The organism is Achromobacter sp. ESBL13 (assembly GCF_036668755.1).
Classification (GTDB): Bacteria; Pseudomonadota; Gammaproteobacteria; order Burkholderiales; family Burkholderiaceae_B; genus Achromobacter.
Genome location: NZ_JAZEVT010000004.1, coordinates 400,952 through 458,417, shown reverse-complemented (window position 1 = coordinate 458,417; position 57,466 = coordinate 400,952). Strand labels below are relative to the sequence as shown.

Here is a 57,466-nt window from a genome sequence, read left to right as displayed (position 1 = left end):
GGCCGCCTTCGCGCGCTTCATGCAGCATGTGCAGCGTGATCTTGCGCACTTCCGCCTTGCTCATTTCAATATGCGAACGCAGCATGCGCGCGGCCTCGTCGCCACGCCTTGCCAGCACCGCGCGCAGGATCGCCGCGTGTTCGTCGTAGGTGGCATCCACCCGAAAATCCTTGGTGAAATCCAGCCGCCTCACGATGCGGATTTTCTCGGTGACGTCGCGGTGTATCTGCGCCATCTCGGGGTTGCCGGCGGCGGCCACTAACGAGCAATGAAAGGCTTCATCCAGCTGCGCCACCAGCCAGCCGTCCAGGATGCGTTGCGGCGGCGGCACCAGCCACACGTCTTTCAACGCGCCCAGGATGCCGGAGTCGTCCATCGGCTCGCGCGCGCACAGCTTGTCCACCGCTGCCTGCTCCAGCACCACGCGCACGTCGTATAGCGCCTCGAAACGTTCGAAATCAAACGGCCGCACCTGCCAGCCGCTGCGCGGGCGCGCCAGCACAAAGCCTTCGCGTTCCAAGCGGGCAAGGCCCAGCCGCACCGGAGTACGGCTGACGCCCAGCCGCGCCACCAGGTCGGCCTCGGTAAAGCGTTCGCCCGGCAGCATGCGAAAGTCGAACAGGTCATCCTTGATGCGTTGGTACACCTGGTCGGCCAGCGATCCGGCCAGCGCGGGCGCGGGCCGGATCGCCGGGCTGACCTGAACGGATTCCAACCGCATCATCCGGCCACGGTGCAGGTGGCGTCTTCGGCCAGCACCACCAGCGGGTCGCCCGCGTTGACCGGCTTGCCCGGCACGCAGCGTATCGCCGTGACCGTGCCCGATGCGGGCGCTATGACCGACAGCTCCATCTTCATCGCTTCGACGACCACCAGCGTGTCGCCCGCCGATACGCTCTGCCCCACCTGGACCGGTATCTTCCAGATGTTGCCGCACATGTCGGCGCTGACCAGGCGTTCGCCCTCGCGCAGCGCGGTGTCGGCCTCGGGCTCCGGCGCCTCGGCGGCTTGCTCGGCCGCCACGTCTTCCGTCTTCCACAAGGCCACTTCGGCATCGAACGCGCTTTTCTGGCGCGTCTGGAACAGGGCGATGCTGTCGGCCTGATCGGCCAGGAAGCGCTGGTGGGCGGCGAAGTCAAAGACTTCTTCTTCGATGCGCACCGTGGCGCGCCCTTCGCGGAAGTCTTCGCGCAGCACGTCCAGTTCCGCCTCGGTCACGGGGTAGAAACGCACCTGGTCAAAGAAGCGCAGCAGCCACGGCTTGCCGTCCTGGAACACGGGGTTTTTCAGGAACTTGTTCCAGATCGGCAACGTGCGGCCCACCAGCTGATAGCCGCCCGGCGAATCCATGCCATAGATGCACATATAGACGCCGCCGATGCCCACCGTGCCTTCGGCGGTATGGGTGCGCGCCGGGTTGTACTTGGACGTCAGCAGGCGGTGGCGCGGGTCGATCGGCACCGCGCATGGCGCGCCCAGATACACGTCGCCCAGGCCCATGATGAGGTAGCTGGCGTCGAACACGATATCGCGCACATCGTTGCGGCTGGCCAGCCCGTTGATGCGCTGGATGAAGTCCACATTGTTCGGCAGCCACGGCGCGTTGGCGCGCACCGTTTCCTGATAGCGTTGCACGGCGCCCAACGTGGCCGTATCCTCGAACGCCATCGGCAGGTAAACCACGCGCGTGGGCACTTTCAGCGTAGCCACATCGGCCAGGCCCGCTTCGATTTCCAGCAGGCGTTCGATCAGCGCGCCTTGCAGGATCTGACGGCTGTCATAGCGGATCTGCAACGAACGCACGCCTGGCGACAGCTCTTTCACGCCGTGGATCGGATCGGCGTTCAGCGCCTCCATCAGCAGGTGGATACGCATGCGCAGCGCCAGGTCCAGCACGTTGTCGCCGTATTCCAGCAGCAGATAGCCGTCGCCCGCCTGGCGGTACGACACCGACGGGCGCGCGCCCTCGGCCGGCAGCGCGGCCACGATGGTCTCGGACACGGTGGCCGGCACCGGGGTGGGCTCGGTCGCGGCGGGCGCCACGCCCGACAGCGCGGCAACGCTTTGGTCCTGCGCCGCTTGCAGCGCCACCGCCCACGGATAGTCCATGCGCACGAAGCGGATGCGGTCGCCGGGCTTGACCTGCCCCACCTTCCAGAGTTCGGCGCTGGCGATGGTGACGGGGCATACAAAGCCGCCCAGGCTGGGGCCGTCACGCGTCAGGATGACGGGGCTGTCGCCCGTGAAGTTGATGCTGCCGATGGCGTATTCGCAATCGTGGATGTTGGACGGATGCAAGCCCGCCTCGCCGCCGTTCTCGCGCGCCCAGGTGGGCTTGGGTCCGATCAAACGCACGCCCAGGCGGTTCGAGTTGTAGTGCACTTCCCAATCCGCCGCGAAGAACGTGTCCATGGCCTCGGGCTGAAAGAAGTCCGGCGCGCCATGCGGGCCGTACAGCACGCCGATTTCCCAGGTGTTGCCATACACCGGGATCAGCTCCGCCGATGCCGCCATGGGCGGCGCCAACGGCGCGGCGGGCGACGCGTCCAGCTCGGGGCGCACGATGGCCAGCATGTCGCCCACGCGCAGCGTGCGGCCGGCGTGGCCGCCGAACTGGCCCAGCGCAAAGGTCGAGCGGCTACCCAGGTAGACGGGCACGTCCAGACCGTTGCGCACGGCCAGATAGCTACGGCAACCGGACAGCGCGCGGCCGGTGGCCAGCACCTGGCCCGAACGCACGGCAATGGGCTGCCACATCGGCACCGGTTCACCATCCAGCGTGGCCGCGCACTCGGCGCCCGTCAGCGCCACGATGGTGTCGCCATGAAAGCGCAGGGTCGGGCCGACCAGCGTGGCCTCGATGCCCGCTGCATCCGCTGCGTTGCCGACGATGCGGTTGGCCAGCCGGAACGCGTAGTCATCCATCGGGCCGGACGGCGGCACGCCGATGTCCCAGTAGCCCGTGCGGCCTGGATAATCCTGCACGCTGGTGTAGGTGCCCGCTTCCAGCACTTCGATGGCGGCGGGCCGATACGCAAAGCTCTCCAAAAAGCGCGTGGACAACTTGCCCGCGCGGAAACGTTCGTCGGCCACGATCTGGCGCAGGTAGTCCAGGTTGGTGGCGATGCCGTGCAGACGCGTGCGCGCCAGCGCATCGGCCAGCTTGTCCAAGGCCGCATCGCGCGTATCCGCGTGCACGATCAGCTTGGCCAGCATGGGGTCGTAAAACGCGGGCACCTCGGTGCCGGTCGCCACCCAGCCATCGACGCGCATGCCCTGGGGAAAGAACACTTCGGTCAACACGCCCGGCGACGGTTGGAATTGGCGCAACGGGTCTTCGGCATACAGGCGCACCTCGATGGACGCCCCTTGCGGCGCGCGCGACATCGCCGCGATGTCCAGCGCTTCGCCTGCCGCCACGCGCAACATGCATTCCACCAGGTCCAACCCCGTGACCGCTTCCGTGACGGGGTGCTCGACTTGCAGGCGGGTGTTGACCTCAAGAAAATAAAAGCTGTCGCGCGCCGGGTCGTAGATAAATTCAACGGTGCCCGCCGACCGGTAGTTCACCGACTCGCCCAGCTGCACGGCGGCGGCCAGCAGCGCCGCGCGCGTTGCGGCCGGCAGCAGCGGCGCGGGCGTTTCTTCGATCACTTTCTGATTGCGCCGCTGCACCGAGCAATCGCGTTCGCCCAGCGCCAACACGCGGCCCGCGCCGTCACCAAAGATCTGCACTTCCACGTGCCGCGCGTTATCCACATAGCGCTCGATGAACGCGCCGCCATCGCGGAAAAAGTGTTCGCCCATGCGCTGCACGCTGTCGAACGCCACGGTCAGTTCCGCTTCGTTCTCGCAGCGCGACAAGCCAATGCCGCCACCGCCCGCCGTGCTCTTGAGCATGACGGGGTAGCCGATGCGCTCGGCCTGCGACAAGGCTTCACCCAAGCTGGCCAGCAAGCCCGTGCCCGGCGTCATCGGCACGCCCGCTTCGGCGGCCAGTTCGCGCGAGCGGTGCTTCAAGCCGAACTCGCGAATCTGCAAGGGCGTGGGGCCCACGAATGCGATGCCGGCCGCCTCGCAAGCCTCGGCGAAGTCGGCGCTTTCGGACAGGAAGCCATAGCCCGGGTAGATGGCTTGCGCGCCGTGCTCGCGCGCGGCGGCCAGCAGCAGGTCCATGCGCAGATAGCTGTCGGCGGCCTTCTCGCCGCCCAAGGCCACGGCCACATCGGCCTCGCGCACGTGCGCGGCGTTGCGGTCGGGGTCGGAATACACGGCCACGCTGCGGATGCCCAGGCGCTTCAGGGTGCGGATGGCGCGGACGGCGATTTCGCCTCGGTTGGCAATCAGAACGGTATCGAACACGGTTCGGCTCCCAGTGGCTTGAAGGGGTTAGCGGGGGGTGGCGGCGTTGGCGGACAGGCTGGCCAGATACGCGCGCCATCCGCCAAACGCGGTGATGTCACGCGCGCCATCCAGGCCGCGCGGTTCGCAGATAAAGCCCTTGACCAGCCGGCCGTCTTCCAGCTCCAGCGTGCCGATGCCCAGGGGCGCGGGGATCTCGGCCACGAACGCGCCGAAAGCCGTCACCGGCACGTCCCACAGTTCCACCTCGATGGGTGCGCCGGATTCGGACTTCACCAGCCCCGGCTTGGGCGGCGTGGTGTTGGCCAGCGCATACAGGCGGTAGTCGTCCGCCGTGCGGGTCTTTTCCACCAGCACCGCGTGGCGCGAGGTCAGTTGATGGTTCAGCGGCATGCCGGTCAGGTGCGCGCCCACGACCGCCACGCGTACCGTGTCGGCAGGCGCGCGCGCGGCGTCGATGCCGGCGGGCAGCGGTGCGCCCGTCGCGCCCAGCGGCAACCCGCGTTGCGCTTGCCACAGGCGGCCAAACTGCGCCAGCGCGCGGTCCTGCCAGGCCAGGCCGATCACGGTGATGCCCGACGGCAAGCCGTCCGGGCGCATGCCGGCGGGCAAGGCCAGCGCCGACAGGTCGGCCAGGTTGGCAAAGTTGGTGTACACGCCCAGACGCGAATTCAACGCGACGGGGTCGGCCTGCAATTGGGCAATGGTGTAGATCGACGGCGACGTCGGCACAACCAGCGCGTCAAAGCCGGCCAGGGCCTGATGAATCTGCCGCGTCAATTCCGCGCGGCGGTATTCCGCCTTGAACGCATCCAGCGCGCTGTAGTTGGCGGCCTGCTCGACAATACCGCGCACGACGGGGTTGATCGCGTCGGGCTGGGTTTGCCACAACGCCTCCACGGCAGCGAAACGTTCCGCCACCCACGGCCCCTGATACAGCAGCGCCGCCAGTTCATTGAAAGGGGCAAAGTCAATGGCTTGCACTTGCGCGCCCGTGTCCTTCAACGCGCGCACTGCGTCCTCGAACACGGCGGCGGCCTGCGCATCGCCAAAAAATTCCAAGGTGGCGGGCACCGCCAGCTTGGGCGCGCGCGGCCACGGCAACGAGGCGCCGGCCGGCATCTGGCGCGAATACGGATCACGTTCGTCGTAGCCGCCCGCAACCTCGGCAACAAGCTCCGCGTCGGCCACCGTCAGCGCAAAGATCGACACGCAGTCCAGCGTGCGGCACGCCGGCACCACGCCCGCCGTGCTGAGCCAGCCCTTGGTGGGTTTGAGCCCCACGATGTTGTTGAACCCAGCCGGCACGCGGCCCGAACCGGCGGTGTCGGTGCCCAGCGAAAACGCGGCAATGCCGCGCGCCACCACCGATGCCGACCCCGAGCTGGACCCGCCGCTGACATAGTCGGGGTTGAACGTGTTGGCCACCGCGCCATGCGGCGAGCGCGTACCCACCAGGCCGGTGGCGAATTGATCCAGGTTGGTCTTGCCGATCAGGATGGCGCCCGCCGCGCGCAGGCGCTGCACCACGGTCGCGTCTTCCTGTGCGGTGTAGGCAAACTCCGGGCAAGCCGCCGTGGTGGGCCAGCCCGCCGCATCGATGTTGTCCTTGATGGCGAACGGCACACCGTACAGCGGCAGGCGCGTCATGTCGCCGCCCGCGGCGGCCAGCATCAAGCGCAGGCCGTCCAGCTGCTCATCCAGCGTGGCGCGGTCCACCCGGCATATCCAGGCATTGTCCACAGGCCCGTCTTGCGGCGCGGCGTAGTGGGCCAGAAGCACATCGGGTTGCGCGCCGGTGTCGCGGTAGGCGGCCTGCCATTGCGCGATGGTCCAACCAATGGGGCTCGTCTGGGTTGCTGCGGCATTCATGCTGGAATCCTTTCTTGTATACAAGTACGGATTCCCAAGCAATAGCCGTGCCATGTTGGCGGGCCGGCGGCGTTTCCCTCTGGCGCGCCGCGCGCGGCCCCACGCAATCGACGTCGCGCGCCCGCCGCGCGCGCATCGCCCGCACCGCAAGCGGGCAGGACACGCACCTGTTTTGTGCACGCGGCACTGTTTTGATCCGGCCATGACGCGCGCGCAACGCGCGCCGGCATTCGCGTAAACACCCCCTCTTCATACAGCGGCTCGACACGCGCCACGCACTTGGCATGCCTTTTGCTTTGAGGTCCTTGTTGTCAGGTGTTGTTAGAGATCGTTCCTGCCGGTGCGTCCGGCACATTCCATCCAGGAGTCACCATGAAACGCAGACTAGCCTTGAAGCAACTGACCGCCGTGAGCCTGTTGGCCATGTCCGGTTGGATGCCGCAGGTATTCGCCGCCGAAGACACCATCAAGGTCGGCATCTTGCATTCCCTGTCGGGCACCATGGCCATCTCGGAAACGTCGCTGAAAGACGTTGCGCTGATGACCATCGACGAAATCAACGCCAACGGCGGCGTGATGGGCAAGAAGCTGGAAGCCGTGGTGGTGGACCCTGCGTCGAACTGGCCCCTGTTCGCCGAGAAGTCGCGCCAGCTGCTGTCGCAGGACAAGGTGGCGGTGGTGTTTGGCTGCTGGACGTCGGTGTCGCGCAAGTCGGTGTTGCCGGTGTTCAAGGAACTGAACGGCCTGTTGTTCTACCCGGTGCAGTACGAAGGCGAAGAGCTTGAGAAGAACGTCTTCTACACCGGCGCCGCGCCCAACCAGCAAGCGATCCCGGCCGTGGAATACCTGATGAGCGAGGACGGCGGCGGCGCCAAGCGCTTCGTGCTGTTGGGCACCGACTACGTCTATCCGCGCACCACCAACAAAATCCTGCGCGCCTTCCTGCATTCCAAGGGCGTCAAGGACAGCGACATCGACGAGGTCTACACGCCGTTCGGCCATTCCGACTACCAAACCATCGTGGCCAACATCAAGAAGTTCGCCACCGGCGGCAAGACGGCCGTCATCTCAACCATCAACGGCGATTCGAACGTGCCCTTCTACAAGGAACTTGGCAACGCCGGCCTGAAGGCCACCGACGTGCCGGTCGTGGCGTTCTCGGTGGGTGAAGAAGAACTGCGCGGCGTGGACACCAAGCCGCTGGTCGGCCACCTGGCCGCGTGGAACTACTTCCAATCGGTGAAAAATCCGGTCAACGAGGAGTTCATCAAGAAGTGGAAGGCCTACGCCAAGGCCAAGAACCTGCCCAACGCCGGCACGGTCGTGACCAATGACCCGATGGAAGCCACCTACGTCGGCATCCACATGTGGAAGCAGGCCGTGGAACAGGCCAAGACCACCGATGTGGACAAGGTGATTGCGGCGATGGGCGGCCAGAAGTTCAACGCACCCGACGGCTACACCATCGAAATGGACAAGACCAACCACCACCTGCACAAGCCCGTCTACATCGGCGAGATCAAGGCAGACGGCCAGTTCAACGTGGTGTGGAAGAGCAAGGGCCCGATCCGCGCCCAACCCTGGAGCCCGTACATCCCGGGTAACGAAGGCAAGCAAGGCCTCTAAGGGAAACAGCAGCCATGCACATCGCGGCAATCGCACACGTTTTGCGTCGTCTTCTTATTGCATGGCTGCTTGCCATGCCGCTGCTGACCGCGCCCGCGGCGGCAGCGGGCGTGGACCCGGCCCTGCTTGCGCCACTGGCCGGCGACGACACGGACGCCAAGCTGCAAGCGATTGCCGCGCTGGGCCAGCTGCCCGAAGCCGGCGCGGCGGCCGTCTTGCAGGCGCTGGGCAATGACCAGCTTTATGCCACGCCGGATGGACGCGTGCTGATCGGCATCGACAGCGCGCGCGCCACCGATCCGACAACGGGCGCGGCCGTGGAACTGCCTTCGGGTTCCGGCACCGTCAGCATCAACAACCGCCTGCGCCGCGCCATCGAGGCCGCGCTGGCGGGTTCCCGCTTGTTCTCGGACAAGCCCAATGAACGGCTGGACGCGGCGCGCCGCTTGCAGCAGACGGGCGATCCTGCCCGCCTGCCCATGCTTGAAAAAGCGCTGGCAACCGAAAAGAACGATGCCGTGCGCGACGCGCTGTTGATCGCGCAGGCCAACCTGGAATTGAAGAGCGCCGACCCGGCCAAGCGCCGCCATGCCGTGGAACTGCTGGGCAACACGCGCAACGCCGCGTTCCGCCCGACGCTTGCCGCGCTGACGCAAGAGCGCGACGGCGCATACACCGAGCCTGACGCCGGCGTGCGCGAGGCCGCCGCCACCGCGCTCAAGCAGATCGACCGCCACCTGGCCACGATTGAATGGGCGGGCAACCTGTTCTACGGCATCAGCCTGGGCAGCGTATTGCTGCTGGCCGCGCTGGGGCTGGCCATCACCTTCGGCCTGATGGGCGTCATCAACATGGCGCACGGCGAACTGCTGATGATCGGCGCGTACGTGACCTATGTGGTGCAGTCCCTGTTTCGCGCGTGGCTGCCGGGCTGGCTGGACTGGTATGTGGTGGCGGCGCTGCCGCTGGCTTTCGTGGTGACGGCGCTGGTCGGCATGGCGCTGGAACGCACCGTCATTCGCTGGTTGTATGGCCGGCCGCTGGAAACGTTGCTGGCCACATGGGGCATCAGCCTGATGCTGATGCAAGGCGTGCGCACGCTGTTTGGCGCGCAGAACGTGGAAGTGGGCAACCCCAGCTGGATGTCCGGCGGCATCACGGTGCTGGGCGGGCTGGTGCTGACCTACAACCGCATCGTCATCATCGGTTTTGCCTTCTTTGTGGTGTTCCTGGTGTGGCTGCTGCTGAACCACACGCGCCTGGGGCTGTTCGTGCGCGCCATCACGCAGAACCGGCGCATGGCCGATTGCGTGGGTGTGCCGACCGGACGCGTGGACATGCTGGCCTTTGGCCTGGGCTCGGGCATTGCGGGCCTGGCCGGCGTGGCCTTGTCGCAGCTGGGCAATGTGGGGCCCGACCTGGGGCGCGGCTACATCGTCGACTCGTTCATGGTGGTGGTGCTGGGCGGCGTGGGCCAGTTGGCCGGCACCGTCATCGCGGCCATGGGGCTGGGCGGCGTCAACAAATTCCTGGAGCCCTATGCGGGCGCCGTCATGGCCAAGATCACCATCCTGGTGCTCATCGTGCTGTTTGTCCAAAAGCGGCCGCAAGGCCTGTTCGCCCCTCGCGGCCGGAGCGTTGAATGAAACAGACCGCGCTGACCGATCTGACCCTGCTGACCCGCCGCCCGCTATTTTCGGGCCGCGCGTGGACGGCCCTGGCCGTGGTGGCCGCGCTGCTGGCGCTGCTGCCGTTGCTGAACCTGGTGTTTCCGCCGGGCCATACGCTGCACGTGTCCGCGTATGCCGTGGCGCTGCTGGGCAAATTCATGTGCTACGCGATGGCGGCGCTGGCGCTGGACCTGGTGTGGGGCTACGCCGGCATCCTGTCGCTGGGGCATGGCCTGTTCTTTGCACTGGGTGGCTACGCGCACGGCATGTATCTGATGCGCGCCATCGGCCGCGACGGCGTCTATCAAAGCAACCTGCCCGATTTCATGGTGTTCCTGGACTGGAAGAGCTACCCCTGGTACTGGGCCTACACCGAACACTTCTGGTACGCGATGCTGCTGGTGGTGCTGGTGCCTGGCGTGCTGGCCTTTGTGTTCGGCTACTTTGCTTTCCGCTCACGCATCAAGGGAGTGTACTTTTCCATCATCACGCAGGCGCTGACGTTCGCCGCCATGCTGCTGTTCTTTCGCAACGACACGGGCTTTGGCGGCAATAACGGCTTTACTGATTTCAAGCGCATCCTGGGCTTTGACATCACCGCGCCGGGCACGCGCGCCGCGCTGTACTGGATCACGCTGGCCGCGCTGGCGGGCGCGCTGATCCTGGCGCGCGTGGTCACGCAGTCCAAGCTGGGCCGCGTGCTGACCGCCGTGCGCGACGCCGAAAGCCGGCTGCGCTTCATTGGCTACGACCCCTTGGGATTCAAGCTGTTCGTGTGGACCTTGTCGGCGGTGTTGTGCGGCATTGCGGGCGCGCTGTACGTGCCGCAGGTGGGCATCATCAACCCCAGCGAAATGTCGACCGAAACCTCGATTGAAATGGTGATCTGGGTAGCTACCGGCGGGCGCGGCACCTTGATCGGCCCCATCATCGGCGCGGGTGCCGTCAATGGCCTGAAGACGTGGTTCACCAGCGTGCTGCCGGAATTCTGGCTGTACGCGCTGGGCCTGATCTTCGTGCTGGTAACGCTGTTCCTGCCCACCGGCATCGTGGGCCTGGCCCGCCGCATCACGGCACGCTTGCAGGAGAAGAAGGCATGACCAGCACGCATACCGAACAAGCCATGCTGGACGGCGGCCCCAGCGGCGATGCCGGCTATGGCCGCGTCAGCCCCAAGGGCCTGGATACCAGCCACGGCGCCATCCTGTACCTGGAAGGCATCACCGTCAGCTTCGACGGCTTCAAGGCGCTGAACGACTTGACGCTGGACATCGGCGTGGGCGAACTGCGCTGCATCATCGGCCCCAACGGCGCGGGCAAGACCACGATGATGGACGTCATCACCGGCAAGACCCGGCCCACGGCAGGCACCGCGTTCTTTGGCCAGAGCATAGACCTGACAACCTTGAACGAAGCGCAGATCGCGCACGCGGGCATCGGCCGCAAGTTCCAGCGCCCCACGGTCTTCGAGCAGCACAGCGTGTTTGAAAACCTGGAACTGGCGATGAAGACGGACAAGCGCGTGCGGCCCACGCTGTTCTCGCGCCTGAGCAGCGAGCAGGCCGACAAGATTGGCGAAACGCTGGACCTGATCCGCCTGCGCGCGCAAGTGCGGCGCCCGGCCGGCTTGCTGTCGCACGGGCAGAAGCAGTGGCTGGAAATCGGCATGCTGTTGATGCAGGAGCCACAGCTGCTGTTGCTGGATGAACCCGTGGCCGGCATGACCGATGCCGAAACCGAACGCACCGGCGAACTGCTGAACGAGCTGCGGGGCCGCCATTCGCTGATGGTGGTGGAACACGACATGGACTTCGTCAACCAGATCGCGGGCACGGGCAAGGTAACGGTGCTGCACGAAGGCTCGGTGCTGGCCGAAGGGCCGATGAGCAAGGTGCAGGCCGACCCGCGCGTGATCGAAGTCTACCTGGGGCGCTAAAGATGCTGGACGTAAGCACGATCAACCAATACTACGGTGGCAGCCACACGCTGCGCGGCGTATCGATGTCGGTGCGCCAGGGCGAATGCCTGGCGCTGCTGGGCCGCAATGGCGTGGGCAAGACCACCTTGCTGAAATGCGTGATGGGCGTGCTGCCCGTGGCCAGCGGCAACATCACATTCGACGGCGCCGACATCACGCGGCTGGCGCCGCACCAGCGCGCCGCGCGTGGCATGGCCTATGTGCCGCAGGGCCGCGACATCTTCGCGCGGCTGACGGTGGAAGAGAACATCCTGATGGGCATGGCCACCAAGCCCGCGGCACGCGCGCGTCGCATCAAGGAAGAAGTCTTCGAGCTTTTCCCCGTATTGAAAAGCATGCTGTCACGGCGCGGCGGCGACCTGTCCGGCGGGCAGCAGCAGCAACTGGCGATTGCGCGGGCGCTGGTGGCCGAGCCCAAGCTCATCATCCTGGACGAGCCCACCGAAGGCATCCAGCCGTCCATCATCAAGGACATCGCGCGGGTGATCCACATGCTGCGCCAGCGCGGCGACATCGCCATCCTGCTATGCGAGCAGTACTTCGATTTCGCGCGCGAGCTGGCCGATCAGTTCGTGGTGTTGTCGCGCGGCGAGGTGGTGGCCAGCGGCGACCGTAGCGCCATCGACGGCGACGACGTGCGGCGGCATCTGTCGGTTTGAACACCGGCCCTGCGCCGGCGCAAGGCGGGTTGAGATTCTTTTGACTTTGCGCGCGCATCGGAAAACTGCTCCGATATAATCCGGCTCCATGTGCTTCGCTACTTTCCTGACCCGCCCCACCGTGTGGATCGCGCTTGCCGCGATCCTGTGGGCGTCGTTGGCGCCGTCGCTAGCCCATGCCCTGAGCCTGTCTCCCGACGGCCATCACATCCATCGCATCCAGGTCGATGTCTGCGCCGGTGGCGCGGACGACAGCGGCATGATGACGCTGGACGTCGTGCACGATGGCCCGCAGGACGCCTCGCAAGACGGTCATGCCGGCAACGGCCATGGCGGTAACCATCATTGCCCGCTGTGCCGCAATCCCCAGGCCGACGTCGGCATCCTGCCCACGCCCGTGCCGGTGCTGCCCCTTCCCGTGGGCCGCGCCACGACCTACCCGCCGCTGTTCTTCCTGGCGGCACCCCCCCTTCATGCCTGGAGCGCGGTTCAGCCGCGCGCACCGCCCGCCAACTAAGCTGGCGCTGAGTCAACCACTCACACGTTCGCGGCTCCCTTCGTGGCCCTTCGTGGCCCCTTCGTGGCCCCTTCGTGGCCCCTGGTGGCCCTGGTGGCCCCTGGTGGCCCGCTGTGTGCGCAGCACGACCCATCGCCCAGCTTGCCGTCTTTAGCCGACCCACCCTGTTCGCGCCGTGATGCGCGAGGCATGGCCCCGTCGTCATCCAGACCTTGAGCCTTTCCCGCGCACCGCCTGCATTCCGGCGGCGTGCCGGACGCGCTCGCCCGTTTGCAGGCATGCATCATGAAACACACGTCTCTGTACACCTTGCTGCTGGGCGTCATGGCCAGCGCACCCGCCCTGTCCCAGGCCGCCGAACCCGCTGTTACGACCCTGGCGCCCACCACCATTTACGGCGCGGGCCATGTTGAGCCCGCGCCCAACGGCCCCATCGACCTGGACATCAAGGACAGCACCGGCAGCCGCCTGGGGCTGACCCTGCGCGAAACGCCGGCCAGCGTCACCGTCATCACGCGCGAGCAGATCGAAGCGCGCGGCTCGCTCAACACGCAGGACATCGCGCGCGGCATTCCGGGCGTGGACAACGCCTCTCCCCCCGGCAACGCCGGTGCGGTCAGCTATCGCGGCTTTTCCGGTGGCCAGGTGTCGCAACTGTTCAACGGCATTTCGGTGCAGTACGACGCCATTGCCGGCCGCCCGGTGGACAGCTGGATCTACGATCGCGTCGAAGCCATCGGCGGCCCTTCCACGTTTCTGTTCGGCGCGGGCGCGGTGGGTGGCGCCATCAACGTCGTCACCAAGCTGCCCGAACGCGACACTTTCCACGACGGCCAATTCCGCCTGGGCTCGTACGACAGCCGCCAATATTCCATCGGCCTGAACCAGCAGCTGGCGGGTGACGCGGGCGGCCAGGGCCACTACCTGCGCATCGACGCCAACACCGGCTCGAGCCACGGTTGGGTAGACGGCAACCATAGCCGCGCCACGCAAGTGGCGGCATCGTTGCTATCTGACTTTGGCGCGGACGTGACCCAGACGTTTGCCTTTGAATACCAGCGCGAACAGGTCGACCGCCCCTACTGGGGCACGCCGCTCAAGACCAACGCCAACGGCGTCGTGCAGGGCGCGGGCCACATCATGGACGGCACGCGCTTCAAGAACTACAACGTCAACGACGGCCTGTACGAGCAGTCCATCCTGTGGGCGCGGTCCATCACCGAATGGCGCGCGGGCTCGAACCTGACGCTGAAGAACACGCTGTACCACTATCGTGCCGACCGCGATTTTCGCAACCTGGAAAGCTATCGCTTCAATGCCGGCAACAGCCTGGTGCTGCGTTCCGGCGCGTTGCTGCAACGGCACGAACAAACGCTGACCGGCAACCGCATCGAAGGGCTGTACCGCTCGACGCTTGCCGGGCTGCCCAGCGATTGGTCGTTTGGCGCCGACATCAGCCAGAACAAGGTCACGCGCTTTCCGACCAGCATCAACGGCCAGGTTGATGCCGTGGACCCGTACGACTTTTCGCCCGGCGACTTCTACGCTATTCCCGGCATGACGCGCGGCCACAAGCCCGACCGCGAGAACCGTATCCGCACCTTTGCGCTGTCGGTGGAAAACCGCACGCAGGTGCTGCCCGGCGTGGCCATCGTGTCGGCGCTGCGCAAGGACTTTATCGACCTGGACCTGACCAATCGCCGCGCGGTGACCGCCACGTCGCCCGCCAGCGCGCAGCGCGGCTATTCGCCATTGACCGGGCGCTTGGGCATTAACTGGGAAGTCAGCCCCGAAGCCGCGTTGTACGCGCAGTACGCCACGGCGGCTGACCCGCCTTCCGGCTTGCTGGCCACCGCTTCGTTCGCCGACGTGCTGAACAACGACAAGCTCACCACCGGCACGCAGGCCGAAGTAGGCGGCAAGTTCAACTTCTGGGATGGGCGCGGCGCGGCCACCGTGGCGGTCTACGAGATCAAGCGCAAGAACATGGCCACGTCCGACCCCGACAATCCCGGCGTCAGCGTGCCGGTGGGCGCGCAGTCGGCGCGCGGCGTGGAGTTGGCGGGCGGCCTGCAACTGACGCCCAAGCTGTCCGTGCAAGGCAACGTGGCCTTTGTTGACCCGCGCTACGACGACTTCTCGCAATCCGCGGGCGGCGTGCCCGTATCGCGCAATGGCAACGTGCCGACCAACACGCCCCGCCGGCTGGCCAACCTGTGGGTGGATTACGCCTTCGTGCCCGACTGGAATGCCAGCGTCGCCGCGCGCTATGTGGGCCGTTCCTACGCGGACGCGGCCAACACTGTGTGGGCGCCGTCCTACACGGTGTTCGATGCGGCCCTGTCGCACCGGATCAACCGCAACGTGAACGCCACCGTGCGCGTGCGCAATCTGACCGACAAGGTCTATGCCGCCAACTCCAGCCCGACCATGTTTTACCTGGGCGCGCCGCGTTCAGTGGAACTGACGCTGCAAATGCGGTTCTGACGAACGCGCGACCAAGGGGCATGCCATGAGCACCACATCCAGCCGCGCGCCCGCGCGCCACGCCGGGCCACCACTGTCCACGCGCGCCAAGCGTTGGCTGTACCTGATCCATCGCTGGGCCGGCATCGTGCTGTGCCTGTTCTTCGCCATGTGGTTTATTTCCGGTGTGGTGATGATGTACGTGGGCTACCCCAAGCTGACGCCGCACGAACGGCTGACGCATCTGGCGCCGCTGGACGCGGCCACGCTTGCCGTCACGCCCGCCCAGGCGCTGGCGGTGGCCGGGGCAAACGATTCCATCGGCCTGAGCCTGGCCGCCACGCGCGCCGGCGCCCCGGTCTATGTGGTGCCGGGCGCCGCCTCCACGGCGCCCAAGGTGGTGGACGCCGCCACTGGCGCACTGCTATCCCCCGCCGACGTTTCGGTAGCCAGGGCATCGGCGCTGGCGTGGTTCGGCGGCCGGTACGCCGCGCGCCATCAGGAAGCGGTGGACGAAGACGTCTACACGCATTCCGGCTCGCTGGACGTGCACCGCCCGCTGCATCGCGTCGACATGGACGACCCGGCGCGCACGCGCTTGTACGTGTCGTCGGCCACGGGCGCGGTGGTGCTGGACGCCACGCGCAACGAACGCGCCTGGAACTACGCGGGCGCGTGGATCCACTGGCTGTATCCGCTGCGCGGCAACGTACTGGACCGCTGGTGGCATGACGTGGTGGTGTGGCTGTCGGTGGCCGGTGTGCTGGTTGCACTGACGGGCACGGTGGTGGGCATCCTGCGCTGGCGCTTTTCGCGTCCGTATGCAACGGGCAGCCGTTCGCCCTACCGCGAACGCATGATGCGATGGCACCACATCAGCGGGCTGCTGTTCGCTGCCATCACCATCACCTGGATCTTCAGCGGCCTGATGTCGATGAACCCGTGGAAGTTGTTTACCAGCACGGCGGCGCCGCTGGCGCGCAGCGCCTATGCCGGCCCGGCCGCCGAGACGCCGCTGGCCTCACCGCGCGAGCTGATCGCGGCCTTGCCCACGGCCCCGCGCGAACTCGTCTGGACGCGCGCGGCCGGGCACGACGTCGCGTTGGCGCGCACCGCCGCGGGCACCCCGCGCGTGTTGTCGGCCACCGCCGCCACGCCCACGGCGTTTGCCGAAACCGACTTGCGCCAGGCCGCTGCGCGCCTCTTGCCCGGCGCGGCGATACGCGAGGTACAGGTCCTGCACGACTACGACTTCTACTACTACGGGCGAGACGCGCACGCGATGCTGGGCCACGTGGAAAAGCCGCTGCCGATGTGGCGCGTGGTGTATGACAACCCGCAGGCGACGTGGGTGTATCTGGACCCGGCCACTAGCCAGATCGCCGGCCGGCAAGACCGCAGCAATCGCGTCAGCCGCTGGCTGTTCGCCTTCTTGCACAGCTGGGACTGGACCGGCCTGTTGTCGCGCCGGCCGTTGTGGGACGTGCTGCTGATCGTGTTGAGCCTGGGTGGCGCGGCGTTGAGCCTGACCGGCGTGGTAATCGGTTGGCGGCGCTTGGGCAAGAAGCTGAAAGGATGAACTTCGGCTGAGCCGGGCCGTGAGTGGCGTCGCGTGTCCAGAAGTAAAACCCAGCACGGCGACGCACTTTGTAAGCGGACTGACGGGAAACCCCATTACCATCGCGGCTATTGTTTATTACGCCTTGATGACGTGTCATGGATTTCCTGGACAGCCTGAACCATTCCCTGTTTCTTTCGATCAACGCCGACCCTGCCACGCCGGCCTGGCGCGTTCACGCCGCCATGCTGATCGCCAACCGGTTGATCCTGCTGGTGCCCGGCGCGCTGGCCGCGCTGTGGTTGTGGGGCGGCCAGCCGCAACGCAGCCTGGCGCTGAAGGTGCTGGCCAGCATCGGCGCCGCGCTGTTCATCAGCTATCTGTGCGGGGCGCTGTGGCCGCAGCCGCGTCCGTTTGTGCTGGGGCTGGGGCACGCGTTCTTTGCGCACAAGGCGACCTCGTCCTTTCCCAGCAACCACACCATCATCATTGCCACCTTTGCGTTCGCGTTGATCCTGGACCGGCGTTGGGCGGTGTGGGGCTGGCTTACGCTGGCGGGCGCCGTCGTCGTGGGCACGGCACGCGTCTATCTGGGCGTGCATTTCCCCTTGGACATCGCGGGCGGCCTGGTGCTGGCGCCCATCGCCGCGGCGATTACCGCCGCGGTGTGGAACCGCGTCGGCGCACCGCTGACGTTGGCCGCCCAAGGTATTTACCGCAAGCTGCTGGCCTTGCCGATCGCGCGCGGCTGGATCCGGGCGTAGACGGTCCGCGGATCAATACTACGCGGCCCGCCGGCCAGCGGTACGCCTGCCCTGGGGCCCGCATGATGCCGACGCTTCAGTTGATCGCCACCTTCGCGTCCTTGACCAGCTTGGCGTAGTTGGCCGTGTCCGCGCCGATACGGGCGCGCATCTGCTCGGGCGTGTCGCCAATCGGCACCGCGCCGATCTCGGCCATGCGGCGCGAGAAGTCGGGCGAATGGATGATCTTTACCATCTCGGCGTTCAGCCGCGTCACCACGTCGGCGGGCGCGGCCGCCGGCGCCAGTACGCCAAACCACGTCCCCATGTTGAAGGGCTTGATGCCCGCCTCTTGCATCGTCGGCACATTGGGCAACGCGGCCGAACGCTGATCGGTGGTGACGGCCAGCGCGCGCAGCTTGCCGCTTTGGATGTGCGCCAGCACAGGCGTGATGGTGTCGAACGACATATCGATCTGGCCGCCCAGCAAATCGGTGGTCAACGGCCCGCTGCCCTTGTACGGCACATGCAGCAGCTTGACGTGGCCCTGCTGCTCGAACTGCGCGCCGATCAGGTGTTGCCCCGTGCCCATGCCGTTGGACCCATACGTCAGCTTTCCCGGCGTGGCCTGCGCCAGCTTGAGCAGGCCTTGCACGGTGGTGGCGTCCAGCTTGGGATTGACGACCAGCACGTTGGGCACCAGCGCCACCGTGGTCACGGGCGCGAAATCCTTCTGAAAGTCGTAGTGCAGGCTCTTGTAAACGCTGGTGGCGATGGTGTGATGCACCGCGCCCATCAGCAGCGTATAGCCGTCGGGCGCCGCCTTGGCCACGTAGTCGGCGCCCAGCGTCGAGCCCGCGCCCGGCTTGTTTTCCACGACCACGGGCTGGCCCAGGCTCTTGGACAGTTCCTGCCCCAGGGCGCGCGCCAATACATCGGTGGTGCCGCCCGCCGGAAACGGCACCACCAGGCTGATCGGCCGCGCCGGATACGCCTGCGCGCTGGCCGTGCCACCCAACAACGTGAAAGGCAGGCCCACCACGCAGGCGAGCGCCATCGCGCGCACGCGGAATTGTTGCTTGAACATGCTTGTCTCCTTGGATTACGAATGGACTTCGCTTCTTGTTGTATTGCCGGGTCACCGCGTGAAGCGTGCTGCCTCGGGGTCTTGCGCCCCTGTCGCGGTGTCCGGGTATCGATGCCGGCGCCCTGTACCGCTACGCCGCCTGCTCTTGCCTGCCCCGCGCCAGCTGCGCGCAGACGGCCTCGGTGACGTCATCGGTGCGTGCCTGCCCGCCCAGGTCGCGCGTATGCAACGCGGGGGTGGCCGTGACGCGTTCGATGGCTTGCATCAGGCGCGCCGCCGCCTCTGCTTCCCCCAGGTGTTCCAGCAGCATGACCACTGACCAGAACGTGCCCACCGGGTTGGCCAGGCCTTGCCCCATGATGTCGAAAGCCGAGCCGTGGATGGGCTCGAACATGGACGGGTAACGGCGTTCGGGGTCGATGTTGCCGGTGGGCGCGATGCCCAGGCTGCCGGCCAGCGCGGCGGCCAGGTCGCTGAGGATGTCGGCATGCAGGTTGGTGGCCACGATGGTGTCCAGCGACGCGGGCCGGTTGACCATGCGGGCGGTGGCGGCGTCGACCAGTTCCTTGTCCCACGTGACGTCGGGAAATTCGCGGCTGACTTGTAGCGCGATCTCGTCCCACATGACCATGGCGTGGCGCTGCGCGTTGGATTTGGTGATGACGGTCAGGAGCTTGCGCGGGCGCGATTGCGCCAGCTTGAAGGCAAAGCGCAGGATGCGTTCGACGCCGGCGCGCGTCATGATGGACACGTCGGTGGCGGCCTCGATGGGGTGGCCCTGGTGCACGCGTCCGCCCACGCCGGAATACTCGCCTTCGGAATTTTCGCGCACGGTGACCCAGTTCAGTTGATCGGGCGTGCAGCGCTTTAGCGGCGCGTCGATGCCGGGCAGGATGCGCGTGGGGCGCACGTTGGCGTACTGGTCAAAGCCCTGGCAGATCTTCAGGCGCAGGCCCCACAGGGTGATGTGGTCGGCAATGTCGGGGTCGCCGGCCGAGCCGAACAGGATGGCGTCCTTGTCGCGCAAGGCGTCCAGGCCGTCGGCGGGCATCATCACGCCGTGCTGGCGGTAGTAGTCGCCGCCCCAATCGAAGTTCTGGAATTCGAATTGCAGCCCGCCTTCGTCGGCAATGGCCTGCATGACGCGCTGGCCGGCCGGAATCACTTCCTTGCCGATGCCGTCGCCGGGGATGGTTGCGATGCGGTAGGTCTTCATAAGCCGACAGGCTCCTTGCGGGTAAGGGTCTGTCGGCAATGTACCGAGCGCTGCGCGCCGTGCGCGCAGCGCCGTTCACAACATCTTCAACCTGAAGTTGAAGATGGCGCGGTGACGATCAGCAGCGGTTGACGTTCAGGTTGTTGATCAGGTTGTTGAACGTCTGGCGCAGGCTGTAGGCGTCGTCCACGATGGTGGGGCGCATCATCTTGAAGGCGCCGGTGCGTTCCGCGTCTTGCTGGTAGCGGCCGCTGTCCGTGTTTTCCAGCACCTTGCGGCCGGCGGCCAGGAAGGCATTGGCTTGCATCATCGTGCTGGCGCAGCCCTTGGGGTCGGCCTCGCGGGTCTTCTTGTCAAAGCCCAGCGTCATCTCGTTCAGCTTGTCCAGCTGCTGCTTGAACGCGTCCTTCTTGTCGCCCAGGCCGGTGCCTTCGAATATGCCGGTGGCCTGGTCCAGCGTGGACTTGCCGTAATAGACCATGCCCGCGCGGTAGTAGGCCACGGTGTCCTTCTTGGCCTTCTCGAACGCTTCCTTGGTGTTGGCCATGTCCTTCACGGAAATGCCATGGTAGAAGGCGCTTTCGGCCTTGGCCACGTCGGTCAGCGCAGCCACGTAGGCGGGGCTTTTCTCGCGCGCCAGCGCGCCGTTGTCCGACAGGAAGGTCTTGGCGGCGGCGTAGTTTTGCAGTTCGGTGGACAGCGGCGCCAGCTTGCCCAGCGCGTCGGCAAAGTTCTTGGCGGGCGCGTCGATCTCGGGGATGGCCGGCTTCATGGCCAGGGCCTTTTCCAGCTTTTCCTTGGTGCGCAGCACCATGATGTCGTTGCCGATGACGTAGTCCTTCACGGGCTTCTTGTCGGCCATCTTGGGCACCATGTACTTGTTGTACTGGTCCAGCGTTTCATCAAACGACTGGCTGATGCTGTTGGCCGCGTCAACGTACTGGTTGTACTTGACGATCTCGGCCTGGGCGGTGCTGGCTTCGGCGGCTTTTGCTTGCGGCTTGGCGTTGTCGTCACCGCACGCGGCGAGCATCAACGTGGCGGCCAAAATAGCGGACATGCACAAGGGGCGCGACATAAAAATCTGTTCTCCGAAAAAGGGAACGCATCATATGCCGCCGTGTTGCTTAACACGCTACAAAGTCATTCAGACCTGTCACAAGGGTTTGCAAACCGCGACGACATCTTTACATGCCCGTCCATGCCCGCGCTTTTGGTCAGGCGCAGGCGTGCCGCGCGGTGGATGTGTCGGCGGTTTTCGGACAGCAATATCATCGGCACAACAGTGTCCGAAAACCGCTAGATGCCCGCCTGCCGGCGGCGCTAGCATGGCGGCATGAACCTGGACCACGACGCCTGCTACCGCGCCATCAGCGTGCGCGACGCCCGTTACGACGGGCGCTTCTTCACGGCGGTGAAGACCACGCGCATTTATTGCCGCCCGGTGTGCCCGGCGCGCACGCCGCTATCTCGCAACGTCACGTTTTTCGCCAGCGCCGCCGGCGCTCAAGAAGCGGGGTTTCACCCTTGCCTGCGCTGCCGCCCGGAAACCGCGCCCGACCTTGGCCCCCCGCGTGAACTACCGGACAGCGTGGCGCGCGCGCTGGCGCTGATCGAGGCGGGCGCCTTGGACGATGCCGGCGTGGATGCGCTGGCCGCCAGGCTGGGCGTGGGCGACCGGCAACTACGCCGGCTGTTTCGCCAGCATCTGGGCGCGTCGGCGGTGGCCGTGGCGCAAACCCGGCGTGTGCTGCTGGCCAAGCAACTGATCCACGAAACCCAGCTGCCCATGGCCGACATTGCCTTCGCTTCCGGCTTTGGCAGCATTCGCCGCTTCAATGAAACCTTCCTGGCGCTGTTCGGCCGCGCGCCCGGCGCGCTGCGGCGTTCGGCCCGGCCCGATGTGCCCTATGCCGCGCAAGGCGAAATCAAGCTGTTGCTGCGCTACCGGCCGCCTTACGACTGGGCGGCCATGCTGGATTTTCTACGTCTGCGGGCCATACCCGGCATGGAGCGCGTGGATGGCGATTGCTATGCGCGCACGGTCAGCGTGGATGGCATGCAGGGCACGATCAGCGTGCGGCCGGGCACCGGCAACGCGTTGCTGGCCACGGTGCGCGTGGCACGCGTGAATGCATTGCCGACGATCATTGCGCGGATCCGGCGGCTGTTCGACCTGGGCAGCGACCCCGTTGCGCTGGCGGCGCAGTTCGGGCATGACCCGGTGATGGCGGCGTTGATCGCCGCGCGCCCTGGCTTGCGCGTGCCGGGCGCCTGGGACGGATTTGAATTGGCGATGCGCGCGGTGCTGGGCCAGCAGATCACCGTGTCGGCGGCTATCCGGTTGGCGGGCAAGCTGGTTGCCGCGCATGGCGCATGGCTGACGCAGCCCGAGGACGGCCTGACCCACTGTTTTCCCGAGCCGCCGGCGCTGGCCCACACGGAGCTTGCCGGTCTGGGCATGCCGCGCAGCCGCGCGGCCACGCTGTCGGCGGTGGCGGCTGCGGCGGTGGCGGACCCACGTTTGTTCGATCCGGGCAGCAGTCTGGAAGACGCGGTCAAGCGGCTGCGCGCAATACGCGGCATCGGAGAGTGGACGGCGCAGTACATTGCGTTGCGCCAATTGCGTGAACCGGATGCGTTTCCCAGCGCGGACATCGGCTTGATCCGTGCGTTGGAGAAATTGGAAGCGCGGCCCTACACGCCCGCGCAGTTGCTGGCGCGGTCCGAGTCATGGCGGCCATGGCGTGCGTATGCCGCGCAGCATCTGTGGTCGGCGGGTTGAGCGCAACGGACTGAGGACCGGGCGGCCTGCTGTCTGCTGCGTGCTGTCTGCTGCGTGCTGTCTGCTGCGTGCTGTCTGCTGCGTGCTGTCTGCTGCGTGCTGTCTGCTGCGTGCTGTCGGTTCAGTCTGCCGCTTGCCACCCGCCTGGTTGCTTCCGCGCGGGAGCTGCGCATCCTTCCCTACCAGGCTGCCTGTTTATCGCGCTGAAAGTAGCCCACCAAAAAATCCACAAAGACGCGGACCTTGGCGGACAGGTGGTGGCGTTCCGGGAACACGGCGTAGATGTCGGCCTGCGGCAGCGCGTAGTCTTCCAGCACGTGCACCAGCCGGCCGCTGCGCAGGTAGCGCGCCAGGTCCCATTCGGCGCGCTGCAAGATGCCCAGGCCGGCAAGCCCCCAGGTCAGCGTCACTTCGCCATCGTTGCTGCTTAACGCACCGCGTACCTTCACGGTTTCGCTGCGGCGTCCCTTGGTGAAGCGCCACAGGCTGTAGGCGTCTTCGTTCTGGCGCAGCACTATGCACTGGTGCCGCGTCAGGTCGTGCGGGGTCAGCGGCACGCCATGCGCTTTCAGGTAAGCCGGCGATGCGCACACCAGCCGCCGGTTGGGCGCGATCTTGCGGGCAATCAGTCGGGTGTCGGGCAGGTCGCCAAAGCGCACCGCCACGTCGAACGCGTCCTGCACGAAGTCGGCGGGGCTGTCCGTCAGCTGCAATTGCAGCATCACGTCGGGATACTGCCGGGAAAATTCCGCAATGGCCGGCGCGATGTAGCTGCGGCCAAAACCCAGCGGCGCGTTGACCTTCAAGCGGCCGCGCGGGGTGTCCTGGCGGCTGGCGATCAGCGCGTCCAGGTCTTCGATTTCGCCCAGGATGCGGCGGGCGCTTTCCAGGTAGACCTCGCCTTCGGCCGTCAGGCTCAGGCGCCGCGTGCTGCGGTTGAACAGCCGCACGCCCAGCCGCGCTTCGATCTGCGCAAGCCGTTTGCTGACCGCCGCGGGGGTGACATCCAGCTGGCGGGCCGCGGCCGACATGCCGCCGGCGCGGGCCAGCTCAACCACCAGTTGCAGTTCGCTGGAATGCCCCATGGCGGCGGGCCGGGGCGCTTAGTCGCGAAAGTTTTCGAACTGCAAGGGCAGGTCGACGTCGGTCTTTTTCAACAGCGCGATGGCCGATTGCAGGTCGTCGCGCTTTTTGCCGGTGATACGCAGCTTGTCACCGTTGATCTGCGATTCCACCTTGAGCTTGGCGTTCTTGATGGCGGCGATCAGCTTCTTGGCCACGGGCTGTTCGATACCCTGCTTGATGGTCACCTTCTGGCGGGCGCCGCCCAGGTTTTCCAGGGGGTCGGCCACGTCCAGGCAGCGCACGTCGATACCACGCGCCGACAGGCGGCCGCGCAGGATGTCGAGCATTTGCTTGAGCTGGAAGGCGCTGGAGGCAACCTGGGTGACGACGAACCCTTCCAGTTCGAACTTGGCGTCGCTGCCCTTGAAGTCGAAGCGGGTGGATAGTTCGCGGTTGGCCTGATCGATGGCGTTGGTAAGTTCGTGTTTGTCGACTTCAGAGACGACGTCAAAAGTAGGCATGACACGGGTCCTGTTGGATGATGAAAAATCGGGGGTAGGCATCAGGTGCCCGCAGTGTATGACGCGGTGTACCTCGGCCGCCATTTTACCGGCCCGGCGCCGCCGTGCGCCACCAACCCGAATGGCGCGCACCGCCCTGCCCGCTACACCGTCAGGACCAGCAGCCGATCGGGCTGCAAAGGATGCGCGATCACCTGGGCCTCGATGCCATAGGCCCGGTACAGGTTGGCGGCCGTCAGCACCTGGGCCGGCGTGCCCTGCGCGATGGCGCGGCCGGCGCTTAGCAGCAACAGGCGGTCGCACCAGCGCGCGGCCAGATTCATGTCGTGCAGAATCACCAGGACGCCTGTATTGCCCTCATGCGCCAGTTCCCAGGCGCGGTGCAGCAGGTCGCCCTGGTGCTTCGGGTCAAGGCTGGCGGTGGGTTCGTCCAGCAACAGATAACGCGCCTCGCCGGGTGCGCGGGCGGCGTGGCATTGCACCAGCACACGTGCGAATTGCACGCGTTGCTGTTCGCCGCCCGATAGTTCCGGGTAGCGGCGGCCGGCCAGGTGCGCCACATCGGCAAGGCCCAGCGCCTGGGCCACCAGCGCATCGACTTGTGCGGGCGCCAGTTCGGCGAACGGGTAGGCGCCCATTGCCACCACTTCACGCACGCCCAGGTCGAAAGTCAGGCCGGGCTTTTGCGGCAGCACCGCTCGGCGTCGCGCTTGCCGGCCCAGCACCATGCCGGCAAGCGGCGCGCCGTCCAGCGTTATCTGGCCGGCATCGGCCGAGAGCTCGGCCGCCAGCGCACCCAGCAAGGTGGATTTGCCCGCGCCGTTCGCGCCCAGCAAGCCCACGACCTCGCCGGGGCGCACCTCCAGCGACACGTCGGTCAGGATGCGCGCGCCGCCGCGAGACAAGGTCAGCCTGTGGGCGGCCAGGGCTTGTCCGCCCGCGGCCTGCCCGGCCGTGCGTGGGGCGGGTTGCGTCTGTGCAGCCTGCGCCTTTGCAGCCTGCGCCTTTGCAGCCTGCGCCTGTCCGGCCGCTATTTGTGTGGGCGATGTCATGCCAGCCTCCGGCCGCGCGCCAGCAGCCACAGGAAGAAGGGGCCGCCAACCAGGCCCGTGACCAGGCCGATCGGCAGTTCGGCGGGCACGACGACGGTGCGCGCCATCCAGTCGGCCAACACCAGCGCCAGGCCACCGGCCAGCACGGTGGCCGGCAGCAGCCAGCGGTGATTGGCGCCCAGCGTCATGCGCACCAGATGCGGCACCACCAACCCCACGAAGACGATGGTGCCGGTGGCCGCCACCAGCGGCCCGACGATTAGCGCGCTGGCCAGCACCAGCTGCGCCCGCACGCGCTTGAGCGCGTAGCCCAGATGCTGGGCCTCGCGCTCGCCCAGCAGCAAGGCGTTCATCACGCGCCACTGGCACATCAGCCACGCGCTCATCAGCAGCACCCACGGCGCCAGGAAGGCCAGCACGTTCCAGTTCGCGCCGCCCAGGCTGCCCATGTTCCAGAAGGTCAAGTCGCGCAGCTGCGCGTCGGTGGCCACGAAGGTGAACAGGCCGATCACGCTGAACGACATTGCCGTGATCGCCACGCCCGCCAGCAGCAAGCCCGCCACGCCGGGCACGCGCCGTCCCACGGCATACGCGCACATCGTCGCCAGCAGGCTGCCCACGAAGGCGGACGGCGCGGTGACCCAGAACCCACCCGAGGTCAGCACGATGGCGGCGACGGCGCCCAGCGCGCCCCCCGCCGAAATACCGATCAGGCCCGGTTCCGCCAAAGGGTTGCGAAACAAAGCCTGCATGGCCGCGCCCGCTATCGCCAGCCCCGCCCCCGTTACCACCGCGAACAGCACGCGCGGCAAGCGGATGTCGATCAGCACATTGCGCCACAAGGCGCTTTCAGGCGTGGGCGTGCCCCACAGCAGCGCCGGCAGTTCGCGCAGCGGGATCGTCACCGCGCCGTGCGCCGTGGCGCCCAGCACGGCCAGCAGCAAGGCCAAGGCCAGCAGCACCAAGGCCGTTGGCGCGCTAACGCGCCATGACATCGGCCACCTCTTGTTTAAGCTGGGTCAGCGCCAGCGGCAGGCGTGGCCCCATGCCCAGGATCAGCAGGTCGTCCATGACCACCACGCGACGCCTGGCGGCCGCTGGCGAGCCGGCGACGCCCGGCTGCGCCAGGAACTTGTCCATGCCGCCGGTGGCCTCCAGCGACGCTTGCGTCACCACGATCAGGTCAGGCGCCAATGCGCCGATGGCCTCGGCCGACAGGGGCTTGTAGCCCTGCTGGTCATGCAGCACATTGGTCAGGCCGGCCAGCTGCATGACTTCATTGGCGGCGGTGTCGCGGCCCGCGCCCTGCGGCGTGCCCGTGCGGTTAAGCAGCAACAGCGCGCGCGCCCGCGTGGGCGCAATGGCCTCGGCACGCGCGAGTTCCCGCGAGACCTTGTCCACCATGCGTTCGCCCGCGGGCGCCGCGCCCAGCGCGTCGGCCACGGCACGGATGCGCGCCTTCAACGAATCCACCGACGGCGCGTCCGGCACCGTGACGACGCGCACGCCCACGCCCGCCAGACGCTTGAGCGCTTCGGGCGGCCCGGCCTGTTCCGATGCCAGCACCAGATCGGGTTTAAGCGACAGCACCCCTTCGACCGGCACGGCGCGGTAATAGCCCACGCGCGGCAGGCGCGTGGCGGCTTCGGGGTAGAGGCTGGACAGGTCGTCCCCCACCAGCCGGTCGCCCTCGCCCAGGCCATAGACGATCTCGGTGACGCTGCCGCCCAGGCTGACCACCCGGCTGGGTTCAGCGGCGTGCACGCCCGGCGCGACGCCGCAGCCCAATGCCATCGCCACTGCCACAGCGTTTGCCAATGCCTTTGCCTTTGCCAATGCCTTTGCCTTCGGCATGGCGATTGCCGACCATTTTTTCATCGCATGTCCTCAAACCGCCAACGGCGCATCGCACAGGCCCGCCAGCAATTCGCGCCAGCCGGCCAGCTCCGGCTTGCCGGGTTTGCGCTCGCCGAAGAACTGCACGATCAGGTCGCCCGTGTCGGCATAGACCTCCAGCGACGTGACCCAGCCGTCGGCAGTCGGCTTGTTCACCACCCATGCCGAAGCGATGGCGGTGGTGTCCAGGTGCAGGTTGAACTTCGGGTCCAGCACGTTGTACCAAGGGCCCGTGCGGCGCAGTTGTTGCACCGGACCGGTATGGATCTGGATCATGCCGCGATTGCCCACAAAACACATGATGGGCAGCGCCGATTCCGCCGCCGCCTGCAACATGCGTTCAACGGATTCGGCCGGCACGGGCTGCGCCAGATCGTCACCCACCGCCGCCAGCGCCGCCAGCCGGGTCACCTTGAACTTGCGCAGCAAGGGGAAAAATTCGTGGGTGTCCTGCATGGCCAGCCAGGCCTGCCGGAAGGCCGCCGCGTCATTGACCTGAGCGGCATCGGTGGCGGGCGCATAGGCTTGCGTGTCGGGCCATTGCGCCTGGCCCGCGAACTTGGCGACCAGCGCGTCATAGGCGGCGGCGTTAGTGGCGTCGGTGCGGTACACCTTGTGCACCGCCGCGCCCGCGCCGTCGAAGAATTGCAGGCTGTGGCGGCCGTCCTGCTGAACGGCCCAGGCCGATTTCCATGCGGTAAAGAACACGCGCAGGTCGATGTCAGGTCCCAACACCAGGCCCACCGGGCCGTCGGCCTGAATGTCCAGGTATTCACCGTGGCGTTCATGCACGCACCAGTCGTTGCGCGTCAATGCCATCACTTCGCCCAGCGTGCCCAGTTCGCGAAAGATATCTTGCGGCGAACCATGCAGCGCGGTGGATTGGACGCCGCCACAGCCGGCGGCGATCCATTCGGCCTCGGACACGTTCAGCGCCTGGGCCAGATTGCGCGCGCGCAGCTTCGGTTGCGTGGCGGACAGGGCTTCATTGCGGGCGCGCAGTTCGTCGGCGCGGGTCGTGAAATCTTGATTCGTCATCGTAGGCCTCCAGCCCAAAGGGTTCCGTTTACCGCCGCCGCCCGGCGGATGCCTGGCGGCGGCGTGTGATCAATGTCAATACTGGTACGTCAGGGACACGCGCACGCTGCGTCCCGGTTCGGTGTACCAGTCCACCGTGCGCGGCAAGGCCAGCGACCCGGCGGTCGGCACGTTGATGGCTTCCCAGTACTTCTTGTCGAACAGGTTGAACACGCCAGCCTGCACCTGCAATCCCTTCACGGCGGTGGGCCGCCAGTAACCCATCAAGTCCACCACACCATAGCCCGGCGCCTGGAAGTCGGCGTTGGGCGTTGTGGCCGATGCCTCGGGGTATTCGACCTTGTCGCGCTTGAGCGCGGTGGTCAGCATGGCGTCCACGCCCCATACATCCCGCCCGTAGCCCACGCCCAGGATGGCTTTCAGCGGCGCCACGGAGTTCAGGTACTGGCCCGTGCCTTCATCCTTGCCCACGGCCCAGGCCAGCGAGCCCCAGGTGCGCCAGCCCGGCGAGAACTTCCAGTGCGCGCTGGCTTCGGCGCCATAGATGCGCACCTTGCCCCGGTTCACGTTGCCGGTCACGCCCAGTGGATACTGCCCTGCCCAGCCGGTCTGCCATTGCGGCGAGTTGGCGTCCAGCGGCTGATTGGTATCGACAAAGTTCTGATAACGATTATCAAAGAACGATACCGCACCGCCCAGATCGTCGGAACCGATCTTGGCGCCCAGTTCCCAACCCTTGCTGGTTTCGGGTTTCAGGTACGGATTGCCCACGCGCAAGTAGGTGCCGGGGCCGCCGTAGTTGGTGTAAAGCTGGCTGGCGCTGGGCGCCTTGAAGCCGTAGGCGTATTGCGCGTACAGGCTCAGTTCGTCCATGGCCTTCCACGTGGCCAGCAGCTTGGGCGAGAAGCGGCTGCCACTGTTGGACGGCGGCAGCGCGGCCGCGTTCGGGTTGCTGGCGTAGCTTTCGGTGGATTGCGGCTTTTGCTCGTAGTGGTCGTAGCGCAGGGCCGGCATGACGGTGTAGCGGCCATCGGCAAAGCTGAATTCGTCCTGCACCCATAGCGCCCATTGGTTGCCCTTGGACTGCGGCACGTCGGCCTGATTGGTATGCAGCATGTCGCACGAACGCGGGCCAAACGGCGCGGGCAGGCCGGGGCGAATGGCCGGGCAATTGTCGTAGCCGCTGGAATTCTGCTCGGTCTTGTTGCCGAACCACTCTCCGCCCACGGTCCACAGCTGCGATACGGACGCGCCGGCCAGCCGCTTGGTCAATTCGCCGTTCACGCCGAAGAGCGTCTGCTGGATGGAATTGCTGCGCCCGTAAGGGCCACTGGGAAAGCCATAGCGGAACGGGTCGCCGGGGATGATGCGCGCGCGGGAATCCACGCTGCGCATGCCGTCCAGCGAATTGTCCAGCCGCACGCGCTGCCAGTAGACGACGGCGGTTGCCGAGTCGATCAGGCCGCCGGCGCTGGGGGCCTGGTAGGAATAGTCGAACGACACGCGCTCGCGCTCGGTCTCTTTCTTCGTGCTGTTCTCGCCGTACAGGTAGCTGGTGCCCGCCCCCTGTTCGAACATGTTGTCGATGTCGGCCTTGCGCTTGAAGGTTTCGCCGGTCAGGCCGAAGCGGTGGCCGCCTTCAACGCGTTGTTGCAGCTTCAAGAGGAAGCTGCGCTGGTCGTAGTCTTCCGGGCTGGGCTCGCTGCGCTTGGGGCCGTAGCCGCCCACGTCGCCCCGGTTGTCCAACGCATGGCCGTTGCGCACGCCGGCCTGCACCAGCCAGAACGTATTGCTGTGGATCTGGCCGGCCAGTGCGGCGTTGGCGCCCCAGCTGGAATCGGCGGAGTCGTAGTCGGTTTTGGCCAGTGCGCCAAAGGTCTTGCCGTCCGTTAGCAGGTCGGAGGGATCGAGCGTGCGCAGGTCGGCAATGCCCGAGATCGCGCCGGAGCCGCCCGCGCTGGCGTCCGCGCCACGCACGATGTCCAGGCGCGACAGGCTGTTGAAGTCCACGGCTTCCAGCCCGCCCTTCACGCCGCGCGCACCGTCATCCAGCCAGGGCAGGCGGATGCCGTCCACGCGCGTCAGCACGCGGTCTTGATCCAGGCCGCGAATGTTGATGCTGTTGTTGGACCGGTTGAAGCTCACGCCCGGTTCGGCGCGCTTGCCCAGGTCGCTCCAGTTTTTGATTTGCAGGTCGTCCATGCGCTTGCGGTCGGTGCTTGTTTCCCACGCGGGCGTGGCGACCGCGCCCTCGCCTTCTACCTTGACCGGCGCCAGCTGCGTGATGCCGGGCATGGCGGCTTGCAGCACGAACACGTTGCGGCTGCGTTCCTGTACGGCCAGGCCACTGCCGTCCAGCAGGCGCGCAAAGCCGTCCGCCACGGTGTAGGTGCCCGACAGCCCCGGCGTGCGCCGTTGTCCCACCAGCGCGGCGTCGAACAGCACCGTCACGCCCGCGCTGTCGGCAAAGCGCGGCAGCGCGTCGGCCAGCGTGCCGGCGGCGATGCGATAGGGGCGTGCATCGCGTGCGCCGGCGGCCGTGGGTGCGCCGGCCTGCGCGGCCAGTCCCTGTGCGGCGGCCAGGGGCGGCATCGCGGCGGCAACGGCGGCCAGCGCCAGCGCGGCGTGCACGGCGTGGCTCAGGCGCGTCTGGCGCGTCGGCGCATCCACTAAGGTTCGGGAGCCGCTTGCGCGGCCGGCGGGAAGATAAGCCATGGTCGTCCTTTCGATCCAACGGGTATCGGCATTCGTTTGCCTATACAGACCATGACCCGCGTGATCGGCGAACCGGACAGCGCGTCGGCGGGTAATTTGTAACGGTGGCGGTCATGCCGCGGATTCGCGCGGCCCGATGGTCACCCAATAGGACGTGCGGTAGCGCACCTGCACGGGCAAGGTGGCGGGCAAGGCAGCCAGCACGGCGTCGGTATCGGCCAGCTGGAACGCGCCCGAGATGCGCAGATGAGCCACGTCCGGGTCGCAACGCAACACGCCCGGCCGATAGCGGCCCAGCTCGCGCGCGAAGGCATCCAGGCGCATCTGGCCGGCATGCAGCACGCCGCGCGTCCAGTCGCCGGCATGCGGATCGGCGGGCGTGGGGCCAACAGCGTCAACCTGTGTCAGCGTGCCTTGCTGGCCCGCCGCGATATCGACCATGCGGCCGGCCCGGCTGACACGTACCCGGCCTTCCTGCACGCTGACCTGGCATTGCACGCCATCCTGGCGGACGCAAAAGCGCGACGGCGGCGCCACGATATCGCCCAGGCTGGTACGCACGACGAACGGGCGTGCACCCGGCTGCGCATCGGCCACTGCATGCACGGCCATTTCACCGGCTCGCAATCTCACCAAGCGGGTGGTGGCATCAAACGCCACGTCCACCGCGCTGGCGGTATTCAGTTGCAGCGCGGACCCGTCCGCCAGCGTGATGTCGTGCCGCTGGCCCGCTGCGCTGCGGTAGTCGGCCGTCCAGTCCAGCGGGTCGGCGCGCCAGGCGGCCCAGCCCACCGGGCCCGCCACGATCAACGCCACCAGGGTTTTCAATGCGGCGCGGCGCGGCTTGAGTTCGGGTCGGTTCAGCGTGGCCATGCCCAACGCGGACGGGATCAGGCCAAAGCGTTCGTTGACGCGCTGTGCGCGCTGCCAGGCATGTTCGTGTTCGGCCTTGCTGGCGCGCCATTGGTCGCAGGCGTGCACGTCGGCGTCGGTGGCGCGGCCGGAGCTCAGGCGCAGCAACCAACGCGCGGCCTCGCGGGCAACATGGCGTTCGACGGCGGGCAGCTCGCCGCCCGCGCTGTTCAACTCACCGCCATGATGCATTGCTCGAACCCCCGGGCGATGTAGCGGTGCACCGATCGCAGCGACACGTTCAGGCGCTGTGCGATATCGGCATGGCTAAGGTCTTCCAGCTGCGCCATCAGAAAAGCCTGGCGCGCGGGCAGCGGCAGGCCGGCCAGCATTTCGTCGATTTCTTGCAGGGTTTCCAGGATGATCAGGCGCTGTTCGGCCGGCGGCGCCAGCCGTTCCGGCATCAAGGCCAGCGCTTCCAGGTACGCGGCTTCAATGGAACGGCGCCGATGGTGGTTAAGCATCAGGCGCTTGGCGATGGTCGTCAGGTAGGCGCGCGGTTCACGCAGCGCGTCCAGTTCGTGGCGATGGCGCAGCACGCGGACAAACGTGTCCTGGGCCAGATCGGCGGCGTCGAAGGCGTTGCCCAGCTTCGCGCGCAGCCAATTTTGCAGCCACCCATGGTGGCTGCGGTACAAACATTGGACGGCGTCGCCTGAGGCGAGCACGGGGTTAGGCACGAGGGGCTCCCAGAACGCTAAATTACAAATACAAATCAATCTCATTCTAATTGCAAAGGCTGCGCTTCCGTCAAGTAGGGTGAAACGCGGGCGGGGAGATATCATCGGCACACACCAGCCGCGCCCCGCGGCCGCATAACGACTCGGGCTGACTCCATGTTCTATAGCGTCTTGACATTCATCCACGTGATGGCCGTGATCCTGTGGGTAGGCGGCATGCTGTTCGCGCACTGTTTCTTGCGGCCGGCGGCCGCGAAATGGGAACCCCCGGCGCGCCTGGCGCTGATGGCGTCGGTGCTGGGGCCTTTCCTGAATGCCGTGCTGGTAGCGATCGTGCTGATCCTGCTGACGGGGATGTCGATGATCGGGCAGGCGGCCAGCCAGGCCGCCCAGACCGGCGGCAAGTTCTTCATGCCGCTGAACTGGACGCTGATGGCCACGGGCGGCCTGGTGATGATGGCCATCTTCGGCCACATCCGCTTTGCGCTGTACAAGCGGCTGGCCGCCGCCGTGGCCGCGTCCGACTGGCCACGCGGCGGCCAGGCCATGGCCGCCATCCGTCGTTGGGTGGGCGTGAACCTGGTCCTGGGCATCGTTGTGGTGGGCACGGCTTTCCTGGCTTGATCAGCGGGAAATTCGACCTATCGAAACGACCGCGCGCGGTATCGGAATTCTTTCGCTTGATGCAATACCCCGTACATCACCGAGGGCCACACTGCCGGAAGACTCTCGCGGGTCACGTCAACAACGATAGGGATACCCCATGATCAAACGTGCATTGCACCTGGCCGCCGCCGGCCTGTTCGCCACCTCGCTTGCCGCCGCGTTTAGCGCGCATGCCGCCGACGCCATCGACAACAGCGCGCTGGACAAGCCTGAATTCCGCGACCACAAGGCCACCTACGGCGTGGTCTATCGCCTGCCGCAATCGGTGAACGCCGTGCTGGACGCCAAGGTCAATGGCGTGCTCAAGCAAGACCTGCTGGCCCTGGGCCTGAAGACCGAGGCCGATACGCCCAATCTGCCGCACGTGACCGTGGTGCACATCCATAGTGCCGACCCGGCCACCCCGGCCCGCATGCTCAAAGCCTTGCCCAAGCCGCCCGCGCCGCTGGCCGTTACGTTGAAAACGTTCTACCCGACCGAAGCCGCCAAGGGCGCCGGGCATCCGTGGTGGCTGGACCTGGGCGTGGTCAAAAGCGGCCAGGGCTTTGAAGACATGATGCGCTACAACACCGTGGCCACCGCCGCCCTGGCCCCGCTGCGCGACGGCCCGCTGCCGCGCGTGACCGGCCCGGTCTACGCCAAGATGAGCGAGGCCGGCCGCGAGCTGGTCAAGACGTTGGGCGTCAGCGGCGTCAACATCATGCAGGACGGCAAGGAAGTGCGCGCTCACAACCCGCACACCACGCTGGTCTACAGCATGGCGCGCTACGACAGCCGTTTGCAGGACGCCATGAAGCAGGAGTCGGACAAGTTCAACGCCATGCTGCCCGATGGCATCGCCACCACGTTCAAGGATGTGTCGATTGTGGAAATCGGCTTCGCCGGCAACGTCGTGCGCGAGATCTTTCGGGTCAGCCTGGAAGACGGCTCGGTGATCGACGTGGCCACCGGCAAGAAGATCAACGGCTGATCGACGGCTGATCGCGCGGACGGGAGCGGGCGGCGCGGGCAACATGCGCCCCCGCTGCCATTTCGTGGCAGCATTACGCCGTTACCGCCACGCGCCCTTTTCATGTCCCGCACCGAACGCCTTCTGGACCTGCTTCAGACCCTGCGCCGCCACCGCCTGCCGGTCAGCGGCCAACGCCTGGCCAGCGAAATGGGCATCAGCCTGCGCACGCTGTACCGCGATATTGCAACGCTGCAATGCCAGGGCGCGGAAATTGAAGGCGAGCCCGGCGTGGGCTATGTGCTGCGGCCCGGGTTCATGCTGCCGCCGCTGATGTTCAGCACCGAAGAGATCGAAGCGCTGGTGCTGGGCACGCGCTGGGTGGCGGGCCGATCCGATGAACGGCTGGTCATGGCGGCGCGCAATGCGCTGGCCAAGATCGGCGCCGTGCTGCCGCAGGAACTGCGCGACGAACTCGATGCCATTCCGCTCTTGGTCGGCCCTAGCGCCGCCAAGGTGGTCGACCGGGTGGACGTGGCGCTTATCCGCCAGGCAATACGCGCGGAACACCGGCTACACATCACGTATCGCGACGACAAGGGCCTGGATTCCGCGCGCGTCATCTGGCCGTTCGCGCTGGGCTTTTTCGATAGCGTGCGCATCGTCATGGCCTGGTGCGAACTGCGCCAGGACTTCCGCCATTTCCGCACCGACCGCATCGCCACGCTGACCCCGGGCGAACGCTATCCGCGGCGCCGCCACGTCCTCTTGAAAGAGTGGCGCGCGATGGCGCACGGTTCACAAGACTGCTGATGCACACTACTGCCAAAATCTGACAGTACCCCTGCCTACCATGAGCGCATCAACCCCAAGGAGCGCCTCATGACTGACAGCAACTACGTCCTTTTCTACGTTGAAAAACCCCAGGCCAGCGCCGCGTTCTACAGCGCGCTTCTGCAACGCCAGCCCGTCGAGAATTCGCCCACCTTTGCCCTGTTCGTGCTGGACTCGGGCTTGAAGCTGGGCCTGTGGTCGCGCTACACGGTCGAGCCCGCCGCTGCCGGGCGGGGCGGCGCGTCTGAACTGGCTTTCTGCGTGGCGGACCCCGACGCCCTGAACCAGCGCCATCGTGAATGGAGCCTGCGCGGCCTGCCCATTCTGCAAGCGCCCACCGACATGGATTTTGGCCGCACCTTCGTGGCGCTGGACCCCGACGGCCACCGCCTGCGCGTGTTCTCGCCCTTGGCGCGGACGGCGGCCCCCGCGGAAGCCACGCAGGTGGCCGAGGCCCCCGTCGGCGGCTGAACCCGCAAGGCCGGCTGCCGGGCCGGCCCGGGTTCAGCCGCGCTGCTCGCGGGCTTGAAGCGCGACCGATTCGGCGCGCTTCTTGAACAGCACCCCGTACAACACGGCCAGGATCACCAGGAACGGCACCCCGAACACCAGCGTCATCTTGAAGACGTTGGTGAAGTAGGTGGTGACCAGGATGGCCAGCATCGCCACCGCGCCCAACAACGTCAGCACCGGAAAGCCGGGCATGCGGAACGACAGCGCGCCGCCCCCTTCCCTCGCCCACCGACGGCGAAAGAAGTAGTGCGTGATGAAGATCATCATCCAGGTGAACAGCGCGCCAAACATCGAAATGGCCATCATCAAGGTAAAGGCCGTGTCGGGGACCATGACCTTGAGCACCACGGCAATGGCGATGCCGCTGGTGGACAGCAGCAACGCGTTCAGCGGCGTGCCGCTACGCGTCAACCGGCCCAACAACGACGGCGCGTGACCGGCGCGCGACAGGCTGAACATCATGCGCGTGGTGATGTACAGCTGGCTGTTCATGGCGGATAACGCCGCCACCAGCACGATGAAATTAATGACGCCCGCGGCGCCGGGGATGTTCAGCGCCAGCATCACTTTCACGAAGGGGCTGCCTTCCTTGCCCGCTTCGTTCCAGGGCACGATCGCCAGGATCAGCGCCAGCGTCAGCAGGTAGAACACCACCAGGCGCACGATGGTGGCGCGAAACGCCTTCTTCACGGCGCGCTCGGGGTCTTCGGCCTCGCCCGCCGCCACGGCAATCATTTCGACGCTCAGGTAGCTGAAGATGGAAATAACCACCGCGATCCACATGCCCCACAGCCCGTTGGGAAAGAAGCCGCCATGCGCCGTGTATTGCGCCACGCCGTAACGCGGATTCCCCCACACCACGTACGCGCCCAGGATGATGAAGGCCACGATGGCCGTGATTTTGATGGTGGAAAACCAGTATTCGATGGTGCCGAACGCCTTGACGCTCATCGCGTTGACCAGGATCAGCGCCCCGGAAAACACGCACACCCACAGCCACCCGGGCACATCCGGAAACCAGAAGTTCATGTATTCGGCCACCGCCGTGACCTCGGTGCCCACCGCCAGCACCACGCAGGACCAATACGCGTAGCGCACCAGGAAGCCCGCCAGCGGGCCGATGTAGTGTTCGGCGTAGGCGCCGAACGACCCGGACGTGGAATGCGCCACCGTCATTTCGGCCAGGCAGCCCATCAGCAGCAGCGTGATCAGCCCGCCGATGGCATAGCTGATGATGACGCTGGGTCCGGCAAAACCGATGGCGAATTTGCTGCCCAGAAAGAGGCCCGTGCCCACCGCCCCGCCGATGGCGATCATGCTCATCTGGCCCGAGGTCAAGCGCCGCTTGAGGCCCTGTTCGCGTTCGGCGATCCGGCCGAATCCTTGTGGTTTTTTCATTGTCTCCTGCCTTGTTATCTTGTCTGTTGCCGCCTTGCTTTATCGGCGAGGCCGGCCGTAGCCGGCCCCGCAAGGTCGGGCACGCTCTATGGCGTTCAGGTCACGGTCGAGCGCTGCTGGTATTGCGGCTTGTCCCAGGCACGCGTGTCCAGCACATCTTTCAGGATGTCCACGGCGTCCCACACGTCGGCATAACCGAAGTACAGCGGCGTCAGGCCGAAACGCAGGACTTCCGGTTCGCGGTAATCGCCGATCAGGCCGCGCGCGATCAGCGCCTGCATGACTTCGTAGCCATTGGGATGCAGGAAGCTGACGTGGCTGCCGCGCAGCGCGTGATCGCGCGGGGTGACCAGCTTGAGCGGATGGCCTGCGCAACGTTCTTCGACCAGCTTGATGAACAGGTCGCCCAATGCCAGCGACTTTTCGCGCACCTGCGCCATGTCGGCCGCCTTGGCCACATCCAGGCCGCATTCCACCAGGGACAGTGACACGATGGGCTGCGTGCCGCACAGGTAGCGGCGAATGCCGCCGGCCGGTTCGTAGGCCACGGCCATGTCGAACGGGCGCGTGTGGCCCCACCAGCCGGACAGCGGCTGCCAGAAATCCTGGGTGTGACGCGGCGCCACCCAGATGAAGGCCGGAGAACCCGGGCCGCCGTTCAGGTACTTATAGGTGCAGCCGACGGCAAAGTCGGCATTGGCGCCGTTCAGGTCCACCGGCACCGCGCCCGCGGCATGGGCCAGGTCCCAGATGGTCAGCGCGCCACGCTGGTGCGCCAGCGCGGTCACGCTGGCCATGTCGTGCATCTGGCCGCTGCGGTAGTTCACATGCGACAGCAGCATCACCGCAACCGAGTCGTCCAGCGCCTTGTCCAGCGGCAGTTCGTCGTCGATCAGGCGCATTTCGTAGCCCTGCTCAAGCAGGTCGATCATGCCCTGGATCATGTACAGATCCGTGGGGAAATTGTCGCGCTCGGACAGGATGACGCGGCGCGACGGCTGTTTTTGCTGCTGGATGCGCAGCGCGGCGGCCAACGCCTTGAAGATGTTCAGCGAGGTGGTGTCGGTAACGACCAGTTCGCCCTCGCGCGCGCCCAGCAGGCTGCCCAGCTTGTCGCCCAGGCGCACCGGCAATTCAAACCAGCCGGCGGTGTTCCAGCTGCGGATCAGGTCTTTTCCCCATTCCTGCGTGATGACGCCCGCCGCGCGGGCGGCAGCGCCCTTGGGCATCACGCCCAGCGAATTGCCGTCCATGTAAAGCACGCCGGGCGGCAGCTCGAAGCGGTCTTTCAGGGGGGCCAGGGGGTCTTTACGGTCTGCGGCGACGCAGTCTTCGCGAGTCGTCATGCGATGCTCCTTCGGGCAATATGCTGGGAACAGGATAGCAGCGCCGTGGTGCCGAAAAATTGCAAAGCCGGGCGTGGCTTACCCTAGAATTTCGCATTAAATTGCACGCATAGCCCGTTTTTAGAATTGGATTGCACCATGCCCCTAGACGCCATCGACCAGCGCATCCTGTACCGTCTGCAAGAGAACGGCCAGCTCAGCAACCAGGACCTGGCCGAGCAGGTGGCGCTGTCGCCGTCGGCCTGCCTGCGCCGCGTGCGCGCGCTGGAGGAAGGCGGCTTCATCCGCAACTACCGCGCGGTGCTGGATGCCGACAAGCTGGGGTTCGAGCTTGAAGCCATCGTGCATGTGTCGCTGGACCAGTCGCGCCCAGGGTGGCACGAGGCTTTTCTTGCCTGCATTGCGGCGCACGACGAGATCACGGAAGCCAGCATCGTGACCGGGGCGTCCAACTACATTCTGTCGGTGCGCACGCGCAATCTGGCGGCGTTTTCGCAGTTTGTGGAAGACAAGCTGAGCAAGATCGCGGGGGTGCGCGACCTGTGTTCGCACATCGTCATGCGCAAGGTCAAAGACCGGGGCGGCATGCTGCCGTTGGCGGCGTGGCGCTAGGCCGCGCCAAACGTCAGAAAGCCGAATACCGTAACGAAATGGCAGGCCGAGCCACCCATGACGAACAAGTGCCAGATGCCGTGGGCATGGCGCCAGCGTTTGTCGTTGACGTAGAACAGCGTGCCCACCGTGTACGCGACCGCGCCCGCCAACAGCCAGGCCAGGCCGGCTGACGACAACGCGCCCGCGATGGGCGCGGCAAACATCACGCCCAGCCAGCCCATGGCCAGGTACAGCGGCAAGGCCGGCGCCGCGCCGCGCGCCCACCAAAGTTCGCGGCTGATGCCCACGGCCGCCAGCAGCCAGATCGCCACGCCCATGGCCGCGCTCCAGGCATGCTGCACCGGCCCGAACGCCAGCGGCGTGTAGGTACCGGCAATCAACAAATAGATGGCGCAATGATCCGCCTTGGCCCAGCGCGCCTTGTAGCGGCCGCGCGTGCAGTGATACAGCACCGACGACGCATACACGGCAATCATCGACGCCGCGAATACCGCGCTGCTGATGACCTGCCGCGCGTCCACCTTCAATTCGGTCGCGCGCGCAATCAACGCGCCGGATGCCGCCACCGCCAGCGCCAGGCCCGCCAGATGCGTGGCGCCATTGAATCGTTCGCCTTTGTACATGGGTGTCCTCTTGCAACGCCGAAGCCACGTCGGCGCCCCGCCATCATCGACCCGCAATGTGACAGATTGACGTCACCGGGCGGGCAGCGGACAACAGACAGCGGCCAGGCCGAGCAGCCCGGCCGGCGTCTTGCACCCAAGCCATCAAGCGATGAAATCCACGGCGGCGGGAAACCCTTCAACGGCACGCGCCGACAGGATGGCGCGCTGCACGGCAATGGCCATGGCCTCTGCGGCCATGACGCCCAGCAACATCACGTTGCCGGGCTTGCCGGACGCGCCGGTGCCCAGCGCGAAGATCGTGTCGCCATCCAGCATGGTGTGGATGGGGTTGATGCTGCGGGCCAGGCCATCGTGCGCCATGCCCGCGATTTTCTGCGCCTGCGCCTTGGTCAGCGCGGCGTCGGTAGCCACCAGGCCGATGGTGGTGGCCGTGCCCGGGCGCATGGATCGCGGCAGGTCGCCGGCCAGGATGGCCGCCCGCGTATCCAGCAGCTGCTTGCCGTCGGCCGTGCGCGCGCCCGCCAGGATGCGGCCGGTGGCCGGGTCCAGCACGTCGCCCACCGCGTTGACCGCCACGATGGCGCCCACGGTCACGCCCGCCACCGTCAGCGACGCGCTGCCCAGGCCGCCCTTCATCGCGCGCTTCGGGCCGTACAACTTGCCGACGGTGGCGCCCGCGCCCGCGCCGACGTTGCCTTCTTCGGGCGCGTCGGTGGACGCCGATTTGCACGCCTGGTAGCCCGCCGCCGCATCCGGCCGAATCGACGCATCGCCCACGCCCAGGTCAAACAGGATGGCCGACGGCACGATAGGCACATGGGCCACGCCCACGTCGAAGCCGATTTTCTTTTCTTCCAGATAGCGCATCACGCCGGAGGCCGCGTCCAGGCCGAAGGCGCTGCCGCCGGACAACACGATGGCGTGTACTTTTTCCACCATGTTGACGGGATTGAGCAGGTCGGTTTCGCGGGTGCCCGGTGCGGCTCCCCGCACATCGACACCGCCCGTTGCGCCCGCCTCGGCAATGATGACCGTGCAGCCGGTGGGACGGCGCGTGTCGGTGTAGTGACCCACGCGCAGGCCGGTGACATCGGTGATGCTGCCCGCCCCCGGCATCCGCGCCGGCGCTTTCGCCCCTTGCGCCTGCGCGCCCCCCGCCAATGCCGCCGCTCCCGCCGCCGCCATGAATGCCCGCCTGTTCCATCGCTGTTGCACGCCGATCTCCGTTCAGATACCGATAGCTGGAAGAACGCCGACCGCTAAATGGCGATCGGACACCTGTTAATGACTCGCGGCTATATTTTTACTATTCCTTATGCTTTGTGGAAAAATAGACGCGTTGCTAGAGTGCGGCTACGACGAAGGGCATGCGACTTGCGGGCCCTTCCCAATGACACCGATCTTCCGGAGCATTGCCATGAAACTCTTCCGCTCGTTGTTCGTCGCCGGCCTTATCCAGGCCGCCGCCTTGGCCCCCGCCCACGCCCAATCCGACCTGGACCAGATCAAGTCCGCGGGCACCTTCAAGATTGGCACCGAAGGCACCTACGCCCCCTTTACCTTCCACGACGCATCGGGGCAGCTTACCGGTTTTGACGTGGACATTGGGCGCGCTATCGCCGAACGCCTGGGCGTGAAAGCGCAGTTCGTGGAAGGCAAGTGGGACGGCCTGATCGCCGGCCTGGACGCCAAGCGCTATGACGCGGTGATCAACCAGGTGGGCATCACCGATGCGCGCAAAGCAAAATACGACTTTTCCGATCCGTACATCTCGTCGGCCGCCGTGCTGATCGTGCGCGACGACAACACCACCATCAAGTCGTTTGACGACCTGAAGGGCAGGAAGTCCGCCAACACGCTGACCAGCAATTTCGGCAAGCTGGCGCAAAGCCACGGCGCGCAGGTGGTGGCGGTGCAGGGCTTTAACGAAGCCATCGACCTCTTGACCTCGGGCCGCGTGGAAGCCACCGTCAACGACAACCTGTCGTTCCTGGATTTCAAGAAGCAGAAGCCGAACGCCAAGGTCAAGATCGCGGCCACCGACAAGACCGCCGAATTCAGCAATTCGGGCGTGCTGATCCGCAAGGGCAACCCCGAACTGCAAGCCGCCATCAACAAGGCGCTGGCGGACATCAAGGCCGACGGCACCTACAAGACCATTTCGGTCAAGTACTTCGGCACGGACCTGTCGGCGCAGTAAGCCGCGCGCACACTCATGACGCTACCTACCTGGCTACAGGCGGTGATGCCGGACTGGCTGCTGGCGCAGATCGGTTCCTGGACCGTGCCGCCCTGGGTGCAGCTGATGGCCGATTCGTTCTGGCCCTTGCTGCATGCCGGGCTGGTGTTCACCGTTCCGCTAACCCTGATGTCGTTCGCGCTGGGGCTGGCGCTGGCCTTCGTGGTGGCGCTGATCCGGCTGTTCGGGCCCGCGCCGCTGGTGGCGCTGGTGCGCTTTTATGTGTGGCTGATCCGGGGCACGCCGCTGCTGGTGCAGCTGTTCGTCATTTTCTACGGCCTGCCCAGCGTGGGCATCGTGCTGGACCCGTTGCCCGCCGCGCTGATCGGCTTCACGCTGAACGTGGGCGCGTACAACTCCGAAGTAATACGCGGCGCCATTGAATCCATCACCAAGGGCCAATGGGAAGCCGCGTATTCGCTGAGCATGACGCGCGGCCAGGCGCTGCGCCGCACGATCCTGCCGCAAGCCGCGCGCGTGGCGGTGCCGCCGCTGTCGAACTCGTTCATTGCGCTGGTCAAGGACACGTCGCTGGCGGCGGTGCTGACCGTGCCCGAGATTTTCCAGGCAGCGCAGCGCATCGCGGCGGTCACTTATGAACCGCTGATCCTGTATACCGAAGCCGCGCTGATCTACCTGGTGTTCAGTTCCGTGTTGTCGGCCGCGCAGGTCCGGCTGGAACGGCGCTTTGGCCAGCATGCGGTGTTTTCCGAGAAGACGCGATGATACGGCTGCAAAAGATCGAAAAGGCCTTTGGTGGCAATCCGGTGCTGAAAGCCGTGGACGTGTCCATTGCCGAAGGCAGCGTCACCGCGCTGATCGGCCCGTCCGGCAGCGGCAAGAGCACGCTGCTGCGCTGTGTAAATCTGCTGGAAGTGCCCGACCGGGGCACGCTTACCCTGGGGCCGGAAACGGTGCAGTTCGAGCCGGGTGTGAAGCTGGCGCGCGATCAGGTGCAGCGCGTGCGCAAGCAGACGGGCATGGTGTTCCAGAACTTTCAGCTGTTTCCCCACCAGACGGTGATCGGCAATGTGATGGAAGGTCTGCTGACGGTGCAGAAGTGGCCGCTGGACAAGGCCCGGGCACGCGCTGAAGAACTGTTGAAAAAAGTGGGCATGGCCGAAAAGGCCGACGCCTGGCCCGCCAATCTATCGGGCGGACAACAGCAGCGCGTGGCGATTGCGCGCGCCCTGGCGCCGGCCCCGCGCGTGCTGCTGTGCGATGAGCCGACCTCCGCGTTGGACCCGGGCCTGGCGGCCGAAGTCGTGGACGTGTTGCGCCAGTTGGCTTCCGAAGGCATGACCATGTTGATGGCCACGCACGACCTGCGGCTGGCGGCCAGCGTATCGCGCGAGGTGGTGTTTCTGCTGGACGGCGTGGTGGTCGAAGCCGGCGAATCCCGCACGATCTTTTCGCGCCCCGAAGACCCGCGCACGGCCACGTTCATTTCCACGCTGACGCAGGACGCGAGCGCGTAGAAGGCGGGCGCGCGGCTCTATCAGGCGCATGGATAGCAGGCGCATGGATAGCAGGCGCGCGGCGAGCAAAGGTGCGGCGATCAGAGATTCGGCGATCGGATGCAAGGCCGGCGGAAGTACGGGCGGTTGCCGCCCTTCCGCCGTCGCCCTCGGCCACTATCGCGGAGGCAGATTGCCCGCCGGGTCCACCGCCTGGCCGTCGTAGCGCAGTTCAAAGTACAGCCCGACCTGCTTGCTGTCGCTGTTGCCCATTTCGGCAATCTTCTGCCCCTGCTTCACGCTTTGCCCTTCCTTGACCAGCAGCTTGCTGTTGTGCGCATAAATGCTGAGGAAGCTGGCGTTGTGCTTGACGATCACCAGATGCCCGTAGCCGCGCAAGCCGCTGCCCGAATACGCAACGGTGCCGCTCGCCGCCGCCACCACGGGCGTACCCGAGGAATTTGAAATCACGATGCCGTTCGAGCCGCTGCCGTCATAGCCGCGCGTGACCTTGCCCTGCGCCGGCCACACCAGCGAAATTGCCCCGGGTGGCGCCGTGCGGCGTTTACCGCCCGATGTGGAAGACCGTGACGTGGATGCGGGCTTGGATGCCGACTTGCTGGGGCTGGACGTGCGAGCCTGCCCGGCCGGTGGTTCGACGCGCAGTACTTGCCCGACTTCGATGGTGTTGGAGTTGGACAGGCTGTTCCAGCGCACCAGATTGCTGACCGAAGTGCCTTGCTTGCGCGCGATCTGCGTCAGCGTGTCGCCCGACTGCACCCGGTAATAGCCCGGCTGGACCTTGGTGGTGCCGCAGGCCGACAACAGCACGACCAGCAGGACGACGCACAGACCCATCCAAATACGATTCGGCGACCCCGTACGCGTGGTGCGTGCAGAAGGCGGCGAGGCGGTCGCAAGGACGGGCACGGACAGGGTCGGGGCGGACAAGGAAAGCACTGAAACCTGGGGCACTGAGGTAGGGGTTCAACAGGGTTTGAGGGTCGGGATGGCGCAACTGCGTTCAAGGGTACCAAGATTTTCAAAAGGCCGGTGGCGGCGCGATGGTGGACAGGGCACGGTGATTGCGGGTGGGCACATCGCCACGGCCCGGCGCGTTCGGCCAGGCCCGCAGCGCGCCCGATGATCCGCGCGGCCATCGACTAGAATGCCCGCTATGTCCGAAATGTCCCGCCTCTTGCGCTGCTCGGGCGCCACGCGCGCCCGGGTTGTGTTGTGGCTGGCGCTTTTGGCGCTGACGCTACGCGCGTTGGTGCCCACCGGGTACATGCCGGACACGCGCGCCTTGCACGAAGGTCGCTTCGAAGTCACGTTCTGCTCGGCGGCCGGCGAGTTGTCCACGCTGGACCTCAAGCTGGAATCGCGCACGAACGAGGGCTCGGCGCGGCACGACGCCGCTGAAACCGGCGCGCAATGTCCCTTCGGCCTGCTGGCGCACGTGGCGCCCGCCCCCACGCCCACCGTATCCCCGATCGTCGTGCCCACGGGCCGCCCGGCCCCGCCCGCGCTCGCCTATCGCGCGCTGCCCCCGCTGGCCGCGCACGGCCCGCCGCTAGGCTCGCGCGCCCCACCCTCGTTGGTCTGATCCCGCCTGGCTCGCGCGGCACGCTGCCGCGCGCCCCATCGACACGACCGCCTTCGAGGTTTACATGCGTTCCCCCTTCTCGCGCGCGCCCCATGGCGCGGCGCCCCCTGTTGCGCGCACCGACGCGCCCGACTCCCGCCGTCGCCTGCTGCTGTCTTGCCTGCCCCTTGCGGCCTTGAGTTTGGCCGGCTGCGGGCCCGACGCCCCCAAACTACTGGGCATGGACCTGTCCGGCATGCCCACGGGCGATTTCCAATTGCAGAACGTCACCGGCCAATCGCGCACCCTGGCCGACTACCGTGGCCATCCCATCCTGCTGTTCTTCGGCTTCACGCAGTGCCCGGACATCTGCCCCACCGCGCTAACCCGCGCCCTGGAGATCAAGGAACTGCTGGGCGCCGACGCCGACAAGCTGCGCGTGCTGTTCATTACCGTGGACCCGGAACGCGACACGCCCGAAATCCTGGGCGCATACACCAGCGCCTTCGACCCGGGCTTCGTGGGCCTGCGCGGCACCGCCGAACAGACGCGCGCCGCCGCCCAATCCTTCAAGGTGTTCTACCAGAAGGTCCCGACCGGCTCGTCCTACACCATGGACCACACCGCGCTGACCTACGTGATCGACGCCAAGGGCAAGCTGCGTATCGCGCTGCGCCACGCGCAGTCCGCCGCCGAATGCGTGCAAGACCTGCGCACGGTGCTGTAAGGCCGCGCTTCGCAAGACTCCCCCGGCGGGAACGCCGGGAAGTCTATATAAATCCTTAAAAAGAAGAGACCCCATCATGAAGAACTTTTCGCTCCGCACGTTTGCCACTGCCCTGTCCCTGTCCGTGCTGGCAGGCGTTGCAGCCACCGCCCATGCCGCCGACGCCGCCAAGGCCACCGATGCCACCAATGCCGCCAACGCCACCGTAAAAGTCGAAGACGCCTGGGTGCGCGCCACCGTTCCCAACCAGCACGCCACCGGCGTCTTCATGCGCCTGACCTCGCCCGAGGCCGGACGCCTGGTCGCCGTGGAATCCGACGCCGCCAAGCATGTGGAAGTGCATGAAATGGCGATGCAGGACGACGTCATGAAAATGCGCCAGGTGCCCGCCATCGCCCTGCCCGCCGGCCAACCGGTGGACCTGAAGCCGGGCGGCTATCACGTCATGCTGATCGACCTGGCCCGCCAGATCACCCCGGGCGATCACATCGACGTGACGCTGATCGTGGAAGACGCCAAGCAGCAGCAACACCGGGTGCCGGTGTCGGTCGAAGCCCGCGCGCTGAACGCGAAGGCCGGCGAGGCGCCCGCCAAGCACGGCCACTGATTATCTGTCCTCTATATATATAGAGAGAGACGGACGGCTTGCGGCCGGCTTTATTGGGGACGCACACGGCGCCTTCGCCGTCAGCGTAAGCCGCTGAATCGCCATACAATGCCAGCACATCCACCGTCGGCGCCTGCCTCCAGGGCCGACGGCAGCCGGCTTCCTACGCCGCGCGCCGGGTGCCTGCGTTCCGCGCCGCCGGGCGCTTGACCCGCCGGCGGGCCCGCCGGCAACTCTGTGTCTGGATATGCCCGGTAGTTCCGCCTTTTCATTCCTGCGTACCCTTTGCAGCCTGCGCTGGCTCGCCATCGCCGGCCAAGCCGCCACCATCCTGCTGGCCAGCAGCGTGCTGGGCCTTGCCCTGCCGCTGGAACCCCTGTGGATCGGCGTCGGTGTCCTGATCGGCTTCAACGCCTACGCCAGCCTGCGGCTGCGCCATCCCCGCGACCTGTCCCACGCCACGGCGTTCGGCCATTTGCTGGTGGACATGGCCGCACTGTCCTGGATGATCGGCTGGAGCGGCGGCATCAGCAATCCGTTCGGCATGATGTTCCTGATCCTGACCGCGCTGGCGGCGCTGGCGTTGCCGCGCAACTGGGCATTGGCCGCGGCGCTGGCGGGTATTTCAGGCTATGCGGCGGCGGCCATCTTCGGCCAGCCCCTGCGCGGCGACGTCGATACGCACACCCTGCTGCTATGGGGCCTGGGCGCCAACTTCCTGATTTCGGTGGTGGTCGTGCTGGTGTTTTCCACCCGCCTGGCTTCCGACCTGCGCGCCCGCGAGCGCGAACTGGCCCGGCTGCGCGAACGCTTCACGCGCAACGAAGGCATCGTTGCCCTGGCCACCCACGCCGCCGCCATGGCCCACGAACTGAATACCCCGCTGGCCACCATGACGCTGCTGGCTGACGAAATCGCCGCCGAGGTCAAGGACGACGACCTGCGCGAAGACGTGTCCACCCTGAGTCAATTACTGGCCCTTTGCCGGGAACGCATCCGCAATCTGGCTGTCCCAACCGCCGTGGACCTGGTGCGCGTGGTGGGTCAATGGCGGCTGATCCGCCCGACGATCGACCTGAACCGCTCGGGCACGCTGCCCCCCAGCCTGCGGGTGGACCCGGCGATTGCGCACTTGTTGCAGGCGCTGTTGAACAATGCGGCAGACGCCGGCGAGGCCGCCGACACGCCGCGCGTGGATTTGCATCTGGAATATGGCTATGGCGCCCTGCGTGGCGAAGTGCGGGATTACGGCCGGGGCTTCGACCCCGACCAGACCTTGCTACCCGCAACCAGCCTGTTCAACAGCGGCAAGCCGGGAGGGCTGGGCGTAGGCCTGGCCCTGTCGCACGCCACGGTGGAACAGTTGGGTGGAGAAATGACCATGACCGCCGCCGTTGGGGGAGGCACCCGCATCCGCTTTTACCTGCCCCTGGGCAACCCCGGAACTTGAAGTGATGAACCCTACCGACCTTGGCCTACTGATCGACGACGACGAGTTGTACGTGCGCACCTTGCAGCGCAGCCTGTCGCGTCGCGGCCTGGAAACCCGAACCGCCACCGGCATCGCCGAAGCCTTGCGCGTGGCCGAGGAAATCCGCCCCGCGTTCGCGCTGGTGGACCTGCGCCTGGGCGAGGACTCCGGCCTGACGCTGATCCGCCCCTTGCGCGCGCTGCGCCCCGACATGCGCATCCTGCTGGTCACCGGTTACGCCAGCGTGGCCACTGCCGTGGAAGCCATCAAGCGCGGCGCGGACGACTACCTGCCCAAGCCCGCCACCGCGCCGATGATCCTGCGCACGCTGGGTCTGGTGAAGCCAGAATCCGTTACCATCGAAACGACCATGACACCGTTGCACCGCCTAGAATGGGAGCACATCCATCAGGCCCTGCACGAAACCGGCGGCAACGTTTCGGCGGCAGCGCGCCTCTTGGGCATGCACCGCCGGTCGCTTCAGCGCAAGCTGGCAAAAAAACCGGGGCCGGAACGCGAAGTCCTCGCGGACTGATTTGTGCGGGTGCGACACATCTTTACAACACCTCATGTGCGGGTGCGACATATCGTCGCACCCCCATGCAACCCCTTCGGGACAACTGCGCCCCTAGGAAAACCCTGAATCTGGCCCCTTCAGGGCAGATTCCTCCCAGGCAATGCGACCATGTGTCGCATGCTTGATGGATATCAAGCCGATAGGATGGACGTTGCTGCTTGGCAGCATTCCAGTCTGCTGCTTTGCAGCATTTCCCACCTTCCATCCAAGGCTGTACGTGAAACACCCCCTCCTTGCGACCCTTACGCGCATTTTTGGCGTCGGCGCGGTCATGCTGCTTGGCGGCTGCAACATGGAAATCCTCTCCCCCAAGGGAGATATTGGCGCCCAAGAAAAGACTTTGCTGTTCACGGCGACCGGGCTGATGCTCATCGTTGTGATTCCAGTACTGTTCATGATTGTGGCTTTTGCCTGGAAATACCGCGCATCCAATACCAAAGCCGACTACCAGCCCAAGTGGGCCCATTCCACGGCGATTGAAGTCGTAGTCTGGACCGTTCCTTGTATCATCGTGGCGATTCTTGCCGTGATCACCTGGCGCTCCACGCACGCGCTGGACCCCTACAAGCCGCTCGTATCCGAACACAAGCCCGTCACCATCGAGGTGGTGTCGCTGGATTGGAAGTGGCTGTTCATCTATCCCGACTACGACATCGCCACGGTCAACGAGATCGCGTTCCCCGTGGACGTTCCGGTCAACTTCCGCATCACGTCGGCGTCGGTGATGAATTCGTTCTTCATCCCCCAGCTGGGTAGCCAGATCTACTCGATGGCCGGCATGGAAACGAAGTTGCACCTGAATGCGCGCGAAGCCGGTACGTACGCCGGCATCTCGGCCAACTACAGCGGCGCCGGTTTCTCCGGCATGCGCTTCAAGGCCATCGCCACGTCGCAAGAAGGGTTCGACAACTGGGTCAAGGAAGCCAAGGCTTCGCCCACGGCCCTGACCCCCGAGGTCTATGCAGAGCTGACCAAGCGCAGCGAACGCAACCCGGTGGTCAAGTATTCGTCGGCGCCTCCCGCCATGTTTGATTTCGTCTTGGGCAGCACCATGTCCAAGATGGCCGGTGTGGACTCCGCCACGTGCACGTCCACGTCGAACAATCTGATCGCAGGAATTAACTAACAATGCTCGGGAAACTTACCCTCGAGGCCATTCCGTACCATGAACCTATCGTCATGGTTACGCTGGCCGCCGTGTGCCTGGGAGGCCTAGCGGTCTTCGGCGCCATCACTTACTTCGGCAAGTGGAAGTACCTTTGGACGGAATGGTTGACCTCCGTCGACCACAAGCGCATCGGCGTGATGTACATCATCGTCGCGCTGATCATGTTGTTGCGCGGCTTTGCCGACGCCATCATGATGCGTACCCAGCTGGCGGTTGCCTCCGCCGATTCGGCCGGCTTCCTGCCACCGCACCACTACGACCAGATCTTCACCGCCCACGGCGTCATCATGATTTTCTTCATGGCGATGCCTTTCATTACCGGGTTGATGAACATCGTGGTGCCGCTGCAGATCGGCGCCCGCGACGTGGCCTACCCGTTCCTGAACTCGCTGAGCTTCTGGCTGTTTGGCGCCGGCGTCGCGCTGATGATGATCTCGCTGTTCGTGGGCGAATTCGCCGCGACGGGCTGGCTCGCGTATCCGCCGTTGTCGGGGCTGGACTACAGCCCAAGCGTCGGGGTGGACTACTACATCTGGGCACTTCAGATTTCCGGGTTGGGCACAACGCTTAGCGGCATCAACTTCATCGTGACCATCCTGCGCATGCGCGCACCGGGCATGAGCCTGATGAAGATGCCGATTTTCACGTGGACCTCGCTGGTCACCAACGTGCTGATCGTCGCCGCCTTCCCCGTCCTGGCCGCCACGCTGGCGCTCTTGACGATGGACCGCTACCTGGGCACGCACTTCTTCACGAACGACATGGGCGGCAACGTCATGATGTACGTGAACCTGATCTGGATCTGGGGTCACCCCGAGGTCTACATCCTGGTGCTGCCTGCGTTCGGCGTGTATTCGGAAGTGGTTGCCACCTTTGCCCGCAAGACGCTGTTCGGCTACAAGTCCATGGTCTACGCCACGGCCGCCATCGGCGTGCTGTCGTTCCTGGTCTGGCTGCACCACTTCTTCACCATGGGCGCGGGGGCCAACGTCAATGCCTTCTTCGGCATTGCGACAATGATTATCTCGATCCCGACGGGCGCGAAGATTTTCAACTGGCTGTTCACCATCTACCGCGGCCGCCTGCGCATCACGACGCCGGTGCTGTGGACGCTGGGCTTCATGATCGTCTTCGTCATCGGCGGCATGACCGGCGTGATGCTGGCCATCCCCGGCGTGTCCTTCGTGCTGCACAACAGCTTGTTCCTGATCGCCCACTTCCACAACACCATCATCGGTGGCGTGGTGTTCGGTTGTATCGCGGGCATGACCTACTGGTTCCCGAAGGCGTTCGGCTTCACGCTGAATGAGCGCCTGGGCCGCTACTCGTTCTACTGCTGGTTCGTTGGTTTCTTCATGGCCTTCATGCCCCTGTACATCCTGGGCTTCAAGGGCATGACGCGTCGCCTGAACCACTACGACAACCCGGAATGGCAGCCGTACCTGCTGGTCGCGCTGGCTGGCGCCGCGCTGATCATGCTGGGCATCTGGTTCCTGTTGCAGCAAGTGTTCGTGTCGGTTCGCCAACGCAAGCAAAACCAGGACGTCACTGGCGATCCCTGGGATGGCCGCACCCTGGAATGGTCGATTTCGTCGCCGGCTCCTTTCTACAACTTCGCCCACGTTCCTCACGTTGATGAGCTGGACCAGTTCTGGGAAGACAAGCAAAGCGGCAAGGCCTACAAGCGCCCGGCCAAGTACGAAGACATCCACATGCCGCGTAACACCGGCGCCGGCGTCTACATCGGTTTGTTCGGCCTGGTGATGTGCTTCGCGCTGATCTGGCACATCTGGTGGCTCGCCGCCGCCGGCTTCGTCGGCATGATCGGCGCCTTCATCGCCCGTGCCTACGACCGCGACGTCGATTACTGGGTCCCGGCCGCGGAAGTCGAACGCATCGAAAACGCTCACTTTGACAAAATGCAGAAGGCCGCCTGAGCCATGATTCAAGCCGTAGCCACTCACCCCCACGCGGGTCACGACGATCACGCGCATCATGACGATGGATCCAAGACCGTATTCGGTTTCTGGGTCTATCTGATGAGCGACTTGCTGATCTTTTCGGTGCTGTTCGCCACGTTCGCGGTGTTGTCCAACGCCACCGCGGGCGGCCCCACGGGCAAGGAATTGTTCGACCTGAAGTTCGTGCTGGTCGAAACGCTGTTGCTGTTGTTCTCCAGCTTCACCTTCGGCATGGCCAACCTGAACGTGCACGCCAACAACAAGTCCCGCGCGATGGGCTGGTTGGTCGTCACGTTCCTGTTCGGCGCGGGCTTTATCGCGATGGAAGTCTGGGAATTCCATCACCTGATCACGGAAGGCGCCGGCCCGGGCCGCAGCGCTTACCTGTCGGCGTTCTTCACGCTGATCGGTACGCACGGCCTGCACGTCACCTTCGGCCTGATCTGGATCATCGTCCTGCTGGACATGATCCGCCGCCATGGCCTGGACTCGATCAACAAGCGTCGTCTGGCGTGCCTGAGCCTGTTCTGGCACTTCCTGGACATCGTCTGGATCTGCGTCTTCACCTTCGTCTATCTCATGGGAGCCATCTGATGTCGCACTCCGCTGCGGCCGCACACGGCCACGACGATCACGCCGCCGACCACGGCAGCCTGAAGTCCTACATCATCGGTTTCGTGCTTTCGTTGCTGCTCACCTTCGGCTCGTTCGGCCTGGTGATGCACGGCGCGCTGTCGCACACCATCACCATCGTCGGCGTCGTTGCCTTGTGCGTGCTCCAGTTGCTGGTGCAACTGGTGTACTTCCTGCACATGGGCGCGTCGAAGTCGGCACGCGACAACCTGGCCGCGTTCGTCTTCACCGTAATGATCATCGCCATCATCGTCGGCGGGTCGGCATGGGTGCTGTACAACATGAACGTCAACATGGGCCACGCCATGTAATGACGCTTTGCCGATGACGCTGCCGCCAGCGTCATCGCAAAAAACAGGCGCCTTCGGGCGCCTGTTTTGTTTTGAAGATGCGGTTTTGAAAATGCGGAACGGCCGCGGCGCACCGGTTACCGGGGCTGGGGCTCTTTCACCATCAGCGTCACGTTGGCGCGCGCGGCCAGGTCGCGGGCGCTGATCCCCACGAACGGCTGTACGCGAGACGTCTGGTTCAAGTCGCAACTGGCCGCCCCCTGCGCCCCTTCCATGACCTGCCGCACCGCGCGAGCGCCCGTCGGGCTGATGGGGCCGCTATTGCCCAGCTGCCAGGCCAGCACATCGGCCACCGCCATGCCGCAACGCCACTGGGTGCGATACAAGCCGGCGTCACGGTCCATCAGCATCTTGGCCTTGGCCTCGTTGCCGGCGCGCAGCATGATCACCAGCGGCAATGCGTCGGCATCCGCAACGCCGTCGACGCGCGTGTTCGGATCGCTTCTGTCCGACGCGTCGGCGCCCTTGTCCAGCCATTGCTGATACAGGTCGTCAGGCAGCCAGGGCAGCCCAAGCGGCGCGATGTTGTTGTTGGCGATGCCCGTGGCGTCGTCGGGGCGCGTCAACGGCACGCCGGCGGCCAGCAAGCGGTCGGCGGTGGCGCGCAGCCTGGCGCGCTGGCCGTCCCAGTCGGGGCTGTTCAGCTTGATGGCCGCGCGGATCTCCAGTTGATTCCACACACCCAACAGGCGCGACAGGGGTTCCGGCGTCAGCGCTTGATACGGCGGCTTGGCGGCTTGCGCCAGCTGGTCGATCAGCGTCGGCTGCATCGTGCGCGCGGCCAGCGCCAGCGCCTCGTCCATGCCGTTGCGATCCGGCGTCTTGTTGGCGCTGTAGCCGCCCACGGCCGGGTCCGCCCCGTGCGCCAGCGCAAAGCTCAGCCGTTCAGGAATCGGATACACCACCGTCGGGGTGAACTCGCCGCTGATAGCGTCGCGCAGCGCTTCCAGCAAGGGCGTTTCCCACATGCCACGATTGCCGTAGTACATGCGCACATAGGCCGCGTTGATGTCGGCGCCCTTGGCCAGCAGCGCCTGGGCAAACCACAACGTCTTGGGGCTTTGCATCGCCGCGTGCAGCACCGACCGCCCGCTTTTGTCGCGCGCGTTCGGGTTGGCGCCCTTGGCCAGCAGGTAGCTCAGCGTTTCCTTGTCTTCGCTGGAATACGACACGCGGCGCATCAGCAATGGCATGCCGCTGGAGTCGGGCACATCCAGCGGCGCGCCCGCCGCGATCAGCGCGTCGGCCAGCGCATAGCGCTGCTCGGCCGGGCGAGTGTCGCGGGCGTCGGGCAACGCAGAGGCCAGCAGCACATAACCGTTGTTGGGCCCATCGGCTCGCGCCCCCGCCGCCAACAGCACCCGCACGATGTCCAGCTGCTTTTTCGACACGGCCACCGCCAGCGCGGACCTGCCGTTTTCGTTCTCTCCGTTGGGGTCCTGGCCGGCGGCCAATTCGGCGCGCACCGCGTCCAGATCTTCGGCCTGGATCGCCTTGAAGATCGCCAGGCGGGGCCGGCAAACCTGTGCATCAAGCGGCGCGGTTTCCTTCAGCGCCGCGCGGATGCGCGTGGCGATGTTGGCGGGGATGGCGTCATTGGCCGCCAGCCGGCGCGAGCAGTACAGGCGGTAGTCCTCGCGCGCCAGCGCTTCGAAATAGTCGCGCCTGTCGCGCGCTTGCGTGCTTTGTTTCCAGCGCGCATCGGCACGGTTCAGATAGGCCGCCGTGCGCGCCGGATCACGCCGCAAGACCTCGGACAAGATGCGGTCGGCCTGTTCGGTGTCGCCGGATTCAGCCAGCCAGAATCCGTAGTCGTTCAGCGCCGTCAGCATCTCGGCGTCTTCATTCTCGGGATCGATCTGGCGGGGGTCCTGCTCCATCACAAAGCGGCGCAGGTCGGCCAACGCGCGGTTGAACTCGGCGGCCTTGGCGCGCGGGATGGCGCGCGCCACTTGATGCAACGTGCGGAAGGTGGCGGTCACGTCCACCGGCGCGCGGTATTCAAACCGCAGGTCGGCCGGAAACGCCTTCATGCGCACGGGGTAGTCGGTCAAGGCCGGCCGCAGCGTGGCCAGGGCCTGCGCGCGGCGTTCGTCTGTCCAGGGGCGGTCGGCGGTCACCACGGCCAGCCTGGCGTCGGCATGCACCGACGCGGCCACACCGCTAGCATCCACCAAAAAGCCCTGAGCTTCGGAGCTGTCGTCGCCGTTATAGGACACGCCTACCCAGTACAGGGTTTCCGCGTTGCGCGGGGATCGGACCACCACGTTTTCCTGTCGCGATGCGCTCCATCTGGAGGGATCGATCACCAGCGGCTGGGACCGGAATTCCAGGCTGAACGTCTTGGCGTCCGGCCGCAAGTACCGGTACAGGTACAGCCGGTTTTCCATCTGCCCGACCAGTATCGCGTCCTTTACGTTTTCCGTTCCCCAGACGCGGCGTTCCGGGTCGCGCAGCGGATAGCGCGACAGGCGCACGGCGTCGATGACCGCGCCGATGTCGTAGGCGACGGCCGGTGGCGGCGCCGCCGTCAGGCCGGCCAGCGCGACCAAGACGGCGCCGCATAGCCTGGATATGGCAAACCTGGAAATCGCGGGGCGGGAAACAACGGAACGTACGTGTCGCGGCATGCTAGGGGAAACCCGAAATATCGAGGATGCCGATGATACTCGCCGGCGCCGCTTTGCCTCTGGGCAGGTGCGTCGTAATGATCACTTGGCGGTTGCACCGTTCGGGTATGTCCTGAGACCATTTTGTCCACAATATCGCCGGCCTGACATGGCTTTCGATATATATTTCGCAACATAACGACTTCATTAACATCAGAATTACTTTAGCGATTGCCACTCCCCGCCATGGACGCTGTGCTGACTTCTTCCCCCGCCCAGGCCGACATTTCCGTGTCGGTGCAGCGGTTCGCGCGCGCCCTGTTGCATCACGCGCCGCCCGGCCATCCCGACGCCGGCTTCTTCGCCACCGTCATCGGTACCAGCCTGGCGCACCACGATCTGGCGCGCAGCGGCCTGAGCCCCGAAGAAATCGCGGACCTGATGGACCATCTTTTTCCCGGCGCGCTGCAATCCGAAGACGCCAGGCTGGCCGCGTTTGTCGAGCAATACGCCCTGTACGCGGTGCACGGCCGGGGCGACCCGCAACCCGGCTTCACCCTGCTGATGCGCGTGTTGCTTGAGGCCTATCGCGCCCCCGACCTTGGCACCACGGCCTGGGTTACCGGCGTGCTGGCGCACGCCTGCCTGCGGCCCGACCACCTGTGGCGCGACCTGGGCCTGGCCGGCCGCGAAGACGTCACCTTTCTGCTGGCGCGCCATTACCCGGGCTTGGTGATGCGCAATACACGCAACCTGCGCTGGAAAAAATTCCTGGCCTATTCGGCCTGCGAGCACGCGGGCCTGCCGCCGTCAGCCGCGCCCGGATGCCCGCAATGTGAAGACCACGGCATCTGCTATTCAAGCGCGCCCGACTGACTGCGCGCCACGGCCACAACGCATCGTCAGAAGCGATACGTTGCGCCGATCCCCATGCCCACGCTGCGCCCGGCGGCCGGCTCGTAATAGCGGCCATTGCTTTCGTTGACGATGACCGAGCCGACGTACTGCTTGTCGAACAGGTTATCCACACGCGCGTAGGCGTTCAGTTCCCAGGCGTTGATTTTCTTCACGTAGCCCGCGCTGATGGCGGCAACGAAATACCCCGGCGCATCCTGGTCGTTGGCATCGTTCACGTAGATCTTGCTTAACACCCGCCCTTCCACCGACGCCTGCCAGCCTTGCGGCGGCGCCCACGCCAAGGACGCAAACAGGGCTTGCCGCGCGATGCCCGGTATCTTGTTGCCGGCGCGGATGCCACCCGCGCCGTCGTCGGCGTAACGCGCGTTCAACCAGGTATAGGCCAACTGCGTGCGCCAGTGCGGCGCATGTTCGCCGGACCAGCCCAGTTCCACGCCGTCTCGTCGTGTACGGCCCGCGTTCTGATAGCTGGTGCGCCCGCCGCTGCTGCCGGCCGACACGATCTCATCGTCCGTGCCCGTGTGGAACACGGCGGCGGTCGCCAAGCCCCCCGCCACGCGCACCTTCACGCCCGCCTCCAGGTTGGTGCTAAGCGACGGCGCCAAGCCGAAATTCAAGCCGGGCTGACCACCGGGGCGGTACGAGATTTCGTTTAGGGTGGGCGTTTCAAATCCACGCCCGTAAGACGCGTACAGGCTGACGTCCTGGCTGGCCGCATAACGCACGGCCGCCATGGGCAGGGCCTTGCGATAGCGCGCGTCGCCGCTGTCGTCGCCGTTACCTGCGGCAAGGTAGTGGTCGTTGGAATCGAAGCTGACCGTGCTGTAGCGCAGGCCCGCGTCCAGGGTCCAGCGCGGCGCCACTTTCCACGATGCCTGCACATAGGGGTCGGCGTTGTACACGGTGTTGGTTTCGTTGCGCCGCAACGCGCCTTGCACGCCCAGGGTCGGGTTGGCCACCGAACCGGTGAAGTTCTGATAGCCTTTGCGATCTTCCTGCATGGCATCGTAGGCAAAGCCGCCGACCACGGTCAGCGCCCGGCCGCCGACATCAAGCTCGGACGTCCAGCGCACGTCCGCGCCGCCGTATTGGCGAGCCAGGTCGATGACGCCGCCCGCCTGCGTGGGCGCCAGTTGCACGGCGGGGGGAATTGACTGGTACTGGGTCGTGTCGCGCTGGCCGTAATACGCCATCACGCGCAACGTATTGCGCCCGTCCACCTGCCGTTCGTAGACCATGCCGCCCTGCGTCTGGCGCACCGTTTTGCGGGTGTCGTACTGCTGTGCCAGGGGCGCGGCGCGCGGGTCATCCTGAAACTGCTGCCAGGTCAGGCCCAAGGGGTCCTGCGCTTTCAGGTTGACGGTGTTCAGCACGATGGTCAGCCGGCTGGCGTCGTCCAGCTGCAAGCCCAGCTTGGCGTTGGCCAGGTTTTTGCGCGCTGCGCTGTGGTCGCGGTAGCCGTCGGTGGTAAAGCGGCTGACGCTCGCCACGTAATCCAGGGCGTCCGCGTCCGCGCCCGCGCCCTCGCCCCCGCTCGTGCCCGTCACCCCGCTGACCAATGCGCCGTAACGCCATGTGCCGTAGCTGGCGCCCCACGCATTGGCCGACACGGACGGCGGCGCCGCGCCATCCTCGGTGAACGCCTGGATCACCCCGCCCGAGGAATTGCCGTACAACGCAGAGAACGGCCCGCGCATGACTTCAACACGGGCCAGTGAGGCGATGTCGATGTTGGACGTCTGCCCTTGGCCGTCGGGCATCGTGGCCGGGATACCGTCTACATAAAGGCGCACCCCGCG

50 protein-coding genes (2 of these 50 cut by a window edge) are annotated in these 57,466 nt (G+C 66.0%); 28 read left to right on the top strand and 22 right to left on the bottom strand.

The annotated features are described in order from the left end of the window. The 3 genes in view from V6F88_RS18840 to atzF are tightly spaced (at most 27 nt apart) and all read right to left on the bottom strand, a layout consistent with a single transcriptional unit that may run on beyond the window. Positions 1–724, bottom strand: partial view of a GntR family transcriptional regulator gene (locus tag V6F88_RS18840; protein ID WP_332611376.1) — the 5' portion only. 5 nt of this gene lie to the left of the window's left edge; only the first 724 of its 729 coding nucleotides appear in the window; it begins with the start codon at positions 722–724; the stop codon falls past the left edge of the window. Then, on the bottom strand, positions 721–4,362 hold the full coding sequence (gene uca / locus V6F88_RS18835) for an urea carboxylase (protein ID WP_332611374.1): 3,642 nt from the start codon (positions 4,360–4,362) through the stop codon (positions 721–723). The genes V6F88_RS18840 and uca overlap by 4 nt, the downstream gene beginning before the upstream one ends. A 27-nt stretch (positions 4,363–4,389) precedes the next feature. Next, positions 4,390–6,234: an allophanate hydrolase gene (gene atzF, locus V6F88_RS18830; protein ID WP_332611373.1), complete on the bottom strand. Its 1,845-nt coding sequence runs from the start codon at positions 6,232–6,234 to the stop codon at positions 4,390–4,392. A gap of 372 nt (positions 6,235–6,606) precedes the next feature. Here atzF and urtA point away from each other — a divergent pair, with 372 nt between their 5' ends. The 9 genes from urtA to V6F88_RS18785 all read left to right on the top strand — a co-directional run bounded on the left by urtA (position 6,607) and on the right by V6F88_RS18785 (position 17,472). Continuing rightward, entirely contained in the window at positions 6,607–7,860 is a 1,254-nt protein-coding gene (gene urtA, locus V6F88_RS18825) for an urea ABC transporter substrate-binding protein (RefSeq protein WP_332611372.1), read from the top strand. Positions 7,861–7,874: 14 nt separating this feature from the next. Next, complete coding sequence (urtB, locus tag V6F88_RS18820; RefSeq protein ID WP_332611371.1) at positions 7,875–9,506, top strand: urea ABC transporter permease subunit UrtB; 1,632 nt, start codon at positions 7,875–7,877, stop codon at positions 9,504–9,506. Next, positions 9,503–10,630: an urea ABC transporter permease subunit UrtC gene (gene urtC, locus V6F88_RS18815; protein ID WP_332611370.1), complete on the top strand. Its 1,128-nt coding sequence runs from the start codon at positions 9,503–9,505 to the stop codon at positions 10,628–10,630. Before urtB ends, urtC begins: the two co-directional genes overlap by 4 nt. Further along, the gene (urtD, locus tag V6F88_RS18810; protein ID WP_332611369.1) at positions 10,627–11,466 is read left to right on the top strand and encodes an urea ABC transporter ATP-binding protein UrtD; all 840 of its coding nucleotides are present in this window, start codon (positions 10,627–10,629) and stop codon (positions 11,464–11,466) included. The genes urtC and urtD overlap by 4 nt, the downstream gene beginning before the upstream one ends. A gap of 2 nt (positions 11,467–11,468) precedes the next feature. Then, positions 11,469–12,167 carry an urea ABC transporter ATP-binding subunit UrtE gene (urtE, locus tag V6F88_RS18805; protein WP_332611368.1) on the top strand — a complete coding sequence of 233 codons (699 nt, stop codon included), beginning with the start codon at positions 11,469–11,471 and terminating at the stop codon, positions 12,165–12,167. A gap of 88 nt (positions 12,168–12,255) precedes the next feature. Next, positions 12,256–12,684 (top strand): DUF2946 family protein, encoded by a 429-nt coding sequence (locus V6F88_RS18800; protein ID WP_332611367.1) that lies wholly within the window; start codon positions 12,256–12,258, stop codon positions 12,682–12,684. Between the two features lie 285 nt (positions 12,685–12,969). Beyond that, a complete protein-coding gene (locus tag V6F88_RS18795) occupies positions 12,970–15,171 on the top strand; it encodes a TonB-dependent receptor (RefSeq protein ID WP_332611365.1) in 2,202 nt (733 codons plus the stop codon). Between the two features lie 25 nt (positions 15,172–15,196). Next, positions 15,197–16,729, top strand: coding sequence for a PepSY-associated TM helix domain-containing protein (locus tag V6F88_RS18790; RefSeq protein WP_332611364.1), 1,533 nt, complete (start codon positions 15,197–15,199; stop codon positions 16,727–16,729). A 137-nt stretch (positions 16,730–16,866) separates the two neighbouring features. Further along, on the top strand, positions 16,867–17,472 hold the full coding sequence (locus tag V6F88_RS18785; protein ID WP_332611362.1) for a phosphatase PAP2 family protein: 606 nt from the start codon (positions 16,867–16,869) through the stop codon (positions 17,470–17,472). A gap of 76 nt (positions 17,473–17,548) precedes the next feature. On the opposite strand, the gene V6F88_RS18780 is transcribed toward V6F88_RS18785, so the two are convergent. The 3 genes from V6F88_RS18780 to V6F88_RS18770 all read right to left on the bottom strand — a co-directional run bounded on the left by V6F88_RS18780 (position 17,549) and on the right by V6F88_RS18770 (position 20,814). Next, positions 17,549–18,538, bottom strand: coding sequence for a Bug family tripartite tricarboxylate transporter substrate binding protein (locus V6F88_RS18780; protein ID WP_442880344.1), 990 nt, complete (start codon positions 18,536–18,538; stop codon positions 17,549–17,551). Between the two features lie 130 nt (positions 18,539–18,668). After that, the gene (locus tag V6F88_RS18775) at positions 18,669–19,754 is read right to left on the bottom strand and encodes a tartrate dehydrogenase (protein ID WP_332611361.1); all 1,086 of its coding nucleotides are present in this window, start codon (positions 19,752–19,754) and stop codon (positions 18,669–18,671) included. Positions 19,755–19,872: 118 nt separating this feature from the next. Then, on the bottom strand, positions 19,873–20,814 hold the full coding sequence (locus V6F88_RS18770; protein WP_332611359.1) for a DUF3829 domain-containing protein: 942 nt from the start codon (positions 20,812–20,814) through the stop codon (positions 19,873–19,875). Between the two features lie 276 nt (positions 20,815–21,090). Between V6F88_RS18770 and V6F88_RS18765 the strand changes: the two genes are divergently transcribed. Further along, positions 21,091–22,539, top strand: a complete 1,449-nt coding sequence (locus V6F88_RS18765) for an AlkA N-terminal domain-containing protein (protein WP_332611358.1) — start codon at positions 21,091–21,093, stop codon at positions 22,537–22,539. 179 nt (positions 22,540–22,718) lie between these two features. Here V6F88_RS18765 and V6F88_RS18760 read toward each other — a convergent pair whose 3' ends face one another. From V6F88_RS18760 to V6F88_RS18720, 9 genes are all read right to left on the bottom strand, one after another. After that, positions 22,719–23,624, bottom strand: coding sequence for a LysR family transcriptional regulator (locus V6F88_RS18760; RefSeq protein WP_332611357.1), 906 nt, complete (start codon positions 23,622–23,624; stop codon positions 22,719–22,721). 18 nt (positions 23,625–23,642) lie between these two features. Further along, complete coding sequence (locus V6F88_RS18755; protein ID WP_046805184.1) at positions 23,643–24,125, bottom strand: YajQ family cyclic di-GMP-binding protein; 483 nt, start codon at positions 24,123–24,125, stop codon at positions 23,643–23,645. 143 nt (positions 24,126–24,268) lie between these two features. Then, positions 24,269–25,177 carry a heme ABC transporter ATP-binding protein gene (locus V6F88_RS18750; RefSeq protein ID WP_332611356.1) on the bottom strand — a complete coding sequence of 303 codons (909 nt, stop codon included), beginning with the start codon at positions 25,175–25,177 and terminating at the stop codon, positions 24,269–24,271. After that, on the bottom strand, positions 25,174–26,172 hold the full coding sequence (locus tag V6F88_RS18745) for a FecCD family ABC transporter permease (RefSeq protein WP_332611355.1): 999 nt from the start codon (positions 26,170–26,172) through the stop codon (positions 25,174–25,176). Before V6F88_RS18745 ends, V6F88_RS18750 begins: the two co-directional genes overlap by 4 nt. After that, positions 26,156–26,971 (bottom strand): heme/hemin ABC transporter substrate-binding protein, encoded by an 816-nt coding sequence (locus tag V6F88_RS18740; protein WP_332611446.1) that lies wholly within the window; start codon positions 26,969–26,971, stop codon positions 26,156–26,158. Before V6F88_RS18740 ends, V6F88_RS18745 begins: the two co-directional genes overlap by 17 nt. Before the next feature lie 93 nt (positions 26,972–27,064). Beyond that, positions 27,065–28,111: a hemin-degrading factor gene (locus V6F88_RS18735; RefSeq protein WP_332611354.1), complete on the bottom strand. Its 1,047-nt coding sequence runs from the start codon at positions 28,109–28,111 to the stop codon at positions 27,065–27,067. Between the two features lie 75 nt (positions 28,112–28,186). Then, positions 28,187–30,826 carry a TonB-dependent receptor gene (locus V6F88_RS18730; protein WP_332611353.1) on the bottom strand — a complete coding sequence of 880 codons (2,640 nt, stop codon included), beginning with the start codon at positions 30,824–30,826 and terminating at the stop codon, positions 28,187–28,189. Between the two features lie 111 nt (positions 30,827–30,937). Then, complete coding sequence (locus V6F88_RS18725) at positions 30,938–31,930, bottom strand: FecR domain-containing protein (RefSeq protein ID WP_332611352.1); 993 nt, start codon at positions 31,928–31,930, stop codon at positions 30,938–30,940. Further along, on the bottom strand, positions 31,909–32,418 hold the full coding sequence (locus V6F88_RS18720; protein ID WP_332611351.1) for a sigma-70 family RNA polymerase sigma factor: 510 nt from the start codon (positions 32,416–32,418) through the stop codon (positions 31,909–31,911). The genes V6F88_RS18725 and V6F88_RS18720 overlap by 22 nt, the downstream gene beginning before the upstream one ends. A 156-nt stretch (positions 32,419–32,574) precedes the next feature. On the opposite strand from V6F88_RS18720, the gene V6F88_RS18715 reads away from it, so the two are divergent. From V6F88_RS18715 to V6F88_RS18700, 4 genes are all read left to right on the top strand, one after another. After that, positions 32,575–33,042: a CopD family protein gene (locus V6F88_RS18715; RefSeq protein ID WP_332611349.1), complete on the top strand. Its 468-nt coding sequence runs from the start codon at positions 32,575–32,577 to the stop codon at positions 33,040–33,042. 139 nt (positions 33,043–33,181) lie between these two features. Next, positions 33,182–34,054 (top strand): hypothetical protein, encoded by an 873-nt coding sequence (locus V6F88_RS18710; protein ID WP_332611348.1) that lies wholly within the window; start codon positions 33,182–33,184, stop codon positions 34,052–34,054. 102 nt (positions 34,055–34,156) lie between these two features. Then, entirely contained in the window at positions 34,157–34,846 is a 690-nt protein-coding gene (locus tag V6F88_RS18705; protein ID WP_332611346.1) for a helix-turn-helix transcriptional regulator, read from the top strand. 69 nt (positions 34,847–34,915) lie between these two features. Beyond that, complete coding sequence (locus V6F88_RS18700) at positions 34,916–35,338, top strand: VOC family protein (RefSeq protein WP_332611344.1); 423 nt, start codon at positions 34,916–34,918, stop codon at positions 35,336–35,338. Positions 35,339–35,371: 33 nt separating this feature from the next. On the opposite strand, the gene V6F88_RS18695 is transcribed toward V6F88_RS18700, so the two are convergent. Then, positions 35,372–36,778, bottom strand: coding sequence for an amino acid permease (locus tag V6F88_RS18695; RefSeq protein WP_332611343.1), 1,407 nt, complete (start codon positions 36,776–36,778; stop codon positions 35,372–35,374). Positions 36,779–36,873: 95 nt separating this feature from the next. After that, on the bottom strand, positions 36,874–38,124 hold the full coding sequence (gene kynU / locus V6F88_RS18690; protein ID WP_332611341.1) for a kynureninase: 1,251 nt from the start codon (positions 38,122–38,124) through the stop codon (positions 36,874–36,876). 138 nt (positions 38,125–38,262) lie between these two features. Between kynU and V6F88_RS18685 the strand changes: the two genes are divergently transcribed. Then, positions 38,263–38,736 (top strand): Lrp/AsnC family transcriptional regulator, encoded by a 474-nt coding sequence (locus V6F88_RS18685; protein ID WP_332611340.1) that lies wholly within the window; start codon positions 38,263–38,265, stop codon positions 38,734–38,736. Here V6F88_RS18685 and trhA read toward each other — a convergent pair. Together trhA and V6F88_RS18675 are read right to left on the bottom strand one after the other, a co-directional pair. Beyond that, positions 38,733–39,362: a PAQR family membrane homeostasis protein TrhA gene (trhA, locus tag V6F88_RS18680; protein WP_332611338.1), complete on the bottom strand. Its 630-nt coding sequence runs from the start codon at positions 39,360–39,362 to the stop codon at positions 38,733–38,735. The genes V6F88_RS18685 and trhA overlap by 4 nt on opposite strands. 144 nt (positions 39,363–39,506) lie before the next feature. Further along, positions 39,507–40,580, bottom strand: coding sequence for a P1 family peptidase (locus tag V6F88_RS18675; protein ID WP_332611337.1), 1,074 nt, complete (start codon positions 40,578–40,580; stop codon positions 39,507–39,509). Between the two features lie 202 nt (positions 40,581–40,782). Here V6F88_RS18675 and V6F88_RS18670 point away from each other — a divergent pair, with 202 nt between their 5' ends. The 3 genes from V6F88_RS18670 (at position 40,783) to V6F88_RS18660 (ending at position 43,082) form a co-directional block, all read left to right on the top strand. Beyond that, a complete protein-coding gene (locus V6F88_RS18670) occupies positions 40,783–41,565 on the top strand; it encodes an amino acid ABC transporter substrate-binding protein (protein ID WP_332611336.1) in 783 nt (260 codons plus the stop codon). Between the two features lie 84 nt (positions 41,566–41,649). Further along, entirely contained in the window at positions 41,650–42,330 is a 681-nt protein-coding gene (locus V6F88_RS18665; protein WP_332611445.1) for an ABC transporter permease subunit, read from the top strand. After that, positions 42,327–43,082: an amino acid ABC transporter ATP-binding protein gene (locus V6F88_RS18660; RefSeq protein ID WP_332611335.1), complete on the top strand. Its 756-nt coding sequence runs from the start codon at positions 42,327–42,329 to the stop codon at positions 43,080–43,082. Before V6F88_RS18665 ends, V6F88_RS18660 begins: the two co-directional genes overlap by 4 nt. Positions 43,083–43,238: 156 nt before the next feature. On the opposite strand, the gene V6F88_RS18655 is transcribed toward V6F88_RS18660, so the two are convergent. Beyond that, positions 43,239–43,919, bottom strand: a complete 681-nt coding sequence (locus tag V6F88_RS18655; RefSeq protein WP_332611334.1) for a M23 family metallopeptidase — start codon at positions 43,917–43,919, stop codon at positions 43,239–43,241. Positions 43,920–44,238: 319 nt separating this feature from the next. Here V6F88_RS18655 and V6F88_RS18650 point away from each other — a divergent pair, with 319 nt between their 5' ends. From V6F88_RS18650 to cyoD, 9 genes are all read left to right on the top strand, one after another. Further along, on the top strand, positions 44,239–44,667 hold the full coding sequence (locus tag V6F88_RS18650) for a DUF2946 family protein (protein ID WP_332611333.1): 429 nt from the start codon (positions 44,239–44,241) through the stop codon (positions 44,665–44,667). Between the two features lie 64 nt (positions 44,668–44,731). Further along, entirely contained in the window at positions 44,732–45,373 is a 642-nt protein-coding gene (locus V6F88_RS18645; protein ID WP_332611331.1) for an SCO family protein, read from the top strand. Positions 45,374–45,449: 76 nt separating this feature from the next. Continuing rightward, positions 45,450–45,980 carry a copper chaperone PCu(A)C gene (locus V6F88_RS18640; RefSeq protein WP_332611329.1) on the top strand — a complete coding sequence of 177 codons (531 nt, stop codon included), beginning with the start codon at positions 45,450–45,452 and terminating at the stop codon, positions 45,978–45,980. Positions 45,981–46,227: 247 nt separating this feature from the next. After that, a complete protein-coding gene (locus V6F88_RS18635; RefSeq protein WP_332611327.1) occupies positions 46,228–47,430 on the top strand; it encodes an ATP-binding protein in 1,203 nt (400 codons plus the stop codon). Positions 47,431–47,434: 4 nt separating this feature from the next. After that, complete coding sequence (locus V6F88_RS18630; RefSeq protein WP_219990960.1) at positions 47,435–47,986, top strand: response regulator transcription factor; 552 nt, start codon at positions 47,435–47,437, stop codon at positions 47,984–47,986. Between the two features lie 259 nt (positions 47,987–48,245). After that, on the top strand, positions 48,246–49,154 hold the full coding sequence (gene cyoA, locus V6F88_RS18625) for a ubiquinol oxidase subunit II (protein WP_046805243.1): 909 nt from the start codon (positions 48,246–48,248) through the stop codon (positions 49,152–49,154). A gap of 2 nt (positions 49,155–49,156) precedes the next feature. Next, the gene (cyoB, locus tag V6F88_RS18620) at positions 49,157–51,133 is read left to right on the top strand and encodes a cytochrome o ubiquinol oxidase subunit I (RefSeq protein WP_054422652.1); all 1,977 of its coding nucleotides are present in this window, start codon (positions 49,157–49,159) and stop codon (positions 51,131–51,133) included. Positions 51,134–51,136: 3 nt separating this feature from the next. Continuing rightward, positions 51,137–51,751 (top strand): cytochrome o ubiquinol oxidase subunit III, encoded by a 615-nt coding sequence (gene cyoC, locus V6F88_RS18615; protein ID WP_332611325.1) that lies wholly within the window; start codon positions 51,137–51,139, stop codon positions 51,749–51,751. Then, complete coding sequence (gene cyoD / locus V6F88_RS18610; protein ID WP_046805162.1) at positions 51,751–52,101, top strand: cytochrome o ubiquinol oxidase subunit IV; 351 nt, start codon at positions 51,751–51,753, stop codon at positions 52,099–52,101. Before cyoC ends, cyoD begins: the two co-directional genes overlap by 1 nt. 116 nt (positions 52,102–52,217) lie before the next feature. Here cyoD and V6F88_RS18605 read toward each other — a convergent pair whose 3' ends face one another. After that, on the bottom strand, positions 52,218–54,692 hold the full coding sequence (locus V6F88_RS18605) for an ankyrin repeat domain-containing protein (protein ID WP_332611323.1): 2,475 nt from the start codon (positions 54,690–54,692) through the stop codon (positions 52,218–52,220). Positions 54,693–54,995: 303 nt separating this feature from the next. Between V6F88_RS18605 and V6F88_RS18600 the strand changes: the two genes are divergently transcribed. Next, complete coding sequence (locus tag V6F88_RS18600; protein ID WP_332611321.1) at positions 54,996–55,625, top strand: nitrogen fixation protein NifQ; 630 nt, start codon at positions 54,996–54,998, stop codon at positions 55,623–55,625. Positions 55,626–55,651: 26 nt separating this feature from the next. On the opposite strand, the gene V6F88_RS18595 is transcribed toward V6F88_RS18600, so the two are convergent. After that, on the bottom strand, positions 55,652–57,466 hold the 3' portion of the coding sequence (locus V6F88_RS18595) for a TonB-dependent receptor domain-containing protein (protein ID WP_442880355.1). It continues 267 nt past the right edge of the window; only the last 1,815 of its 2,082 coding nucleotides appear in the window; the start codon falls outside the window, past its right edge; its stop codon occupies positions 55,652–55,654.

Coding starts and splice junctions, on each gene's coding strand:
- V6F88_RS18685 (WP_332611340.1), top strand. CDS start 38,263: ATGCCCCTAGACGCCATCGACCAGCGCATCCTGTACCGTCTGCAAGAG.
- V6F88_RS18635 (WP_332611327.1), top strand. CDS start 46,228: ATGCCCGGTAGTTCCGCCTTTTCATTCCTGCGTACCCTTTGCAGCCTG.
- V6F88_RS18795 (WP_332611365.1), top strand. CDS start 12,970: ATGAAACACACGTCTCTGTACACCTTGCTGCTGGGCGTCATGGCCAGC.
- V6F88_RS18800 (WP_332611367.1), top strand. CDS start 12,256: ATGTGCTTCGCTACTTTCCTGACCCGCCCCACCGTGTGGATCGCGCTT.
- urtA (WP_332611372.1), top strand. CDS start 6,607: ATGAAACGCAGACTAGCCTTGAAGCAACTGACCGCCGTGAGCCTGTTG.
- V6F88_RS18705 (WP_332611346.1), top strand. CDS start 34,157: ATGTCCCGCACCGAACGCCTTCTGGACCTGCTTCAGACCCTGCGCCGC.
- V6F88_RS18650 (WP_332611333.1), top strand. CDS start 44,239: ATGTCCGAAATGTCCCGCCTCTTGCGCTGCTCGGGCGCCACGCGCGCC.
- V6F88_RS18775 (WP_332611361.1), bottom strand. CDS start 19,754: ATGAAGACCTACCGCATCGCAACCATCCCCGGCGACGGCATCGGCAAG.
- V6F88_RS18750 (WP_332611356.1), bottom strand. CDS start 25,177: ATGACATCGCCCACACAAATAGCGGCCGGACAGGCGCAGGCTGCAAAG.
- V6F88_RS18660 (WP_332611335.1), top strand. CDS start 42,327: ATGATACGGCTGCAAAAGATCGAAAAGGCCTTTGGTGGCAATCCGGTG.
- V6F88_RS18760 (WP_332611357.1), bottom strand. CDS start 23,624: ATGGGGCATTCCAGCGAACTGCAACTGGTGGTTGAGCTGGCCCGCGCC.
- V6F88_RS18655 (WP_332611334.1), bottom strand. CDS start 43,919: ATGGGTCTGTGCGTCGTCCTGCTGGTCGTGCTGTTGTCGGCCTGCGGC.
- V6F88_RS18790 (WP_332611364.1), top strand. CDS start 15,197: ATGAGCACCACATCCAGCCGCGCGCCCGCGCGCCACGCCGGGCCACCA.
- urtC (WP_332611370.1), top strand. CDS start 9,503: ATGAAACAGACCGCGCTGACCGATCTGACCCTGCTGACCCGCCGCCCG.
- V6F88_RS18700 (WP_332611344.1), top strand. CDS start 34,916: ATGACTGACAGCAACTACGTCCTTTTCTACGTTGAAAAACCCCAGGCC.
- V6F88_RS18780 (WP_442880344.1), bottom strand. CDS start 18,538: ATGTTCAAGCAACAATTCCGCGTGCGCGCGATGGCGCTCGCCTGCGTG.
- V6F88_RS18630 (WP_219990960.1), top strand. CDS start 47,435: ATGAACCCTACCGACCTTGGCCTACTGATCGACGACGACGAGTTGTAC.
- V6F88_RS18715 (WP_332611349.1), top strand. CDS start 32,575: ATGTTCTATAGCGTCTTGACATTCATCCACGTGATGGCCGTGATCCTG.
- V6F88_RS18765 (WP_332611358.1), top strand. CDS start 21,091: ATGAACCTGGACCACGACGCCTGCTACCGCGCCATCAGCGTGCGCGAC.
- V6F88_RS18745 (WP_332611355.1), bottom strand. CDS start 26,172: ATGTCATGGCGCGTTAGCGCGCCAACGGCCTTGGTGCTGCTGGCCTTG.
- urtE (WP_332611368.1), top strand. CDS start 11,469: ATGCTGGACGTAAGCACGATCAACCAATACTACGGTGGCAGCCACACG.
- V6F88_RS18740 (WP_332611446.1), bottom strand. CDS start 26,971: ATGGCATTGGGCTGCGGCGTCGCGCCGGGCGTGCACGCCGCTGAACCC.
- V6F88_RS18695 (WP_332611343.1), bottom strand. CDS start 36,778: ATGAAAAAACCACAAGGATTCGGCCGGATCGCCGAACGCGAACAGGGC.
- V6F88_RS18710 (WP_332611348.1), top strand. CDS start 33,182: ATGATCAAACGTGCATTGCACCTGGCCGCCGCCGGCCTGTTCGCCACC.
- V6F88_RS18770 (WP_332611359.1), bottom strand. CDS start 20,814: ATGTCCGCTATTTTGGCCGCCACGTTGATGCTCGCCGCGTGCGGTGAC.
- V6F88_RS18670 (WP_332611336.1), top strand. CDS start 40,783: ATGAAACTCTTCCGCTCGTTGTTCGTCGCCGGCCTTATCCAGGCCGCC.
- trhA (WP_332611338.1), bottom strand. CDS start 39,362: ATGTACAAAGGCGAACGATTCAATGGCGCCACGCATCTGGCGGGCCTG.
- V6F88_RS18755 (WP_046805184.1), bottom strand. CDS start 24,125: ATGCCTACTTTTGACGTCGTCTCTGAAGTCGACAAACACGAACTTACC.
- urtB (WP_332611371.1), top strand. CDS start 7,875: ATGCACATCGCGGCAATCGCACACGTTTTGCGTCGTCTTCTTATTGCA.
- urtD (WP_332611369.1), top strand. CDS start 10,627: ATGACCAGCACGCATACCGAACAAGCCATGCTGGACGGCGGCCCCAGC.
- cyoC (WP_332611325.1), top strand. CDS start 51,137: ATGATTCAAGCCGTAGCCACTCACCCCCACGCGGGTCACGACGATCAC.
- atzF (WP_332611373.1), bottom strand. CDS start 6,234: ATGAATGCCGCAGCAACCCAGACGAGCCCCATTGGTTGGACCATCGCG.
- V6F88_RS18645 (WP_332611331.1), top strand. CDS start 44,732: ATGCGTTCCCCCTTCTCGCGCGCGCCCCATGGCGCGGCGCCCCCTGTT.
- V6F88_RS18640 (WP_332611329.1), top strand. CDS start 45,450: ATGAAGAACTTTTCGCTCCGCACGTTTGCCACTGCCCTGTCCCTGTCC.
- V6F88_RS18735 (WP_332611354.1), bottom strand. CDS start 28,111: ATGACGAATCAAGATTTCACGACCCGCGCCGACGAACTGCGCGCCCGC.
- V6F88_RS18785 (WP_332611362.1), top strand. CDS start 16,867: ATGGATTTCCTGGACAGCCTGAACCATTCCCTGTTTCTTTCGATCAAC.
- cyoD (WP_046805162.1), top strand. CDS start 51,751: ATGTCGCACTCCGCTGCGGCCGCACACGGCCACGACGATCACGCCGCC.
- V6F88_RS18600 (WP_332611321.1), top strand. CDS start 54,996: ATGGACGCTGTGCTGACTTCTTCCCCCGCCCAGGCCGACATTTCCGTG.
- V6F88_RS18730 (WP_332611353.1), bottom strand. CDS start 30,826: ATGGCTTATCTTCCCGCCGGCCGCGCAAGCGGCTCCCGAACCTTAGTG.
- V6F88_RS18725 (WP_332611352.1), bottom strand. CDS start 31,930: ATGCATCATGGCGGTGAGTTGAACAGCGCGGGCGGCGAGCTGCCCGCC.
- cyoB (WP_054422652.1), top strand. CDS start 49,157: ATGCTCGGGAAACTTACCCTCGAGGCCATTCCGTACCATGAACCTATC.
- kynU (WP_332611341.1), bottom strand. CDS start 38,124: ATGACGACTCGCGAAGACTGCGTCGCCGCAGACCGTAAAGACCCCCTG.